The organism is Kitasatospora sp. NPDC056181, from assembly GCF_042266225.1.
GTDB lineage: Bacteria > Actinomycetota > Actinomycetes > Streptomycetales > Streptomycetaceae > Kitasatospora.
Window position 1 is genome coordinate 1 of record NZ_JBHJUK010000031.1, and the last position, 53,248, is coordinate 53,248.

Consider the following 53,248-nt stretch of genomic DNA (forward strand, 5'->3'; position numbering starts at 1 on the left):
ACGCGAACCCGCCCCCCGGTGTCACCTGGTCGGTGATCAGCCCGGGAGCTGCCAGTTGCAGTTGTTCATCCAGGCGCCCAGGGTGTTCTGGGTGCCCCAGTCGCCGGCGTGGTGCGCGTTGTCGTACGCCTGGCGGACGCTGGTCTTGAGCGAGCCGCCGGTGGCCGGGCCGACGACGCCGTCCGGGTCGAGGCTGTGGCCGTACTGGTAGTTGACGACGGCACCCTTGGTGAGCTGGCCGAACTGGCCGTCGGCGTCCAGACCGGCACCGTCGACGTAGTTGAGCCCCTGCTGGAGGCAGGTGACCGCCGAACCACTGCTGCCCACCCGGAGGGTGGACGCGGCATTGGCGGAACCGACGCTCAGGCCGAGAACGGCGCCCGCACCGAGGGTGAGGGTGACGGCCCTAAGGGCCCACTTCTGCTTCATGGTTGAGCACTCCTCAGTCACACAGATCGCAGGAGGAGCCCCGTGCCTCTCCTGCCGCACGGAATCCTGCGCCGATCGGTGCGGTCCGGGAAGGGGTCGGGAACGGTTGGCTTGAATCGAACTGTTGTGCGACATTCGGCTTTTGTGCCCGCGCCCGCCGGTCGTGCGCGGATCCCCGTCCGGTCGTTCGGTCGGCTTTCGGCGAGCCCCCCGGTGCCCACGGCCTGCGGCCATCCCTGGTCTTTACCGAACGCCCGCCCGTGCCGCCGGCCGGGCGGAACGTGCGGCTCCGCCGCAACCGCCGGAGGGGCCGGGCGACAAGTCTTGGCTTGAAATGGATGCGCCACCCCCGCCCGTTTGTTACAGCGGCCCGCCGCACGCCGTTCGCGCGGCCGCCGTCCGCGTGGCCGTGCCGCGTGTCCGCACGGCGGGCCCGGGCGACGGGTGCTACTGGTGGACGCACGTCCCCCCGCCCCGAGAGGCAGGTCCCCCATGGCCAGAATCGCCGTGATCGGTGCCAACGGCACCGTCGGCGCCGCCGTCGTCGCGGAGGCCGTCGCGCGCGGCCACCACGTCACGGCCGTCGTCCGCGACCCGGCGCGCTACCGGGCCGGGGAGGTCGCGGTCGCACCTGGTGACGTGCTCGTCCCCGCGGACGTGGCCCGTGTCGCGGCCGGGCAGGACGTGCTGGTGAGCGCCGTCGGCGGCGACGGGCCGGGCCGCCGGGGGCTGATCGAGCCGGCCGCCCGCTCGCTGGTCGAGGGCCTGCGGACGCTCGGCGGCGCGGCGCCCCGGCTGCTCGTGGTCAGCGGCGCGGGCAGCCTGGAGACGGCGCCGGGCGTCCGGGTCTGGGACGCGCCCGGCGTGCCCGAGCGGCTGCTCCGGGTGATGCACGCCCACGGCGCGGCCCTGGAGTACCTGCGCACCGTCGAGGACGTCCGCTGGACCGCGCTCAGCCCGGCCGCCGAGCTCGTGCCGGGCGAGCGCACCGGCCGCTACCGCACCGGGCTGGACCAGGCGCTCACCGACGCGTCGGGCCGGAGCTGGATCTCGGTGCCGGACTACGCCGTCGCCCTGGTCGACGAGGTCGAGCAGCCGGAGCACATCGGCGAGCGGTTCACCTGCGGCGCCGTGTGACGGCCCGGCCGACCGGGCTCGTCGGGGCCGCACGGGGCGTGCCGGGGGAGGGCCCGCCCCTCCGGGCTCGTCCGCGCGGCGCCGGTGGCCGGCCGGGCGGGGCGTCAGCCGAGCTGGATCGAGCGCTTCGCGAGCCCCATCCAGAACCCGTCGATCACGCTGCGCTGGCTGCCGAGGTCGGCCTCGCCGGCGCCGAGCGTGACGAACAGCGGGGCGAAGTGCTCGGTGCGCGGGTGGGCGAGCCGCCCGGCGGGGGCCTTCCGCTCGAAGTCGAGCAGCGCGTCGAGGTCCTCGGCCTCCAGGGCGCGCCGGCCCCAGTCGTCGAACTCGGCCATCACCGAGCTGATCCGGCCGTCGGAGCTGAGCGCCCGCAGGTTGTGGGTGAAGAACCCGCTGCCGACGATCAGCACCCCCTCGTCGCGCAGCGGGGCGAGCCGGCGGCCGATCTCCAGCAGCCGCTGCGGGTCGAGGGTGGGCATGGAGACTTGGAGGACGGGGACGTCCGCCTCCGGGAACATCTCCACCAGGGGGACGTACGCGCCGTGGTCGAGCCCACGGTCGGGAATGTCCTGGACGGGCGTACCGGGGGCGCGCAGCAGCTTGCGCACGCGCTCGGCGAGCTCCGGTGCGCCGGGCGCGGCGTACTGGACCCGGTAGTAGTGCTCGGGGAAGCCCCAGAAGTCGTAGACCAGCGGCACGGTGGTGACGGCACCGAGGGCGAGCGGCGCCTCCTCCCAGTGCGCGGAGACCATCAGGACCGCCTTCGGGCGCGGCAGGTCGGCCGACCAGGCGGCCAGCTGACCGGGCCAGACCGGGTCGTCGGCGAGCGGCGGCGCGCCGTGCGAGAGGTAGAGGGCGGGCATGCGCTCGGGGGCGGCGGTGCTCATGGCGGCTCCTCGGTTACTAGTTCAAATTTAAACCTCGACGGTCTCGAAGGTACACCTTGGTTCGAATTTGAACAACAGGAGTACGCTTCCCCCATGCCCTCCATGCCTTCCACGCCCCCCGCGAACGGCCCCCGTTCCGCGGACGGCACGCCTCCTGCGAGCGGTCCCCGTTCCGTGGGCGAAACCCGTTCCGCGAACGACCCGCGCTGGCTCGACCAGGAGGAGATGGCCGCCTGGCGGGGCTTCGTCGCCGCGAGCAACCTGCTCAACCGCCGGCTGGAGCGCCAGCTCAAGGAGGACTCCGGCCTCTCCCACACCCAGTACGAGATCCTGGTGCACCTCTCCGCCGCCCCGGCCGGCTCACTGCGGATGACCGAACTGGCGGAGAAGCTGATCACCTCCAAGAGCGGCCTCACCTACCAGGTGACCCAGCTGGAGCGGATGGGCCTGGTCGGCCGCCGCTCCTGCCCGAGTGACGTGCGCGGCGTGTTCGCCGAACTCACCGACGAGGGGCGGGAGATGCTGCGCCAGGCCGCCCCCGGGCACGTCGCCCTGGTGCGCGAGCTGCTGATCGACGTGCTCACCCGCGAGCAGCTCGCCGTCCTCGCCGATGGCCTCGGCGAGGTCAGCGCCCGTCTGCGGCTGGAGGACCGGGCGTAGCGGGCCTCCCGCGGGCGCCGGCGTCGGTGCCCGTGCCCGCGCTCGGGCTGGTGCCCGCGCCCGTGCCCGCGGCAGGCCCGCCCGCGGCCGCGTCCGTGTCTCCCGCCCGGTCCAGCAGCAGCGCGCGTTCCCGCGCGTTGCGGGTCAGCGCCGCCGCCCGCTCGAACTCCGCCCGCGCCTCCGCCGCCCGCCCGAGTCGTGCCAGCAGGTCGCCGCGGACGCTCGGCAGCAGGTGGTACTCGTGCAGGGCCGGTTCCGCCGCCAGCGCGTCCACCAGCTCCAGGGCGGCCGCCGGGCCGTCGGCCATCGAGACGGCCACCGCACGGTTCAGCTCCACCACCGGTGACGGCGTCAGGGCCATCAGCCGCCCGTACAGCGCGGCGATCGTCGCCCAGTCGGTGTCCTCGTAACGCACCGCCCGCGCGTGGCAGGCGGCGATCGCGGCCTGCACCGAGTACGGGCCGGTGCCGGCCCGCCGAAGCGCCGCGAACCCGCGCCGGATCAGCAGCCGGTCCCAGCGGGTCCGGTTCTGGTCGGCCAGCAGTACCGGCTGCCCGTCGGGGCCGGTGCGGGCCGCCGTCCGGGACGCCTGGAACTCCAGCAGCGCGGCCAGGCCGTGCACCTCGGGCTCGTCCGGGGCGAGTCCGGCCAGTACCCGGGCCAGCCGCAGCGCGTCCTCGCAGAGGGCGGGCCGGAGCAGGTCGTCGCCGGCGGTGGCCGAGTACCCCTCGTTGAAGATCAGATAGACGACCTCCAGCACCGAGGAGAGCCGGGCCGCCCGGTCCTCCCCGTACGGCACCTCGAACGGCACCCGGGCCGTGGCCAGCGTCCGCTTGGCCCGGACGATCCGCTGTGCCACCGTCGGCTCGGGCACCAGGAACGCGCGGGCGATCTCCTGGGTGGTCAGCCCGCCCAGCAGCCGCAGCGTCAGCGCGATCCGCGCCTGCGCCGAAAGCACCGGGTGGCAGGCGGTGAAGATCAGCCGCAGCAGGTCGTCGTCGATGTCGTCCGGCTCGGCCGGCTCCGGAGGCGGCACGTCCTCCAGCGACCGACCGACCTCGGCGAGCTTGCGCGCGTACGTCTCCCTGCGGCGGACCAGGTCGATCGCGCGGTGCTTGGCGGTGGTCATCAGCCAGGCGCCCGGGCGGTCCGGGACACCCTGCTCCGGCCACTGCTCCAGTGCGGCGACCAGCGCGTCCTGCGCCAGCTCCTCGGCGATGCCCACGTCCCGCACGATGCGGGTGACACCGGCGATGATCCGCGCGGACTCGATCCTGAACACCGTCTCGACCGCCACGGCCGCGTTGCTCCCGCTCACGGCCACCCATCAGAGCAGCAGCCGGGGACCAGGGCAAACACGGCCGCGGAGAGTCGGGGCGTTCAGTGTGGGGCTCAGGCCTCCGGCGGGGTGGTGTCCCCGTCGATCTGGCGAAGCTCGGCGCCGACGGTCCAGCTCACCGGGTGGATCTCCAGGAAGCGCTTGGTCCACTCCAGGGCCTCGGCCTTGTCCTTGCACTGCATGATGGCGTAGCCGCCGATGACCTCCTTGGTCTCGGTGAACGGCCCGTCGGTGAAGCTGAGCTTCCCGCTCTGCCAGGTGATCCGGGTGCCGTCGGCGGTCGGCAGCAGCCCGGCGGTGTCGAGCATCACCCCGGCCTTGGTGATCTCCTCGAACAGCGCCCCCATCCGCTTCTCGAAGTCCGCGTCGAGCTGCATGTTCGGGGCGTCCTGCTCGTTGATGCGAATGAGGCTCATGAAGCGCGGCATGGTGACTCCTCGGTCAGGAGGCGGGGCCGTTCCCCGCCTCTCACCCCTGCGTCGAACGGGGAACGGCCGGATCGACAGCCGCCCGGAAATTCTTCCGGGGGATTTCCGCCGCGGCCACCGGAGCCGTCCCTGCCCGCCCGGGGTACCGGGCTGGGCCGCGTGGCTCAGGGGGCCGGAGCCGTTCCTCCCCGCGAGGAGTGCCGGGTCGGGCCGCCCGGCTCAGGCGGCCGGGGCGCAGAGCAGGGCCGCGCGGAGGTCGAGGCGGTCCTGGAGACGGGCCAGGTTGCGGCCGGTGAGGTCCTCGATGCGGCGGATCCGGTAGTGGACGGTGTTGACATGTATACAGAGGGTCTCGGCGGTGCGGGCCCACGAGCCGTCGTGGTCGAGGAAGGCCGCGAGGGTGCCGAGCAGCGAGACGCCGTTGTCGCGGTCGTGGGCGGCGAGCGGGGCCAGCAGGCGGGTGTGGAAGGCGGCGGTGACCTCGGGCGGGATGCCGCGCAGCAGCCCGGCCAGCGAGTCCAGCTCGGCGGCGGTGCCGATCGCTCCCGACGGGCCGTCCAGCAGGTACCGGGCCTGGACCAGGGCCGCCCGCAGCGGGCCCGCCGCGGCCGCCGCGGCCGGGCCGACGCCGAGGCGCAGGGTCCGCCGCCCGCCGAGGCGGGCCTGGAGGGCGGGCCGGGCGCGGCGCAGCCGGTCGGCGACCTGTGCGGCGGGCGCGGCGACCACGGCGGCGGCCCGGCCGGCGCCGTCCGTCCCGGCGGCGTACGGGGCGTCCAGCGGGTGCAGTGCCTCGGCGAGTGCGTGCGCGGCCCACGCGGGCGGGGCGTCGTCGATCCGGGCGGCCACCGCGACCAGCGGTGCGCCACCCGGCGTGCCCGTGGGTAGCCCGCAGGCGGCCAGGGCTTCGGCGAGGCCGGTGCCCCCGTCCCCGGCCGCGCCGGTCGTACCGGCCAGTGCGTCCAGCAGGTGCCCGGCCGTCCGGCGCCGGCCGCCCGCCTCGGCGTGGGCGCGGACGGCGAGCGGGGCGAGCAGTTCGGCCAGCCCCTGGAGCACCGGCTCGGCCGCGGCGTCGCGGGCGTGCGGCCGCAGCCTCCACCCGGTGAACGGCGAGCCGTCCTGCGGGCCGACCGGCAGCCCGAGGTCGCCCCGCCCGCCCGGCGCCGCCGGCCCGGCGACGAGCCGCCCGCCGGCCGTGGCGAGCGAGCAGTCCGGTACCCCGAGCCGCCCCACCGCGTGCGCGAGCACCTCGGCGGGGGCGGTGCCCGCGTGCATCAGCTCGGCGAGCTCGCGCCGGACGGTGCCGGGTATCGCGGCGGTGTCCTGGGCGCCGGCCCGGAGGTCGCCCCAGAGGCGCAGGTAGACGCGGTCGGTGACGGACCGGAAGCTGACGCCGGCGGGCACGGCGAGCAGCGGGATGCCGTGGGTGCGGCAGGCGTCGACCAGGCTCTCGGGGATGCTGCCGTGGGTGCCCTCCCCGGCGAGCAGGGCGGCGACGCCGGCGCTGCGCAGGGCGGTGGCGAAGCGGAGCGCGCCGGAGCCGTCGGCCGGCTGCCACCAGACCAGGCCGGTGAGGACGAGCTCGCCGGGCCGGAGGTAGCGGGCCGGGTCCTGGAGGTCGGTGGAGCTGATGCCGGTGGCCGGGCGGGCGAGCAGCTCCGGCGTGCCCCAGGCCAGCCGGATGTGCAGGTCGTCCAGGTCGAGCAGGTCTCCGACGATCATCTCTCTCGCTCCTTGTGCTCCGCGCCGGACCATGGCCATCGCACCTGCGAGGCCGACCGGCGCACGAGCATCGTAAATGCAAGCTGATGACCTGTAATCCCCCTTGGTGGATCATCCAGTGCGAGCCCCCGCGGATGGTGTCCGGAACCAGTCGTCCGCACCGTTGCCGCCTTGCTTGAATCGGTGTGGGGCGCACCGCAGTGTCTCCTCCGGTGCGCCCCGCATCCCGCTCCACGCATCCTTCGGGGTGCGGCCCGGCCCTCGCGGCCCCGGGTCTGCGTCCTGCCCCCTCCGCCCCCGGGCCTGCGTTCCGCCTCCGGCCTCCCGCCTTCGGCAGATGCCTCCCCAGGGGGCGTTCATCCATCGCAACTGCGGCTGAATTGTTCCTTTCAGGCCCGCATGTGCGAATGGCCCGGCTCCGGCTCGGGTAGCACTTCTCCCGGACCGCGGCGACCGCACCGGCGCGGTCCGGGAGGAGCGTGGCACATGGGAGCGTCCGCCAGAGTCCGGCTGCACGGTCACCTGGACCGGCCGGCCGAGCTGACCGTCGAACAGCTGCGCGCGCTGCCCGCCCACCGGGTCGAGGTCAGCTTCGACTGCCTGACCGAGGGCGAGCAGCGCCACGGCTACGAGGGTCCGGCCCTCTGGGACGTGCTGCGCGCCGCCGGCCCGCGGATCGACTTCACCGGCCGCAAGCAGCGGCTGCGCTTCCTGCTCTCCGTCAGCGGCGCCGACGGTCACCGTGCCGTCGTCTCCTGGGCCGAGATCGACCCCGAGTTCGCGGACCGGCGCATCCTGCTCGCCACCAGCATGGACGGCGCGCCGCTGGACGCCGCGGGCCCGCAGCTGGTCGTCCCCGACGACCGCTGCGGCGCCCGCTACGTCAGTGCGGTCACGGCCGTCTGGCTCGGTCCGCTGGAGGAGCCCGCTCCCTGAGGGCTGCCGTCGGAGGGCTGCCGACGGCGCTGTGCTGTCGGTGCTGTGTTGTCGGTGGCGTGCCGTCGGCGGTGTGTCGTCAGTGGCGCGCCGACGGCGGTGCCGCCGAGGATCACGCGGCCGAGAGCGAGACCTCCGTCGACTTGATCAGCGCGACCACCGGCGAGCCGGCCGCCAGGCCCAGCTCGGCCGCCGCGTCGGCGGTGATCGCGGCGGTCAGCGCGCCGTCCGCCACGTCGACCTTCACCCCGGCCATCGCGGCGCCGGTGGCCACCTCGGCGACCGTGCCCGGGATCTGGTTGCGGATGCTCAGTCCGGCGACCGGGCCGGTGGCCAGCGAGACCTCGGTGGACTTCACCAGCGCCTGCACCGCACTGCCGGCGCCGAGGCCGAGGTCCTTCACGGCGTCCACGGTGACCGCCGCGGTGAGCTCCTGCCCGGAGGTGAGCCGGACCTTCACGGTGGCCATGACCTCGCCGGTCGTGACGGCGGTGACGGTGCCGGGGAGCTGGTTGCGAATGCTCAGGCTCATGGGTGGTGCCTCGTACTTTCGATCGCGGTTCAAGGGGTTCCCGATCGTGCCGTGATCAACCCTAGTGGCCGGAAAATCCCTGGTCACACGCGTTGAGGGGGTCTCTCGCAGCTGCCAGGGCCGAGTGGTGGACAGGCTCGCATCTGCCTGCTCTGTGGGTTCAGTCCTTGCTGAATTCAGCATTGGCTGTACTGTTGGGCCATGGAACCGACCGCCGAGAGCACCCGCAGTCCGCACCTCCCCGCCGAAGCGCAGGAGGCGGCCATGGAGCGCGTCGGCAGGGCCCTGGCCGACACCAGCCGGCGCCGCATCCTGCTCGCCCTGCTCGCCGCCCCGCACTACCCGGCCGACCTCGCCGAGGAGCTGGGCCTGACCAGGGCCAACGTCTCCAACCACCTCGCCTGCCTGCGCGACTGCGGCCTGGTGCGGACCGTCCCCGAAGGCCGCCGCACCCGCTACCACCTGGCCGACGACCGCCTCGCCCACGCCCTGCGGGACCTGCTCGCCGCGGTCCTGCCCCTCGGAGAGGAGCACTGACATGGGAGCCGGCCATACCGTCGGCCACACCGCCGGGCCCCCGGCCACGGTCGGCGGCGCGTACCGCCGCCGGATGCTGCTGACCATCGCCGTCACCGGCACCGTCCTCGTCCTCCAGGTCGTCGGCGGCCTGCTCTCCGGCAGTCTCGCCCTGCTCGCCGACTCCGGCCACATGCTCACCGACCTCTCCGGAGTCACCCTGGCCCTGGTCGCCGTTCAGGTCGCCCAGCGCTCGCCCACCCTCCGCCGCACCTTCGGCCACTACCGGCTGGAGATCCTCGCCGCCCTCGCCAACTCCGCCCTGCTGATCGGCGTCTTCGCCTGGGTCGCCTACCAGGCCGTCCGGCGCTTCGGCCAACCCGCCGAGGTGCGGGGCGGGTTGATGCTGACCGTCGCGCTCGTCGGCCTTGCCGCCAACCTGGTCGGCGTCGCCCTGCTGCGCAGTGGCAAGGACCACAGCCTGAACCTGCGCGGCGCCTACCTCGAAGTCCTCGGCGACGCCCTCGGCTCGGTCGCCGCCATCGCCGCCGCCGTCGTCATCCAGCTCACCGGCTGGCAGTACGCCGACCCGATCGCCTCCCTGCTCATCGGCGTGATGATCCTGCCCCGCGCCTACCTGCTCGGCCGCGACGCCCTGCACGTCCTCCTGGAAGCCACTCCCAGAGGCCTCGACCTCGCCGCCGTCCGCACCCACCTCCTCGCCGACCCGGCCGTCCGGGAGGTCCACGACCTGCACGCCTGGACGATCACCTCCGGCATGCCCGTCCTCACCGCCCACGTGGTCACCGGCGACGCCGACCCCGCCGACCTGCTCACCCGCCTCCGCCGCTGCGCCGCCGACCACTTCGCCATCGCCCACACCACCCTCCAACCCGAGCCCGCCACAACCCCGTTGTGCACGGTCCCGGTCCACGTCTGACCACGCCGCCGCTCCCCGCCGGACGACCGGCGGGGAGTGGTGTCCGTCCGGTCCGGCCACCTCGCCAACCCGGCCGGAAGTCGGCGGTCCTGCTGCCGCGCCGCGACCGATTGGGAAGGATGGGGCGCATGAGTATCGATCACGCCTTCGCGCAGCGTTTCGCCGAGGAGTGGGTCGCGGTCTGGAACGCCCGTGACCTGGAGGCCGTCCTCGCCCACTACACCGACGACGTCGTCTTCGCCTCGCCCAGGATCGTCACGTTCATCGGCGAGCCCTCGGGGGAGGTGCGCGGCAAGGAGGCCCTGCGCGCCTACTGGGCCAAGGCGCTGGCGCAGCTGCCGGACCTGCACTTCGCGCTGGAGGACGTCCGGGTGTCGGTGGACACGGTCGTCATCAACTACCGCAACGAGCGCGGGACCGCCGTCTCGGAGGCGCTGACCTTCCGGGACGGCCTGGTCTGCCGGGGCTTCGGGGCGTACGCCGCCTGACGCCCGCGTCACCTACTGCTGTCACCTGCTGCTGTCGCCTGCGGTGCGATCCGGGCGGCCAGGCCGAGTGCCCCCGCCCGGATCCGCTCTTCCCCCAACTCCGGTAGCAGTGCGGCCACATGCTCGGCCGCCAGTGCCGCGAGCAGGGCGTGTGCGTCGTGCTCCGGGTCCGCCGCGCCGGCCCGGGTGAGCAGGATCGCCACGTGCCGGTGCCAGAACCGGTACGCCCCGATGCGGTAGCGGGCCCCGCGCGAGGCCGTCTCGGACATCCGCACCAGGTCGAGGTGTTCCAGCAGGTAGTCCAGGTACGCGTCCACGAACGCCGCCAGTCGCTCGCCGGGTGCCGTGCCGGGTGCCGTGTCCGGCCCGCCCGCCTCGCCCGCTTCGCCGTCCGCTGCGCCCGGCCCCAGTGGTGCGGGCCCGCGCAGGACCGCCTCCTGGAGTGCCCGTTCGCGCGCGTCCAGCAGGGCCACCCCGAGTCCGGCCTTGTCGCCGAAGCGCCGGAACAGCGTGCCCTTGCCGACCCCGGCCGCCGCCGCCACCTGGTCCATCGAGACCGCCTCGACCCCGTGCTCCGCGAACAGCCGGGCGGCGGCCTCCAGGACGGCGGCCCGGTTCCGGGCGGCGTCGGCCCGTTCGGCGGGTGGCGGGGTGCGCAGCAGCTCCAGTGCTACGGGCTCCCCGCCGGTCCCGGGGATTGCAGAAGCGGACTGCGGTCCGTTATTGTCGTGAGCCATAACCGGACTATAGTCCGAATCTCTAGGAGGTAGCGGCAATGACTGCACTCATCACCCGGGACGAACTGGCCGCGGCGATCGAGACGGGCTCCGTGACCGTGGTCGACGCCCTCGGCGGCGAGTACTACGCCAAGCAGCACCTGCCCGGCGCCGTCGCGCTGGTCCGGGCCGATGTGGACGAACTGGCGCCCACCCTGCTCCCCGACCGCGACGCCGCGATCGTCACCTACTGCTCCAACCCGGCCTGCCCCAACAGTGGCCAGGTCGCCGACCGCCTCACCGCCCTCGGCTACACCAACGTCCGCAAGTACCGCGAGGGCATCGAGGATTGGGCCGACGCCGGTCTTCCCACCGAGTCCGCCTGAACCGGGGTCGGCTCCCCGCGCCTGGCGTTCGGTGCCCGGCGTCCTTCGGTGGGCCGCCTTGCTCGACCCCATGCGCAACTCTCTGGTTGCGCATGGGGATTCGGATGTGCAACCGTTGGGTGGCACATCCGGACGAGATGAGGTCTCAATGATCCCCGACACGATCGAACGCACCGTCGTCATCAATGCCACCCCGGAGCGGGTCTGGTCGGTGCTGACCGAACCCGCCTTCCTGGGAGGCTGGTTCGGCAGCGGAGATCCCGTCAAGGTCGAACTGCGCCCCGGTGGCGTACTGATCTTCGACCACGGTGTTCACGGCACGATCCCGGCCCGCGTCGAGACGGTCGAGCCGCCGAGCGTCTTCTCCTGGCGCTGGTCCCAGGGCGCCGCCGGTGAGGAGCCGACCCCCTCCAACGCCACACTCGTCGAGTTCACGCTGGCCGTGGACCAGGCCACGGGAGGCACCAGGCTCACGATGGTCGAGAGCGGCTTCGCCCAACTCGGCCTTTCGGCCGACGAGGTGGCGGACCGTCACCGCGCCAACGGCCGGAACTGGCCGGGCAAGCTCGACCAGCTGCGTGAGAGGTTCGAACCTGCGGAAGCATGACCGGCGCGAACGACGGCGAACGGGCCTCCGGAGGGCGGGCGGTGGAAGCGGCGGAGGCGGAGGTCGCCGCTGCCGAGCAGGAGCGGCACCCTTGAACCCTGCCGGCGTCTCGGGAGCCCGGCGCGGGAGGGGACGGGGCGTCCCGCGTGCGTCCCGGGACCGGAACGATCACCCGCCGTGGCGATGGGTTGCGCTCTTGACCGGGCCCGTCTCCCGCGGCAGCGGACGGGCCCTGGCCCGCTTCACCGACACCCCGCGTGCGAGGTCGAACTCCGCCGCCGGATCCTCGGCCGCGGTCCACGGGGCGGCGCCGCACCAGGGTCCGAGCAGCCGGAACTGTTCCAGTGCGGGCGCGTACAGGCCCGAGGTGTAGAAGAAGGAGGCGAGCAGGTGTCGCAGTGCGGGCAGGTGCGGATCGTCCGGCGGCACGGTCGCCAGAGCCGCCGCGACCGCCCTCAGCCGGCGCTTCGCCTGCGCCGAGGCCAGCAGCTTCCCGGCTGCGTTGCGCTTCGCCAGTTCGTGGACCGCGTGCAGGTAGATCCCGGGCAGCGGGCTGCCCGCCGGTGCGGCGTCCATGGCCCGCTCGGCGAACGCCAGCATCTCCCGGTCCGAGCCGTACCACTTGGCGCACCAGTACTGCATGCCCTGCCAGTGCCCCTCGTAGTGGTGCGGCGCCCGCTCGGCCAACCCGGCCCAGAGCGGCGCGAACTGCTCGGGCGTGTACTGCGCCCCGCGTGCCGCCGTCACCATGACCACCCACGGCCCCGGGTCCTCCGAGGAGAGCAGCGCGGCCCGCCGTGCGGCCTCGATCGCGGCCGGCAGCAGTTCCCGGAACCTCGCCATGTTCTCGGGCGGCACCTCGTGGGCGAACCCGGAACCGCGGATCGCCCACGCGCGGCGCACCAGCAGCTTGGCCTCCAGCGTGGCCGCGTCGCAGCAGTTCGGATCGGCGATCCGCCAGGCCGTCAGCCAGGCGTCGCCCGAGTCCGCGATCTCCGTCAGCAGTTCGAGTCGCGACCAGCGCTCGTCCCAGGACCGCCCGGCCCCGGCCACGTACGCGGCGGCGGGCCGCCAGTCCCCGTCCCAGGCGGCGTCGGCGATCGCCTGGGCCTCCCTGCGCAGCTCGGCGGACATCGGCGGGCCGGCGCGCTCCGGGTCCAGCTGCGCGCGCGGAGCCAGGCCGTACGCCGTGGGGTCGAAGCTGGTCCGCGCCCACCTCTGGGCGAGCCGGCGGAAGGGCTGGTCGTGCAGCGCGACGCAGGTGAGCGTGATGAAGACCAGGCCGAAAATAAGATCCACAGCGGCGAATCCTCCCTGCCGGGAGGCCGCGCGCGCAACGCGGAAATAGGCTCGCCGAACACCCTCTTCCGTGGAAACATGCCCCATATGGGGACGATTCTGCACGGCACCCACGTCACGCTCCGCCCGGCCACCGGCGACGACATCCCGGCCCTCGTGGCCATTCGCTCCACGCCCGAGGTGTACGCCCGCTGGCGGGGTGGCGACGACCTCGCCGACGCCGTCGCCACCGACCTCAAGGAGCCGGACACCGAGACCCTGGTGGTCGTGGTGGGGGGCCAGGTGGCCGGCGCGATCCAGTGGTACGCCGAGAACGACGACGAGTACCGGCACGCCGGCATCGACATCTACCTCGACCCGGCCCACCACGGCCACGGCCTCGGCACGGACGCCGTCCGCACCCTCGCCCGCCACCTCGTCGCCGACCGCCACTACCATCGCCTGATCATCGACCCGGCGGCGGACAACACGGCGGCGATCCGCTGCTACGAGAAGGTCGGATTCCGCCCGGTCGGGACGATGCGCCAGTACGAACGCGGACCGGACGGCACCTGGCACGACAATCTGCTGATGGACCTGCTCGCCGACGAACTCGTCTAGCGGACTGGCGGAAACGCCTCTACCGCCCTACCGCGCCCCAAAACCCCTCGCGCCTGCTCGCCCCATTCGGTACGGTCTCGACCGCGTTCGCACAGCGGGGAGCCCACGGGCTCCGCGTCCGGCCGCCCCGGAAGTTCCCACGCTGAGAGCAGGTTTCGTCCATGGCATGTCGTATCGGTGAGCTCGTGCTCGGTTGCCGCGACCCCGAACTGTTGGCGCAGTTCTGGTGCGAGGTCCTGGGCTACGTCGTGGTCGGCCGGGAGGAGGGCTGCGTGGAGATCGGGACGCCGGAAGGGTTCGGCGGTCCGCAGCCCACGATCTTCTTCAGCCGCAGGGACGAGCCGGAGCAGGGCAAGTCCCGGCTGCACATCGACGTCAACCCCACCGACCGCGATCAGGACGCCGAGCTCGAACGCCTCCTGGCACTCGGGGCGCGCCGGGCCGACATCGGCCAGACCGGCAACGAGCACTGGCACGTACTCGCCGACCCCGAGGGCAATGAGTTCTGCCTGCTCAAGGCGCGCCTCAACCCGATCTGACGGTTCGGGACCGCTCCCTGTGGTCGACCGCCACCGTATGGCCGTGCGCCGGCCGGGCACGGGATGACGGGCTGACGAGTGACGGGGTGACAAGTGACGGGTGACGGGACGGGGCTGCGCCGCTCGGGCGTCCTCCGCCTCGCTCCTACGGTCGCCTGCCCCAGATGCGGACGGTCAGGTCCGGCCGGTGGCGGAGCATGGCGTCGGCGATCGTGCGGTGATCGACCGGAAGGGTGTTGGTCGAGAACGACGGGCGGTAGCCCATGCGGGCGTTCGCCCGGGCGATCCACGGCGCGCGGACCAGGTACCCGGCGGGGTCGTGCAGGACCAGCTCGACCATGTACGGAGTGAAGGCGGAGCCGGTGTTGACCGCCCGGACCCGGACCTCGGCGATCTCGTTCCAGGCGATCCGCCCCACCTGGACGTGCTCCAGCCCGGCCGCGTCCAGTACGAGCTCGGGCCGGCGCCGGACGAGACGGCCCGTCAGCCCCACCGCGCAGGCCCCGAAGAACGTCACGCTGAGTGCGCCGATGAGCATGAACAGGACCGAGGGGGACATCATCATGGCGGCGCCCACTGCCACGAACGCCGCCGCGCCGGCCAGGTGCAGGGCCGCCCGAGGCCGGGAGGACGCGTACACGGTGGGTGGGAGGGCCGCCGTCTCGTCGATCACGCGGCACAAGGTACCGGCCCCCCAGGCCGGGCCGCCACCGCGGTGCGGCGCCGACCGGTGTACGGCGCAGGCGCGACGTCCGCGGCCCGCTCCGGGCGCCGGGGGCGTCGCACTGACCTGACGTGGGCACGGGCCCGGCTCCTGGGGAGGAACCGGGCCCGTGCGTCGGGGCTGTCAGGTCGGGTCAGGTCGGGTCAGGTCGGGTCGGATCAGGCCGGGGCGAGTCGGGCCGGATCGGATCAGGCCGGGTCGGGTCCGGTCAGGAGACGAGCTTGACGACCGCGTCGGCCGCGGCCTTGCCCGCCGCGGCCAGGACCGCCTTCACGAGGTCGCCGAGGGCTCCCGTGATGCCGGCCGCGAGGGTGTCGGTCGCCTGCATGTCGGCCTTGAAGGTGCCGTTGAGGATGCCGTCCCACTTCGCGGTGATCTGCGGGTTGTTGCCGGTGAACGTGAAGTCGTCGTTCCGGTCGGGGGTGCCGAAGGGCAGGCCGGCCACGGTTCCTTCGGTGTGACCGGAGTGCTGGAAGGTGAAGACGGTTCCGTCCGGCGTCAGCACGGCGGCGGAGATCGTGTAGTCGATGTTGTCGAAACCGCTGTCGTGGGCGTGCGTGTTGAACGAGAAGAAGCCGTCCTGCCTCATCACGACGTGCGCCGAGCCCCCGATGGCGATGTCGGTCGTGAGGTCCTGGTCGAAGTTCTTGCTCGACGTGTCGTACCAGTAGTGGTCCTGGACGGAGGCGTCGCCGCCGACGAACCACATCTCCATGCTGCCGGGGATACGGGAGACGGCGGCGATTCCGCTGGTGACGGAGGCGCTGCCGGGGGGTGCGAGTTCGAAGGCCTGCCAGGTGGAGCCCTCGTACCAGTAGCGGTCCTGCACCGAGCCGTTGGGCCCGACGAACCACATCTCCATGCTGCCGGGGATGCGGGAGACGGCGGCGATTCCGGTGTGGGTGGAGGCGCTGCCGGCGGGCGCGAGTTCGAAGGCCTGCCAGGTGGAGCCCTCGTACCAGTAGCGGTCCTGCACCGAGCCGTTGGGCCCGACGAACCACACCTCCATGCTGCCCGGGATGCGCGAGACCGCCGCGACGCCGCTGGTGCTGGACGCACTGTTGGGCGGCGAGAGCTCGAAGGCCTGCCAGGTGGAGCCCTCGTACCAGTAGCGGTCCTGCACCGAGCCGTTCCCGCCGACGAAGAAGACCTCCATGCTGCCGGGGATGCGCGAGACCGCGGCGATGCCGCCGATGGTCGACGCGGTGCCGGCGGAGGAGAGTTCGAAGGCCTGCCAGGTGGAGCCCTCGTACCAGTAGTGGTCCTGCACCGAGCCGTTGGCCCCGATGAACCAGACCTCCATGCTGCCGGGGATGCGGGAGACGGCGGCGATTCCGCCGTTGACGGAGGCGCTGCCGGGGGGTGCGAGTTCGAAGGCCTGCCAGGTGGAGCCCTCGTACCAGTAGCGGTCCTGCACCGAGCCGTTGGCCCCGATGAACCAGACCTCCATGCTGCCGGGGATGCGCGAGACGGCGGCGATTCCGCCGTTGACGGAGGCGCTTCCGGCGGGCGCCAGCTCGTAGCGCTTCCACGGCGAACCGTCGTACCAGTAGGCCCCCTGGACCGAGCCGTTCGGCGCGACCCACCAGACCTCCATGCTGCCGTCGATCCGGGAGACCGCGGCCACCCGGCTCGACAGGTCCGAGCTGCCGGCCGAGGAGAGCGTGAATTGGTTCCAACTCATCTGGGATCCTCCAGTGCTTCGCTGTCGGAACTCCCGGGCCGGAAGTCCGGCCCGGTCCGCGTGAGGTGTCGTCCGGTTACCCGGGGTGACTGCCCAACGCGTGCTCTCACGTTAGGAATTCGCCAGGACGGGGGGCATGAGGCCGTGGTCCCGAGTGCGTCCCGGGACCAGTGCACCAGGTGGGCGCGCCCGGCGTGGGACAAGCGGCGCCGGCCGTTCACCGAGCCCCCCGCGCCCGGTGAACGGCCGGCGTGTCCGTGAGGCGGCCGGCCGGGCCGGTCCGTCGTTGCGGCCGGTGCCGATCCGTTGTGCCGCCGTCGTGCCCGTCCGTCGTGCCGCCGTCGTGACGGCCCGTTGTGCCGCCGTCGTGCCCGGCCGACCTGCCGCCGCCCCCGCCCTGCTGCCGGGTCAGCGGTAGTACCCCTCCACCACCGCCCGCACCTCGTCGTGCAGTGCCGGGCCGTCCTGCGGGACGGGCCGGCGGCCGCTGCCCGGACGGATGGCCAGGAGCTGTTCGCCGGACAGCGCGAACACCACCCGCTGCAGGCCCGCCTGCTGGATGACGGCCTCGCACATCCCGCACGGCTGGCAGCTGGTGTACATCGTGGTCCGCGCCGCCGTGACGGCGTCCAGCTCCCGTGCGGCCCAGCGCGCCAGCTTCAGCTCCGGGTGCGCGGTGATGTCCCGGTCGGTGAGGGTCGTGTTGCGCTCCTCGGCCAGTACGGCGCCGTCCGGCCCGGCCAGCAGCGATCCGTACGGCGGGTTGCCGCTCGCGCGTGCCTCGGCCGCGAGCGCGATGGCTCGCCGGAGGAGGGGGTGGTCGTCGGGGGTGGTCATGAGTGCTCCGTACGGGTGCGGGGTGGGTGGAACTGCGCGGCCACCGTGGCGAGTGACCGCCAGGCCGTCTCGGGGTGGAGGGTTTCGCGGGGGTCGCCGCCGTAGGGGTCGAGGACGACGGTGTCGGCGCCCAGCAGCCGCAGTTGGTCGAGGTCGGCCATGATCTGGTCGATCGTGCCCTCCCCTGCGAGCCGCTGCGGCCCGTCGAGGGTCGTCGCGGTGGGCTTGAGCGCGATCCGGGGCGCGAAGGCGGGTACGGGGAGCTGCTGTTCGTCCGCGAGCTCCTTGAGCCTGGCCACGGACTCGCGCAGCACCGGCATGGTGCAGCGCAACGGGTGCCAGGCGTCCCCGAGCCGCACGGCCCGGCGCAGGCCCGCCTCGCTGTTGCCGCCGACCCAGACGGGAATCCGCCGGCTTCCGTAGGCGGCGGTGTCCGCCCAGGCGGCCCGGACGGCCCGGAGGTGGTCGTCGGTCAGCCGTCCGCGGCGCTCGAAGGGGATGCCGAGGGCGGCGAACTCCTGCCGGGCCCAGCCCACCCCCACGCCGAGGACCAGCCGGCCGTCGCTCAGCTCGTTCAGGTTGGCGGCCATCCGGGCGGTGAGCAGCGGGTGCCGGTAGGGGGCGATGAGGACGGTCGTGCCGAGACGGACCCGGGTGGTGATGCCGGCCAGCCAGGAGAGGGTGGTGAACGGTTCGTAGAAGGGGGCCGGGTAGCGCTCGGCGACGTCGGACGTGATGGCGACGTGGTCCGAGACCATCAGCAGGTCGAAGCCCAGGCCTTCCACGGTGAGGGCCCAGCTGCGCAGGACTCCCGGGTCCGCGCCGGGGCCGAAGTTGAGGACGTTGACTCCGATCTTCACGACGCCAAGGCTAGTCAGGCGGTCCGGGCCTCCAGAAGGGATTCCGGCCTGTTCGGACGCGGTTCGGCCGTGGATTCACCGGTAATCTGGGCAGATGACCGAGAGTCTTGACGAGACGGACTGGGCGATCCTCGCCGAGCTCCAGCAGGACGGCCGGCTCCCGTTCACGGAGCTGGCACGACGGGTGAACCTGAGCGCGTCGGCGACGACGGAGCGGGTGCGGCGGCTGGAGGCGGCCGGGGTGATCACCGGGTACCGCGCGGAGGTGGACCTGGAACGGACCGGGCACGTGGTGCTGGCGGTGGTCCGGCTGAAGTACCCGGGGCCGGGGACGCGGCACGAGCCGCTGCGCCGGCTGGTGGATGAACGCCCGGAGATCCTGGAGTGCCTGCGGACCACGGGCGACGACTGTTACGTCCTGAAGGTGGCGACCACGTCGATGGGTCACCTGGAGGAGGTCGTCGACGCGCTGGCCCAGTTCGGGAGCACGACCACCAATCTCGTCCTCAGCCGGACACTGCCGTTCCGCGGTCCGGGCGGTCCGGGCGCGCCGCGCGGGCTGCGGGGGCAGCGGGTGGACGCCCGGCCGCTCTGAGTCCGGCCGCTCCGAGTCCGACGCCGGGGACCACCTGCTGATCCGGCCTCGCGGCCCGCGTCCCGCCGCTGCGCCCCGGGCTCCCAGGTTGCTCCCAGGAACGGGCAACCGAACGGCCGTTCCTTGCTGTCTCTCCTGTCACCGGGCACACGGGCCCGGGCGGCACAGGAACTGGGCACCGGAACGCGATGAACCTGACTGGCACTCCCTTCTTCGTCCTCACGATCGTGCTGTTCGTGGGCTCCCTCGCGCTGGCCATGGCGCAGTGGCGGGGCAGAGGGGTCTTCGGACGGCTGCCGGGCACTCAGCACCCGCAGCCCAGCGCCGAATCGGGCACGCCCACCGCCGATTCGGGCCCGCAGGCCGCGGAGCAGGGCGCGCCGAACCCGGACCAGGGGGAGCCCGCCACGCAGCAGGGCGCGCCGGGTGCGGGCCGGCCGGTGCCGGCCGCCAGGCCGTGGCGCGGCCCGCTGCGGGCGCTCTCCTACTTCGGGACCATCCTGCTCTGTCAGTTCACCGCCGTGACCCTGGTGTTCGTGGTGGTCAACAACGAGAACCAGCTCTACGACAGCTGGGGCGACCTGCTGGGCACCTCGAACCACGTCCGCGCCGTCCCCGTGCCCCCGAAGGACGAGGGCCTCGCCGGGGACCGGGCCGCCGCGTCCGCGGGGGCCTCCGCCGGGGCCGCCGCCACGTCCGCGCCCAAGGTCCCGCAGGCCTTCCACACGCCCGACTCCGACGCCGTGCCCAGGAGCGTGAAGCAGGCCGACCTCAAGGGCAAACTCTCCGGCGTCGACGGCGAGGTCCTGGTCTGGACGCCCCCGCAGTACGACGACCCCGCGTACAAGGACAAGACCTTCCCGGTGGTCGAGCTGCTCGTCGGCTACCCGGGATCCTCCAGCGCCTGGTTCGGCGAGACCATGGACGCGACCAAGCAACTCGAACCACTCATGAAGTCAGGGCAGGTGACGCCCTTCATCCTGGTCTCGCCACGCGTCACCCTCCTCGGCCAGACCGACACGGGCTGCGCCGACGTCCCGGGCAAGGTCAACGCCGACACCTGGCTCTCGCGTGACGTGCCGCAGATGGTCATGGACAACTTCCGGGCCGACACCACCGCCGACCGCTGGGCCCTGTCCGGCTACTCGGCCGGCGCCCACTGCGCCACCCGCCTCGCCCTGTCCCACCCCAACCGCTACCGTGCGGCGGTCAGCATGTCGGGCTACAACGACCCGGCCGGCGAGCCCGTCTCGCTGACCGCCAAGGACCCGAAGCTGCGCGAGACCGCCAACCCGCTCTACATCCTCACCCACGCCCCCACCCCGCCGAACGTCGCGCTCTACGTGACGGGCAAGCGCGGCGACGGCCTGGAGGACGCGACCGCCCTCCAGCAGGCCGCCAAGAGCCCCACCAGCATCACCCCCGTCGAGACCACCGGCGCCCACCTCACGTCGACCTGGAAGCCGCTGGTCGTCCCGACCTTCAAGTGGCTGACCGGGATCATCCCGGCCCGGTAGGCAGGGGGACCGCCGCGCGCGGCCGCCCACACTCCCGTGCCCCGAGCGCGGGTGTGGGGGCAGGGGACGCGGGTGTGGGCACGCCCGGCCGACGGCCCGGAGGTTGACGCCTCCGGGCCGTCGGCGCGTCCTCAGGTCGTCGGAACCGTCCGCCGCCGTCGGCGTTCGCCGCGGACGCCGACCGTCAGGGCCAGTGCGGTCGCCGCCGCCAGGACTCCCCAGACCGGTGCGAACCCGTCGGCGGAGTCCTTGAGCAGGCCGATGGCGGGCGGAGCGAGGATGACGGCGAGCTGGGTGACCGCCATGACCAGGCCGAGCGCGGAGCCCGTTCTGCCCGGTGGGGCCGACTCGGCCACGTGGGCGACCCACGGGCCGTACCAGCCGATGCCGAAGAACCCCAGCCAGGTGAACAACACGCAGGCCGCGAGCGGCGCCTGGCCGAGGGGCGTCAGCAGCGCCACGAGCCCCACGACCACCGCGGCCATGCACGCCAGTACGGGGGTGTAGCGACCGGAGCGACTACGGTCGCTCCAGGCGGCCAGGCAGATGCGCCCGGCCACTCCCGCGCCCTGCACCGCGACGAGGACGGCGGCTGTCGGACCGGGCCCGAGCGCCGTCGTGTCGTGGAGGTACAGCGCCGTCAGGACGCCGATGCCGCACTGGACCGAGATCAGGCTCATGCCGGAGAGCACGACGTTCACCATGGCCGGTTCCCGCAGCATCCGCACCCGGTCGCCGAGTTGCTCCGCGAGCGGGACGTGCGGACCCTTCCCGGCCGGAGTGCCCGGAGTGTCCGGAGTGCCCCGACCGCCGGGAGTACCCGGGGCGTCCGTGGCGGGCGGTTGCCGGTAGCAGCCCATGAAGACCCCGGCTCCCAGCAGCGCTACGAGCCCACCGGCCGCGAACGCCGCCCGCCGGCCGTACGTGTCGGCGAGGCGGGGCAGGACGGCGGCGGCGAGCGCCCCGCCCAGCGGCAGGCCCGCCTGGCGGACGCCCATCGCGAAGCCCCGCCGGGACGGGGCGAACCAGGACGCCACCGACTTGCTCCCGCCGGGCTGCGCGGTGCTGTAACCCGCGCCGACGACCAGCAGGACGAGGAGCAGCGAGCCGAAGCCCTGCGCCAGGCTGCCCGCGGCGAGGGCGGCGGCGACCACGCAGGCGCCGATCCCGACGACCCAGCGCTCGTTGTAGCGGTCCAGCAGCTCCCCGGCCACCAGAAGGCCGGCCAACGGGACGAACTGGGCCGCCGAGAGCAGGAGTCCGAGCTGGGCGGTGCTCAGGTCCAGGTCACGCTGGAGCGGGACGCCCATGGCTCCGATGCCCTGGACGAAGAAGCAGGACGCGGCCTGGGTGAAGGTGGCGATGCCGAGGACGGCCCACCGGTACCCGCCGGCGGGCGGCGAGGCACCGGCGGGGGCCGGGGCCGGGGCCGGACCGGTGGCTGGAACGGCGGCCGGACCGGGGGGAGCGGTGGGAGCGGTGGCGGGAGTGCCGGCCGCCGGCAGGTTGCGGCCGGTCACGGGCGCCAGTACAGGGCCGGATCGGGATGGTCCGTGAAGCCGAGCGCGCGGTAGAGCGGTTCGCCCTCGTGGGAGGCGTACAGGTCGACGCGGGCGACGTCGCGCTCGCGGAACCAGTCGAGCAGGCCGTGCATGATCGCGCGGCTGTGGCCGCGCCGCCGGTACGCGGGGGCGGTGACGACGCCGATCACCAGGCCGACCCGGCCGTTGCGCAGGTGCGGACCGGGGAGCCGCTGTTCGACCGAGCCGATGCCGCAGGCGGCGAGGCCGTCACCGTCCTCGCCGTCCACGACGAGGATCCGCATGGCGCCTGCTGCGAGCTGCCGCTTCAGGACGTCGGCCATTGCCGCCCGCCAACTGTCGTCCGCCGAAGCGGGGTTGAAGTACTCGCCGCCGAGGTGTTCGAACAACAACGCCCGCAGGCGTACGAGTTCGGCGACATCGCTCTCGATGGCCGGCCTTACAGGGGTTCGGTGTGCGACGGGGTGACTCATGCCCACCAGCGTGCTGTCATGGTCTTGTGCACCTCAACCCTTACGGCGAGGACGCCGTGAAGCTGGCCGCCGACCTCGCCAACCGGCGCCCCACCACCGCCGAGGAGCTCGCCGATCGCTGCCGCGCGGCCGGGCTCGTGGTGGACGGCCCGGCCACGCCGCAGGACCTGGAGCGCGCGGCGGCCGTGCTGGACGCCTGGGAGAAGGTGGTCGACGCCGTCGACGAGCGCGAGCGCGCCGAGCTGCTCAACCGGATGCTGGCCGCCGCCGCGGACCATCCGCGGCTGACCGACCACTCCGGCGACGGCTGGCACCTGCACTACCGGGACGACCGGCAGCCGCTCGGCCGGCTGCTCTGCTCGCTGATCGCCGTCGGCACCGCACTGCACCTGGTCGGGCGGGGCATGCACCGCCTCGGCCGGTGCGCGGTCGCCGAGTGCACCACGATCTTCGCCGACGCCACGCGCACCGGGCGGCAGCGTTACTGCTCCCAGCGGTGCGCCAACCGTGACGCGGTCCGCCGCCACCGCGCGAGGCACGCACGCTGACGGCGGACCCTGCTCAGGTAGCGGTGCCGGTGCCGGTGCCTCCCTCCCGGTTCGGCTCCCCTGCCTCCCGTCCTTCTCGTACTTCTCGTGTCCCCCGTGGCCCGTGCTCCGCCGCTTCCGCGAGGCGTTTGACGGCGGCCAGTCGGCGGTCCCAGTTGGTGGCCAGTGCCGCCATCCAGCGTGCCGTGGCGTCAAGGGCGGCCGGCCGTACCGCGTACCGGACCTCCCGGCCGACCCGGCCGCCGGTGACCAGGCCGGCCGCGTCCAGGACGGCGAGGTGCTTGACCACGGCCTGCCGCGAGACGGGGAGTTGCCCGGCGAGGGTGGTCGCACTGGCCTCGCCGTGGGCGGCGATCAGGTCGAGCAGCAGGCGCCGGGTCGGGTCGGCCAGCGCGGCGAGCACGCTGTCCACCGGTTCACCCGGAACGCCCGGCTGTTGTTCTGAACCCTCCGGGTGCGTGCCGGTCACACCGACGACTGTTCGACGCGCTTCTTGAAGGCGTCCAGCACCTGCGGCCAGCCGCCGGTGTTGTCCTTCAGGGCCTTGCTGCGCAGCTCCTCGGAGCCGGCCAGCGCCGCGAACCCGCTCTCCACGACGCGCAGGCGCGTGTTGTCGCCCTCCGGGGAGAGCGTGAACTCGACGAGGGTGCTGTTGTCCGCGCGCAGCTCCTCGCCGGGGAAGGCGCTGGCCCAGCGGTAGGCCAGGTAGGTCGGCGGTTCGACCTTCTCCACCCGCACGGGGAACTCGCCGTACTCGGGGTTGGTCACGACGGTCGACTCGCCCTCCTCGGCCGTGGTGCCGGCCAGGCTCGCCTCCTCGGCGACCCAGAATCCGGGCTGGGCCACCAGCGGCCACACCCGCTCCACGGGTGCCTCGATCAGGATCTCGCGCTCGATCCGGTCGTCGCTCATGTTGTGCTCCTTGGTTGCTGCCAACGGGTGCAACTCCAGGGTTGCACGTTGGGGAGGGTGGTGCAACCGAAGAGTTGCACGCCGACCTCCGTAAAGCACTGGGGGCGGCGGCGGCCGCCGTGCTTACATGGGCCGCATGGTGTCGACCGACCGACTTCTGGCATTCGCGGCCATGTCCTTCCTGCTGATCGTGATCCCCGGTCCCAGTGTGCTGTTCGTGATCGGGCGGGCCCTCGCACAGGGTCGCCGGGCCGCCCTGACCACCGTGGTGGGGAACACGCTCGGAGCGTACGCACTCGTCGTGGCCGTGGCCTTCGGGGTCGGGGCGGTGGTGGAGCGCTCGGTGCTCGTCTACACGGGACTGAAGCTCGCCGGCGCCGCGTACCTGGTGTACCTCGGCGTCAAGGCGGTGCGGCAACGCGGTTCGTTCCAGGCCGTGTTCGCCGGTGAGGGCCCTGCGCACGGCGGCCTGCGCACACTGTGGGAGGGGTTCGCGGTCGGTGTGGCCAACCCCAAGACCATGATCTTCTTCGCTGCCGTTCTGCCCCAGTTCGTGGACCGCGAGCGGGGGCACGTCGCGGTCCAGATGCTGCTGCTCGGCCTGATCTTCAATGCGATCGCGGTCGTCTCCGACAGCGTGTGGGGCCTGGTCGCGGCCACCACGCGCGACTGGTTCGCCCGTTCACCGCAGCGGCTGGCCCTGGTCGGCGGGGCCGGCGGGCTCACCATGATCGGCCTCGGCGTCACCGTCGCCGTGACGGGCCGGAAGGACTGACCCGGCCGGAGGGACTGACCCGGCCGGAGGGAGCGACCCGGCCGGAAGGACCGACTCCTCCCGGCCCCCGTCCGTCCGTGGGCCGGTGCCTCTGCGGGCGGCCCGCGCGCGTCGGCGCACCGTCAGGGCCTCGCGCCCCCAGCGCGACCCGCCTGCGCGAACGCGCGCCAGGCGACCGCACACACCACCGCCGACGCCGCCAGCGCCCACCCCGTGTCCACGGTCACGGCGGCGCCCATAACCACCACTCCCAGCGTCGCGCCGACCTGCCGGACGGCGTTCAGCAGCCCGCCCACCGCGCCGGCCGTACCCTCCGGGGCGACACCGATGACGGCCGCGACCAGGGCCGGCAGCACGTACGAGACCCCGAAGCCGGTCATCAACAGGCCCACCGCCAGCCAGGCGTAGCCGCCCCCGGCGAAGACCGTCCCGGCGAGCACCGCGGCGCCGCCGGTCAGCAGGGCGAGACCCGCCAGGATCGGCGGCCGGGTACCGACCCGCGCCACGATCCGGCCCGTGAACGGCGGGTTGACGGCGAACGGGACGGTCAGCGGCAGGAAGGCGAGGCCGGTCTGCAACGGGCCGAGGTGCCACCTCTCCTGGAGCAGCAGCGGCAGCACGAACAGGCCGCCGGTCAGTGCGAAGTTCACCGCCGCGCCGGCCAGCAGCCCCGCCCGTACCCGGGCGGAACGGAGCAGGGCCCGGTTCAGCACCGGTGCCTGGCTGCGCCCTTCCAGCCGTCCGAGTGCCACCGCCGACACCCCGAACCCGGCCGCCGAGCATGCCGCGTGGGCCCACGCCTGGGCGCCGGCGGCGATCAGCGCGTCCGTGAGCAGGGCCAGCGCCGCGGCGGCGGCCAGCTGGGCGGGCCAGTCGATCCGGCGCCGGCCGCGCGGGCAGGCGACCGCGCGGCCGGCGGTCAGCGCCAGAACGGCCGTGCCGACGGGCACGTTGACCAGGAAGACCGCCCGCCAGCCGGCCCACTCGACCAGTGCGCCGCCCGCGAGCGGGCCGGTCGCCACGGCCGCGCCGCTGGTCGCCGCCCAGGCCGAGACCGCGCGCGCCCGTGCCGCCGGCTCCGGGTAGAGCCGGGCGATCATCACCATCATGGCCGGCACGCTCGCGGCCGCGGCGGCCCCCAGCACGGCGCGCAGCAGGACGAGCGTCCAGAGCGCGGGCGCGAACGCGCTGAGCAGGGAGGCGAGCGCGAACACGGCGATCCCGCCCCGGAACAGCCGCTCGGCGCCGTACCGGTCCGCCGCCGCGCCCGCCGACAGCAGCAACGCGGCGAACACCACGGTGTAGCCGGTGGTCGCCCACTGGAGCCCGGCCACCGAGGTGCCGAGCGAGGCGGCGAGATCGGGCTCGGCCACCGAGAGCACGGTCATGTCCAGCAGCACCATGAAGTAGCCGAGCGCGATGCCCGCCAGCGCGCGTCGCCGCCCGGACGGGGTGGTGGTACCCCGCCCGGGCGGGGTGGTGGCCGACGCGGGGTCGGCCGGTGAGGTCGGAAGGGTCATGCCGGTGACTCTGCGCTCCGGCGGGCCGGGGGCTCCACCGTCCGGGGCGCACGCCCCGTTCGGAATTTCCGAACGCCCGGCGTTGTCTCCCTACGGCGTGGAGCTACGCCAACTCAGGACCTTCGAGGCCGTCGTCCGTCACCGCACCGTCACCGACGCCGCCGTCGCACTCGACCTCGCCCCCTCGTCCGTCTCCCAGCAGATCCGGACCCTCGAAGTCGCGCTCGGAGAGGCCCTGTTCGTCCGCGGGCCCAAGGGGATGGGCCTCACCGCCGCCGGGCGGCGCCTCCGGCCCTGGGCGCGTTCGCTGCTGGCCCAGGCCGAGCAGGCGGTCCGCGAAGTCCGCGGCGAGCGGCGGCTGTTGCGGCTCGGCGCGCTGGAGACCATCGCCGGCTCCCACGTGCCGCAGGTCCTCGCCCGGCTCGCCGAACGCCGGCCCGACATCGACGTCGAGGTGCACTCCGACCGCGCCCGCGACGGCCTGCTCGCCGACGTGACGGAGGGCCGGCTCGAAGCGGCCCTGCTGCTGGACTCCGGCAGCGACCTCGGCGGACTCGGCTTCCCCGCCCCGGCCGGGCCGCTCGCCTTCCTTGACCTCGACCCCGTCCCGCTCACCCTGGTCGCCGCGCCCGGCCACCGCCTCGCCGCCCGTACGGGGCTGACCTCCGCGGACCTCCACGGCGAACGGCTCCTGGTCAACGTCCCCGAGTGCTCCTTCTGGATGGCCGGTGACCGGATCCTCGGCCCCGGCCCCAAGCGCGTCCGGGCCGGCGGCGTCCCGGTCATGCGGGCCTGGGCCGAGCACGGTCTCGGCATCACCCTGCTGCCCCGGTTCGCCGTCGCCGACGGCCTCCGCTCCGGCGCCCTCGTCCCCCTCGACCTCCCGCTCCCGGACCTCAGCCTCCGGCTGGTCTGGCGGGAGGACCAGGAGGCGCTCCCCGGTCTGCGCGACATCCTGTACGCGGCGGTGGCGGCCGTGCCGTCGGGCGAGCTGTAGGGGAGAGCTGTGGGGCGCGAGCCCGGGAGCCCGGGAGGCTCGTGACGGTCCGGCCGCGGGTCGCGGGTCGCGGGTCGCGGCGGGCCGGTGGCTGCGGTGGGTCGGCGGGCCGGTGGGCGGCTGCGGCCGCTCAGGTGAGCCCGCCGTTGCTGGCCAGCAGCTGGCCGTTGATCCACTGGCCCTGCGGGGAACAGAGGAACTCGACCAGGTGCGCCGTGTCCTGCGGGGTGCCGAGGCGGCCGAGCGGCGTTCGGCGGAGCACCTTCCCGCGGGCCTCGTCGTCCATCCAACCGGTGTCCACCGGGCCGGGGTTGACGACGTTGGCGGTGACTCCGAGGGCGGCGAGCTCGTGCGCGGCGGCGAGCGTGATCCGGTCCAGCGCGTCCTTGCTCGCGCCGTACGGGAGGTTGCCGACGGTGTGGTCGCTGGTCAGGGCGACGATCCGGCCGGCCCCGGGCGCGCCGGCGAAGCGCAGGCCGAACTCGCGGACCAGGAGCCAGGTGGCGCGCGCGTTGACCGCGAAGTGCCGGTCGAAGCTCTCGACGGTGGTGTCGAGCAGCCCGGAGTCGACCGACTCGCAGTGGCACATCACCAGTGCGGTGACCGTACCGTGCCGGTGTTCGACCTCGTCGAAGAGCCGGGCCGGGACGTCCGGGTCGGCGAGGTCGGCCTCGTGGGCGCTGCTGGTGCCCCCGTGCCGGGCGACGGACGCGGCGACGGCCTCGGCCGCACCCGGCTCGGCACCCCAGGCCATCCGCCGGTCGTAGGGCGTCCAGTAGGTGAAGGCGATGTCCCAGCCGGCCGCCGCCAGGCGGGTCGCGATGCCCGCGCCGATGCCGACCGTGCGGCCGACCCCGGTCACCAGCGCCACCGGGCGCGCGGCGTTGGCGGGGTCAGCGGCGTCGGTGGCGTCAGCGGGGTCGGCGGGCAGGCTCCGCTCTGCGGCGCGGGGGTGGTCGGCGGTGCGGGGGTGGTCGGTGGCGGTCATGGACGGGATCGTCGGGGACCTTGCCCAGGGGTGCAACCGCATTCGTGGCACCTGGCATCGTGGCAACTGACTCTGCGGCAACTGACTTTGCGGCAACCGCCCTTGCGGGAAGCGCCTTTGCGGTGGCCCCGCCCCCTCGGGTCACCGGCCCGGGGGAGGCTGCCCCGGGTCAGTCGCCCTCCGGCCGGCAGCCGCAGGAGCGGCGGACCACCAGGCGCGCGGGGAACGTCCGCGCGCCCGCCGGGGCGGGCTGGTCGTCCGCCTGGGCCTTCAGGACCAGGTCGACGGCGGCGCGCGCCATCTCGTCCTGTGCGGCGGCCACGGTGGTGAGCGGTGGTCCGGCGATGACGGCCTCGGCGATGTCGTCGAACGCGGCGACCGCGAGGTCCTCCGGGACCCGGATGCCCAGGTCGTCGGCGGCCCTGAGCAGGCCGATCGCCTGGTCGTCCGTCGCGCAGAAGACGGCGGACGGGCGGTCGGGGCGGCTCAGCAGCGCGCGGGCTTCGGCGTGCGCCCGGACCCGGTCGAACGGTGCGGCGGTGAGGCGCCCCTCGGCCGTGAGGCCGGCCTCGGCGAGGGCGGCGGCCCACCCGGCGGTCCGGGCGGTCACCGGGTCGTTCGGGCTGAGCGCGAACGTGCCGCCGAAGCAGTGCACCTCGGTGTGGCCGTGCGCCAGCAGGTGCCGCACCGCCTCCTGCGCCCCGCCCTCGTCGTCCGCGACGACGGCGACCCCGCTCGCGGTCTCCGCCCGGTGGTGCAGCAGCACGACGGGCGTGCCGTCGGCGGCCTCGATCCCGGCGGCCCCGGGGACGGACGGGTCCTGCGTCACCAGGATCAGGCCGTCCACCTGCATCCCGAGGAACGCCCGGATGTAGTGGGCCTCGCGCTCGTCCGCGTAGTCCGAGTTCCCGATGAGCAGCAGCCGGCCGCGCTCCGCCGCCGCCTGCTCCACCATGTGGGCGAGCCCCGCGAAGAAGGGCTGCCGGGCGTCCGGCACGACCATGCCGATCAGGTTGGTCCGCCGGCGGGCCATCGCCTGCGCGACCCGGTTCGGCCGGTAGCCGAGCTCCTCGACCGCCGCCAGGACGCGCGCCCGGGTCGCCGCCGCCACCGGTCGCGGGCCGTCGTTGATCACATAACTGACAACCGCGGTAGACGTGCCCGCCGCCCTCGCCACATCGTCCCGCGTCACCCTCGCCATGCCCGCGAGCCTACACACCACCGGTGACAGGTCCGGCCGGAGATCCGGGACACCCGGCGGCCGTCCCGACCACGGTCAGTACAGCTGGTCCGCCGTGACGTCCGCCGAGCGGTCGAGCGCCCGCTTCGCCGTCTCCCCCCTCCTCGCCAGCAGGGTGAGCGTCAGTGCGTCGACCGCCGTCAGATGGGCGATGCGGCTGGCGGTGGTCTCCAGTCCGAAGACGAGGTCCTGGCCGCCGGCCACGAGGGTGTGGGTGGCCACCTCGGTGAGGGGGGAGCGGGCGTAGCTGGTGAGGGCGATCACGGTCGCGCCGGAGTCGCCGGCGCGACGGGCGATGTCGACCACCGCCTGCGTCGCGCCGGTGTGGCTGACGGCCAGGCAGACCGCGGTGGGCGGAAGCTGGGCGGCGGCGAGCTGGGCGGTGAGCAGGTCGGCGGGGGCGTCGACCAGGAGGCCGAGGGCGCGCAGCCGGTAGGCGGCGTCCAGGGCGACCGCGCCGGAGAGGCCGGCGCCGACGAGCAGGACGTGGCGGGCCTCGTCCAGGGCCTCGGCCGCCGCGCGCAGGTCGTCCGCCGTGAGGGTGGTGGCCATCCCGTCGAGCGCCTCGCGGGCGGCCCGGACGGTGTCGGCGAGCGCCCGGGCGGCCGGGTCCCGCTCGTCGGCGGGGGAGGGCGCGGGGGCCGGGGCCTGGCGGACGGCCGCGATCTTCAGCTCCTGGTAGCCGCGGAACCCGAGCCGCTGGCAGGCCCGGACCACGGACGAGGACGCGGTGCCGGCCAGCTCGGCGACGTCGCTCACGCTCAGGTGGACCAGATCGGCGCCCCGGTCGAGGACGACCTGGGCGACACGGGCCTCGGTGCCGCGCAGCTCGCCGAGGTGCGCGCGGATGTGGGCGGCCAGCTGGGATTCCAGGGGAGAAAATTCGGAACGGTCTTCCATAGATCTAGTGTAGCTTGGAATTCAGTTCCAGACCTGCTGGAGGGGAGCTTTGCCATGCCTGAAACCGCGCTCGCGCTGCCGGGCGGCGGGGCGGCGGCGTCCGTGCCCGTCGCCGTACTCGCCGCGGCGGTCCTGCACGCCGTCTGGAACGGGCTGGCCCACCGGATCCAGGACAAGCTGGTCGGCTTCGCCCTGATCAACCTCGCCTACACGGCCTGTGCGCTGGTCCTGGTCGCGCTCAACCCGCTGCCGGCCGCGGAGTCCTGGCCGTTGCTCCTGGCCTCGGTGACGATGCAGGTGACGTCCCAGGTCCTGCTCCTCCGCGCCTACCAGCTCGGGGACTTCGGGCAGATGTACCCGATCGCCCGCGGCTCGGCGCCGCTGCTGGTGGCGCTGCTCTCGGTGACGGTGCTCGGGCAGGGGCTCGGCGGCGGGGAGCTGCTCGGCGTCCTGGTGATCTCCTGCGGCCTGATCGGGCTCGCCTTTGCCAAGGGGATACCCGGGCGGGCGCAGCTGCCCGCCCTCGGCGCGGCCGCCGGCACCGGCGTGATGATCGCCGCGTACACGGTGTCGGACGGCAGCGGTGTGCGGCACGCCGGGACGGTCGGCGGCTACGTCGCCTGGCTCTTCCTGCTGCAGGGGCCGGTCCTGGCCCTGATCGCCTGGATGCGGCGCGGTCGGAGTCTCCTGGCCGGGTGCCGCGGCTCGGTGGTGCCGGTCGGGATCGTCGGCGGGGTGCTCTCGCTGACCGCCTACGGACTGGTGGTCTGGGCGCAGTCCCGGGGGAACCTCGCCACCATCGCCGCCCTGCGGGAGACGAGCATCGTCATCGCGGCGGTGATAGCCACGGTGGTCTTCCGCGAGCGCCTCGGCCGGCTGCGGATGACCGCCAGTGCCACCGTCCTCGCCGGGATCGTCGTCCTGGAGCTCGCCCGCCCGTGACGCCGGGCCACCTCTCCGGGTGACGCTGCTCAGGGGACGATCACCGACAGCGAGGAGTGGTCCAGCCGGAAGCCGAGCGCCTCGTACACGCGACGGGCGGGGTTGCCCTCGGACACCGCGAGGCCGACCCGGTCGGATCCGGCCGCAGCGAGGCCGGCCAGCGAGCGGTGCAGCAGGTCACGACCGAGGCCGGGGTAGCTGTGCCCGGGGTGCCGGAAGACGTTCGCGACCCAGGGCACGCCCTCGAAGTGGTTCAGGACGACACCGGCGACGACCCGGTCGTCGGTGTCGACCGCCAGGGTCGCGGCCGGAAGCACCGGCCCGATGAGGCGGCCGGAGAGGAGGAGTCGCAGCTCCTGCTCGCGGCCCGGCCGGTGGTCGGGATGCGCCGGGCCGTAGGCGGCGAGGCAGGCGGGCAGCACCTCCTCGGCGTCACGGTCGCACGGCACCGCGCGGAGCCCGTCCCGCAGCGGGGTCCGCGCCCACGCGGCCCAGCCGGTGGAAGGGGGATCGCCGGCGAGGTCCCGGTACATGGTGTGGCCGTGCCGGAGCACGGTCGCGCCACGGCGGAGCAGCTGCTCGCCGAACTCGACGGAACCGGAGACCACCCAGCCGGACATGGACGACAGCACGAACTCCACCGGATCGGCGGCGCTGACGACGCCGCGCCCGACCTCGGCCCCGACCCGGATCTCGGCCCCGATCTCACCCGGGGTCGGCACCGTCAGCAGGTCGGCCCAGGGCCGCCCCTCCCGTTCACCCCGTACGAACCGCACCACAGGAAGGCCGTCGATGTCCCGTCCGAACTCCCAGTCGGATTCCTTCTCCGTCACGCCGTCCGTCCGATCGTCGAGGGTCACGGTCCGCCCGCCATGCTCGACGGGCGGCCGTCCCGGTATCACCGGAATCAACAGGATGACCCGCCCGGGCCGTCACCGGGCAGGTCGAGGAAGCCGAAGCCGCGAACGGGAGCCGCGGTGGCGCACCCGGGCTTCCGGCGGACCTCGGAGGCGAAGGCTTCGCGCAGCAGCACGGTGAGGCTGTTGCGCGCCGGGGCGCCTCGGGGGCGGCGTCCAGCGTGTCGGGCGGACTCTCGCCCCACCGGACGCCCGGCGCGTCGGCGCCGCCGCCGCGGTGGATGCCGGCCCCTCGGCGCGCGGCCCGCCCCCTCGCCGACCTGCCTTCTCGCCGCCCTGCGCCCCACCAAACGGCGCGTTGCCGCGCTGCACCCGCGCTGCACCCCACCGCCCTGCATCCCACCGCCCTGCGCCTCGCCGAACCGTGCCCCGCCGACCGGTGTCCTGCCGTCCTGCGTCCGCCGAACCGTGTGGCGCGATGTCGGCCACCCGCTGACCTACATGCTCCCTAGCCTCGGCCGCATGGAGAAGATCACCCCTTTCCGCATCGACTTCCCGCAGGTCGAGCTGGACGACCTCCGGCTCCGTCTTGCCCGCACCCGCTGGCCCGACGAACTGCCGGGTGTGGGCTGGGAGTACGGGGTCGCGCTGCCGTACCTGCGGGAGCTCGCCGCGTACTGGGCGGAGGGCTACGACTGGCGTGTGCACGAGGCGCGGCTGAACGAGCTGCCGCAGTTCACCACCGTCGTCGACGGGCAGCACCTGCACTTCCTGCACGTCCGGTCCCCGGAGCCGGGCGCGATCCCGCTGATCCTCACCCACGGCTGGCCGAGCACCGTGCACGACTTCGAGCGGATCATCGGTCCGCTCACCGACCCCCGGGCCCACGGGGGCGATCCGGCGGACGCGTTCCACGTCGTGGCGCCCTCGCTGCCCGGCTTCGCGTACTCGGGGCCGACCCGGGAGACCGGCTGGGGCACCCGGCGGATCGCCCGGGCCTGGGCCGAGCTGATGAACCGCCTCGGCTACCGGCACTACGGGGCCCAGGGAGGTGACTTCGGCGCCATCGTCTCGCCCGAACTGGGCCGTGTCGCCCCGGACGAGGTGCTCGGCGTGCACCTCAACGCGCCGCCGAACGCGTCGTCCCCGGTCGACCCGGCCGAACTCGACCTGCTCACGGCGGCCGAGCGCGAGCGGGCGGCGGAGAACCGGCGCTGGTGGTACGCCCACTCCGGATACGCCACCCAGATGGCGACCCGTCCGCAGACCGTCGGCTACGCCCTCAACGACTCCCCGGTGGGCCAACTCGCCTGGAACCTCGAATGGTTCGTCGACCACGACCCGACCGCGACCCGCCAGTCGCTGCCCTCCCGGGACGCGGTGCTGACCAACGTCACGGCCTTCTGGCTCACCGGGACCGCCGCCTCCGCCGCCCGCCTCTACCGCGAGATCGCCGCCGACGGCTGGGGCCGCCCGGCACCGTCCGGCGTCCCCACCGGCGTGGCCCGCTTCCTCGGTGACCGGGCGATCCGCGGCCTGGCCGAGTTGTCCAACACCATCACCCACTGGTCCGAGTTCGACACCGGCGGCCACTTCGCCTCTCTCCAGGCCCCCGACCTCCTCGTCACCGACATCCGGGCCTTCTTCCGCCCCCTCCGCTGATGACGCCCCGGCCGGGCAGGGCAGGGCAGAGCAGGGCCGGGCCGAGCAGAGTCGAGCAGGGCTGCGCAGGGCACGGCCGGCCGAGTCCGGCGGCGGAGCCGATCCGGGGAGCGCCCGGCCTCAGCCGACCACCGCCGCCCGGACACAGAGCACGTCCGGCAGGTGGGAGATCAGCAGGGACCAGCTCTCGCCCTCGTCGGGGCTGCCGTAGACGTCGCCGTTGCGGTTGCCGAAGTAGATGCCGGCCGGGTCGGCGTCATCGGTGCGGAGCGCGTCGCGGAGCACGACACCGTAGTGGTCCTCGCCGGGGAGGCCCTTGCTGAGCGGGTGCCAGTTGCCGCCGCCGTCGTCGGTGCGGAAGACACGGCAGCGGCGGTCCGGCGGGATGCGGTCGCCGGCGCCGCCGAGGGGGAAGAGGTAGGCGGTGTCGGCCCGCCGCGGGTGGGCGGCGACGGCGAAACCGAAGTCGGCGGGCAGGCCGTCGGTGACGAACTGCCAGCTGAGGCCCGTGTCGTCACTGCGGTAGACGCCGCCGTGGTTCTGCAGGTAGAGGCGGTCGGGGTTGACGGCGTCCCGGGCGATCTTGTGCACGCACTGGCCGAACTCGGGGTACTGGTTCTCCTCGGGGAGGAACTCGGCGCGCAGGCCGGTGTTGGACGGCTCCCAGGTGCCGCCGCCGTCCTTGCTGCGGTAGACGCCCCCGCTGGAGACGGCGACCAGCAGCCGTTCGGCGTCGCGCGGGTCGGTGAGGATGGTGTGCAGGCCCTGGCCGCCGTAGCCGGCGCCCCACTCGGTGCGCTGCGGATGGGCCCAGAGCGACTCGACCAGGGCGAAGGTCTCGCCGCCGTCCTCGGAGCGGAACAGCGCGGCCGGTTCGGTTCCGGCGTAGACGACTCCGGGTGCCTCGTCACCGGCGGGCTGGAGCTGCCAGACCCGGGTGAGCGAGGCGCCGGTGTGCTCGGGGAAGCGGATGGCGGGCTTGGGCGGTTCGAACCAGCTCGCGCCGAGGTCGTCCGAGCGCCAGACCGATGGGCCCCAGTGGCTGCTGTCGGCACCGGCCAGCAACCGGACCCGGTCCGCCCGGCGGTCGATCGAGACGGAATAGATCGCGTTCATCGGGAAGTGCGGCCCGCTGAACTCCCAGTTCAGCCGGTCGCGACTGCGGCCGAGAAAGAGGCCCTTCTCGGTTCCGACGGCCAACAGCACCTCGGTCATGCCACACACCACCTGGTCGGTGAAACGGCCCCCCGGGACATCCCTCCATCGGCCAGTGTCCCGCCGTCCACCCGGGGCCACATCTCGCCGCGCCGGTACGCGCCGGTACGCGCGGATGCGGGCGTGTGCGCGCGGTTGTGCGCCTGCACACGCCTGCACACGCCTGTACGTTCCTCGCCGCGCCGACCCCGCCCGAGGCGGCGAGAGGCCCCGAGCCGCCAGCCCCGAGCTCCCGGGGCTGAGCCGCCGACCCCGAGCTCCCGGGGCCGAGCCGCCGACCCCGAGCTCCCGGGGCCGAAGCCCGGGGCCGGCGGCTCGGGTCCCCGGGCTCCGCCTCCTCAGCCCCGGCAGCCCTCCAGTAGCCGCAGCCAGACCTCGCTGATCGTGGGGTACGCGGGAACGGCGTGCCAGAGCCGGTCGATCGGTACCTCGCCGACCACCGCAACGGTGGCCGAGTGCAGCAGCTCCGCGACCCCGGGGCCGACGAAGCAGGCACCCACCAGCACCCCCCGGTCCAGGTCGAAGACGACCCGGGCCTTCCCCCGGTAGTCGTCGCCGTACAGCGAGGCACCGGCGACGGCGCCGAGGTCGTGGTCGACCGCCTTGACCCGCAGGCCCTGCCGTTCGGCGGCGTCCAGGGTGAGGCCGATGGCCGCCACCTCCGGTTCGGTGAAGACGACCTGCGGCGCACCGGCGCTGTCGGCGGACGCGGCGTGTGCGCCCCAGCGGGAGGTGTCCAGCGTCCGCCCCTGAGCGCGTGCCACGATCGTCGCGCCCGCGATCCGGGCCTGGTACTTGCCCTGGTGGGTGAGCAGCGCACGGTGGTTGACGTCTCCCGCCGCGTACAGCCAGGCGCCACCCGCGCCACCCGCGCCACCCGCGCCACCCGCGTCACCCGGGCCGTCCGCGTCACCCGGGCCGTCCACGCCGAGCACCGTGCAGCTGTCGTCCACGTCCAGCCAGGTGCCCGGCTTGAGGCCGACCTGTTCCAGCCCGATGTCCGCGGTGCGCGGCGCCCGGCCGGTGGCGTACAGGACCTCGTCGGCGGTGAGGCGCTCACCGTCCGCCAGCACCAGCGTGACCCGGGAGCCCTCCGACCTGCCGGAGCCCTCCGACCCGCCGGAGCCGTCCGATCCGTCCGACGCGCCCGCACGCTCCAGTGAGGCGACCGAGACCCCGAACCGTACGTCCACCCCGGCCGCCCGCAGGCCCTCCGCGACCAGCTCGCCCGCGAACGGCTCCATCCGCGGCAGCAGGGCGTCGCCGCGCACGAGCAGCACCACCTCGGAGCCGAGGGCCCGCCAGGCGGTGGCCATCTCGACACCGACCACGCCGCCGCCGATCACCGCCAGCCGCCCGGGAACGGTGGGGGAACCGGTGGCCTCGCGGTTGGTCCAGGGCCGGGCCTCGGCCAGCCCGGGCACGCCCTCCGGCAGTACCGGGCGGCTGCCGGTGCAGACGGCCACGGCGTGCCGGGCGGTGAGCAGCCGCTCGGTGCCGTCCTCGGCCTCGACGGTGACCGCCCGGACCCCGGCCAGCCGGCCGTGGCCGCGGACCAGGTCGATGCCGGTGTCACGCAGCCACTGCACCTGGCCGTCGTCCTGCCAGTGCGAGGTGAACGAGTCGCGCCGGGCCAGCACCGCGGCCGGGTCCAGCGCACCGCCGCCGACGGCCTCACGGGAGCCGGCCACCGCGCGGGCTCCGGCCAGCGCGGCCACCGGGCGCAGCAGCGCCTTGCTCGGCATGCAGGCCCAGTACGAGCACTCGCCGCCGACCAGTTCGGCCTCCACGATCACGGTGCGCAGGCCGGCGGCGGCGGTTCGGTCGGCCACGTTCTCGCCGGTGGGGCCGGCGCCCACCACGATGACGTCGTACTCCTCGGGTGCGGCCGACGCGGAAGGAGTGGTCGTCATGCGCGGTCCTCCGTGGTCTCGATGGCCACCCCGGCGCGCAGCGCGAGGGTGACGGGCGTGCGCTCGCAGATGTCGAGCAGCCGGGCGCGCTGCTCCTCGTCGAGCGCGCCGGCGAGGGCGACCCGGCGTGCGATCCGGCCGTTGCGTCCGTCCGTCTCGTAGCCGAGCCTGACCCGGACGGTCTCCAGCGGCCACTCCTTGCGCTCCGCGTACATCCGCAGGGTGATCGCGGTGCATGAGCCGAGCGAGGCGAGCAGCAGGGCGAACGGCTCCGGCCCGCTGTCCGAACCGCCGCGCCGCACCGGCTCGTCGGCGGTCAGTGGGTGCGTGCCCGCCTTCACGTCGACGTGGAACGGGACGTCGGCGGAGCTGCCGGTCACCACGGCGGTGGTGACCCGCCGGAACTCCGGCGCGGCGTCGTTCGCGGCGTCCTTCGCGGCGTCCTGTGTGGAGCCCGGCGCGGCGCTCCCGTTCACGGTTGCACTGACGGTCGGACTGGTGGGACTGGTGGGAGTCTGGCTCATCGCGGGCTCGCCCTAGCTGTCGGTGGGGTCGACGCCGGGCCGGGTGCCGACGCCGTGCCCATCCTGCGACGATTCGCCCGCCCGGCGCAGCCGAACACGCGGACGGTGCGCTCTCCGCACAGGCCCGGGACCTCCGGGGGACAAGCCGGGGGAGAACCCGGGGGGACATGCTGGGGGACAAGCCGGGGGAGAGCGCGGGGGAGAGTCCGGGAGACAACCCTGCGCGCGCCCCCGGCGGGCCGGTCCGGCAGGCATCTCGGCAGGCACCCCGGGAGACGATCACGGGCCCGGGTCACGGGCCCGTGATCGTCTCCCGCGACCCGGTCCGCCTCAGGTCGTCGGGACCGCCGCCAGCTCCGCGAGCACCGCCGCCGTCTCGGCCGGCCGGGAGAACATCGGCCAGTGCCCGGTCGGCACCTCGCGCAGCTCCCACTCCGGGCCGCCGAGCGCCGCGAAGTACGGGTGGCCGGCGGCGATCATCGCCCGGACCTGCTCCAGCGGGAGGGAGCACGAGACCAGGCCCTTCGGCAGCTTGTCCGCCCGGCCGGTCAGCCGTACCGGTTCGCTGACCGTCCCGGCCGGCTGGTCGGTGGCCAGTTGGCGGAACCGGGCGAGTCCGGCCTCGTCGATGCCGTCCACACTGGCCCCGCCGGAGGCCAGGACGTCCCAGGCGGGCAGTGGCAGCCGCCAGCCGTCGACCAGCGACGCCTCCAGCGCCGCGCGGTAGGCCGGGTCCCAGAGATCGTGCAGGGCGATGCCGTCGGCGAGCGGGCCGGAGTCGACGAAGACGACCCGCCGGATGCGCTCCGGCACGCGGTCGGCCGCGCCGGAGACGGCGATCGTGCCACCGCTGTGGGCGACCAGGACCACGTCCTGGAGATCCTCGCGGGTCAACAGGTCGGTCAGGTCGGCGATGTGGGTCTCGGCGCCGACCTCGGGCGAGGCCTCGCCGGCCCGCTCGGCGAGGCCGGTCAGGGTCACCGCGTGGACGGTGTGCCCGGCCGCGCGGAGGGTGTCGGCGACCGCGTCCCAGGCCCAACCGCCGAGCCAGAAACCGGGGACGAGTACGAAGGTGCTCATGGTGGATAGGTCCTCTCCGGGCCGGCCGTGCCGTGCTTGCATTCCTCGCGGTGCAGGCTGGTCCAGCCGTGGTTGTTGCGTTCCTTGACTTCCCTGCCGGGAGCGGCGATCGGCGAGCCGATGACACCCGCAGGCGCCCGCCGCTGGTTCGACCCTAGGATCGAATCCGGACAGGACGCGACCGGATTACCGGCCGGATCGGAGGAGTGCGCATGGACCACCCGGTCAGCCGGGTCCTCGCCCTGCTGGAACTGCTCCAGGCCCGGCCCGGACTCACCGGCCCCGAGCTGGCCGAACGGCTGGACGTGGACGAGCGCACCGTCCGCCGCTACACGGCACGGCTGGTGGACCTCGGCATCCCGGTGCAGGCCGAGCGCGGCCGGTACGGCGGTTACCGCCTGCTGCCGGGCTACCGGCTGCCGCCGCTGATGCTCACCGGGGACGAGGCGGCCTCCGTCGTGCTCGGGCTGCTCGCCGGTCGCCGGTCGGGGCTGTCGGTGGGGGAGGAGGCCGCCGAGTCGGCGCTCGCCAAGATCCAGCGGGTGCTGCCTCCGCGGCTGCGCGAGCGGGTCGCGGCGGTGGAGCAGACGCTCGGGCTGACCTCGGCGCCCGCGTCCGGCCCGAACCCGGACGCGGCCGCGCTCTTCACGCTTGCCGAGGCGGCCCGCCGCCGGCGCCGCGTCCGGCTGTCCTACCGGGACCGCGAGGGGGCGGCGAGCGACCGCGAGTTCGACCCGTACGGGCTGGTCTTCCACTCGGGCCGCTGGTACACCACCGGGCTGGACCACCGGAGTGGTGAGCTGCGCACCTTCCGGCTGGACCGGATCCGGTCCGCCGAGCAGGGCGAGGCCGGCTTCGAGCCGCCGGAGGGCTTCGACGCCGTCCAGCGGGTGGTGGAGTCGCTGGGCTCGGTGCCGTGGACGCACGAGGTGGAGGTGGTGCTCACGACCACCCTCGCCGAGGCCCGGCACCGCATCCCGCCGGCGGCCGGGAGCCTCGCCGAGACCGCGGACGGCCGAGTCCTGCTGCGGGCCCGCGCCCAGGACCTCGCCGGGTGCGCGGTGATGCTGGCCGGCCTTGGTTGGCCGTTCACCGTCCGCCGCCCGGACGCCCTGCGCACGGAGGTGCGCGCCCTCGCCGCCCGGCTCACGGAGTGGACCGAGGACGCCCCCTGAGCGGGAGGCCCTGAGCGGGAGGCCCCTGCCCAAGGGACCCTCCTGCCCAGGGGACACCCATGCCCAAGGGACACCCCTTCCCGGCGCGCCCCGGTCCGGCGCAGGCCCAGCAGGGCGGGCCGGTCGGGCGGCGGGCTCCCCGTCAGTGCACCGCCGGCGCCAACTCGTCCGCATCGCCCGGCCGTTCACCGGACGCTGCCCCGGTTCCGGGTTCGCGCATCAGTCGCTGCGGGCGGCGGACCAGCAGGTAACCGACGCCCGCGAGGGTGACCAGGCCGACGCCGAGGACCGCGGCCCACACCTGGTACCAGGGCGCGCCGGGCGGCGCGAGGATGGTGCGGGGCCAGCAGATGTTGACCACCTCCAGGCCGGTCCAGAGCACCGCGAGGACGTTGATCACCGTCCCGGCGCGTCCGTACGAGACCGCGCCGGACGGCCGCCAGCCGTCGCGCAGCCGGGCCAGCACGGCGGCCAGGCAGAGCAGGAAGAACGGCAGGAAGGTGGCGGCGGTGCCGAAGGTGATCAGGCTGCCCATCGCCGTGGACTCCAGCCCGAGCGGCAGTGCGGCCGAGCTGACCAGGGTGGCCGCGACGAGGCCGCCGATCGGCGCCTTGTGCCGGTTGACCCGGCGGACCTGCGCCGAGAACGGGAAGACGCCGTCGCGGGCCAGCGAGTAGAGGCCGCGGGCGGCGCCGCCCTGCGAGGCCATCAGACAGGCGGTGAACGAGACCAGGACGACCACCACGAACGGCTTGGCCGACCAGTCGCCGAACCCGGAGGTGACGGCGGTGGTGACCGGGTCGAGGTCCTCGCCGCGCACCACGGCGGCCGGGTCCGGGTGGGCCAGTTCGACGGCGACGGCGTTCAGGACGACCACCACGCCGACGCTCAGCAGGGCCCACCACATCGCCCGCGGCACCTGCCGGGCGGCGTCCTTGGTCTCCTCGGCGGTGGAGACGCAGGCGTCGAAGCCGATGAACGCCCAGCCGCCGACGGCGACCACGGCGAGGAAGGCCGCGCCGGTGGAGACCCCGGCGGTGGCGGGCGCGTCCAGCAGGTCGGTGAGCAGGCCGAAGCCGTGCTGCCGGAAGAAGAGCAGCAGCGCGAAGCCCACGACCACGGAGGCGATCGCCTCGGCGGCGATGCCCAGCGAGACGAACCGGCGCAGCAGGTTGATGCCGTAGGCGTTGACCAGCGTGCAGGCCAGCATGAACGCCAGCGAGACGAACACCAGCTGCGCGGGTGTCGGAGTGAGTCCGAACAGGGCGAAGAACCACGGCGAGGCCAGGTAGGCGACGGTGGTGTTGGCGAACATCACCGCGAACTGCCACATCCAGCCGGTCAGCCAGGCGAAGGTCGGCCCGGCGAGGCGACGGCTCCACTGGTAGGCGCCGCCGGCCAGGGGCCACTGGGAGGCGAGCTCGGAGTAGACCGCCACCACCAGCATCTGGCCGATCAGGCAGACCGGGAGCGCCCAGACCCAGGCGCCGCCGGCCACGCCGATGCCGACCTGGCTGACCGCGTAGAGGCCGACCACGGGGGAGACCACGGCGAAGCCCATCGAGATGTTGCCGAGGACGCCGAGGCTGCGCTTCAGCTCCTGCCGGTAGCCGAGCGCGGCGAGCCGCTCGGCGTCGGTACCCGCAGCCCTGCCTGCGCCCGCACCCGCACCCGCACCTGTGCCTCTGCCTGTGCCTGTGCCGGCGCCCGCATCTCCAGCCGGGCCCGTACCCGTGCCCGGACCTCCAGCCGCAGCCGTGCCCGTACCCGTGCCCGGACCTCCAGCCGTACCTGGGTCCGTGCCGGGGGTCCGGGAGATCCGGGATCTTGCGGGGTTCTCGGTCATGGGCGTCCACCTTGCCGTCGTCCGTGGCCGGCCCCGGAGAGGGACCGCCGCAGAAAACTAACTTTGTTAGTCAGGGACGGTAGCCCGCCACCCCGGGGCAGCGGAAGGGCCGAGACCTGCCTGTAATAACGTGAGCCGGAAACCGTGGGCGACACGGCCGGCAGTGAGGGGCGACGAGCGTGGGACGACCGAGCAGGGCACTGCTGAGCAGGGAGATCATCGCCAGGGCCGCCCTCGACACGGTCGACGAGCAGGGGCCGGACGGTCTCACCATGCGCGCCGTCGCCGACCGCCTGGGCGTGAAGGCGGCCTCGCTCTACAACCACGTGAGCGGCAAGGACGAGTTGATCGACGGGCTCGCCGAACTGGTCAACGCCGAGATCGACCTCGGCCCGCTCGCCGTCACCGAGGCCGTCGGGTGGCGGGCCGGCATCACCGCCTACGCGCGCGGTTACCGCGCGGTCTTCCTGCGCCACCCCAACACCATCGCGCTGCTCGCCCGTCGCAGGGTCGGGGCCGAGCGTCAGCTGCTCGGCTACGACACCCTGCTGGCCGCCCTCGGCCGGGCCGGCCTCGCGCCGGCCGACGCCGCCGAGACCGCGGCCGCACTCGACTACCTGGTGCTCGGCTCCGCGCTGGAGACCTTCACGGCGGGCTTCACCCGACCCCCGGCCGAGTACCGCCCCCGCTACCCCGCCCTCGCCGGCGCCCTGGAGGCCTCCGCCGAACGCGGCGGGCCGGGTGCGGGTACGAGTGCGGCCGGGCTGGACGAGCGGGGCTTCGAGCTCGCCCTGCGCCTGCTCCTCGACGGCCTCGCGGCCCGTCTGGCGTCCCCCTCCTGAGACGCCGAACCGGGGCCGCCCCGCCCGGCCCGGCGTGATCCGGCCGAGCGCCATCTGGCCCGTGCGATCCGGCTCGGCGCTATCCGGCCCGGCGTGATCCGGCCCGGCGCTATCCGGCCCCGTGCACGCCGACGGGCCCGGGGCGTTGTCACCCCGGGCCTACCGCAGTGGAAGCCGTCGGTCCGTCAGATCACCGGACGGGGGCCGTCAGGCCTCGGCGGCACCTGCCTGCTCCGCCGCCACCTTGCGCTTGACCTCGGCCATGTCCAGCTTCCGGGCCTGGCCGATCAGGTCCTCGAACACGGCCTCCGGCAGCGCACCCGCCTGCGAGAAGACCAGCACGCCCTCGCGGATGATCGCCAGCGTCGGGATGGACTGGATGCCGAAGGCGGCGGCCAGCTCCTGCTGGGCCTCGGTGTCCACCTTGGCGAAGACGAGGTCCGAGTGGCGCTCGGCCGCCTTCTCGTACACCGGCGCGAACTGCCGGCACGGGCCGCACCAGGATGCCCAGAAGTCGATGAAGACGAAGTCCTTCCCCTCGTCACCGGGGACGATCTCGTCGAAGTTCTCCTTGGTCAGCTCGACCGTGCTGCTCATGTCGCGATTCCTGCCCTTCGGGAGGCGGCGGCTCAGGCCATGTGCCCGCGACAACCGCGCCCGCCCGCGCGCTATTCCGAAGAATCCCGGCCGCCCGTTGAGTACTCGGCCGCTCCCGTCCGTACTGGTGGGTGTCCGCTTCAGTGCGGTGTGCCGGAAGAGGCGCCCGCGCGTGTCCACGGGGGAGAACACCATGCACAGCAAGAGTCGTACCAGCCGGATCGCCGTGCTCGCCGCGTCCGGGATCGCCGCGGCCGCCCTGGTCGCCGGCTGCGGGTCGTCCGGCGGCGGCTCGACGTCGTCGGGCTCGACCTCCACCTCGACCTCCACCGCACCCGCGACGCCGAGCAGCCCGGCCAGCCCGAGCGCACCCGCCGGCACCGTCACCCTGCAGGCCGCCACCGACCCCAAGCTCGGCACCATCGTCACCGACGGCGCCGGCTTCACCCTCTACCGCTTCGACAAGGACACGGCCATGCCGCCGATGTCCAACTGCAACGGAAACTGCGCCTCGACCTGGCCGCCCGCCCCGGCGAACGGCGCGGCCACCGTCAAGGGCATCGACAGCAAGCTGGTCGGCACCGTCACCCGCGCCGACGGCAGCAAGCAGCTCACCCTGAACGGCTGGCCGGCCTACCGCTACGCGTCCGACACCAAGCCCGGCGACACCAAGGGCCAGGGCGTCGGTGGCATCTGGTTCGCGCTGACCCCGACCGGCGGCAAGGCGGGCGCCCCCTCTGGCGGGACGACGCCCAGCACCCCGAGCAGCCCCAGCAGCCCCAAGGCCCCGAGCAGCCCCGGCAGCGGCTACGGCGGCTACTGAGAGTCACTGGACAGTACGACGATGACGGTCCGGACCGGACGTGGAACCCTCGACCCGGAGGTGCGGGTGCGCGAAGATGGCGTCGTGACCGAGGAGCACCCGGGCGGAGGTGCGTCCGGCCGCGTCGCCGGCGCGCCGGACGAGGACCTCATGCGCGCCCTGTACCAGGAGCACGCGGGCCCGCTGTTCGGCTTCGTGCTCCACCTGGTCGCGGGGGACCGCCAGCGCGCCGAGGACGTCGTCCAGGAGACGCTGGTCCGGGCCTGGCGCAACATCCACCGGCTCGACCCGGAGGCCGGCTCCCTGCGGCCCTGGCTGGTGACGGTGGCGCGGCGGATCGTCATCGACGGCCACCGCAGCAGCCGGGCCCGCCCGCGCGAGGTGGACGCGGCGGCACTGGAGTTGCTGCCCGCCGAGGACGAACTCGACCGCGCGCTGCGGCTGATGACGATCTCGGAGGCGCTCGGTGACCTCTCGGAGGCGCACCGTCAGGTGATCGTCGCGACCTACTTCATGGGCCGCACGGTCAACGAGGCGGCCGCCGAACTCGGCGTCCCGGCCGGTACCGTACGGTCGCGGGTGTTCTACGCGCTGCGCTCGCTCAAGCTCGCGCTGGAGGAACGGGGAGTGACATCGTGACATCGTCCAAGCCCGGTCCTCCCGGGCCCACCGGCCCCGTCGGTCCGTCCGGCCCCTCCAGCCCCTCCGGTCCGTCCAGCTCCTCCAGCTCCTCCAGCTCCTCCAGCCCCTTTGGTCCCTTTGGTCCCTTTGGCCCCACCGGTCCCTCCGGCCCCTCCGGCCCCACCGGTTCCGAGCACGACCACGGCCCGGATGGCGGGCATCTGGATGTCGGCGCCTACGTCCTCGGCCTGCTCGAACCGGCCGAGCGCGCCGCCTTCGAGGAGCACCTCGCCGACTGCCCGCAGTGCGCCGAGCAGGTGGGCGAACTCGGATTCATGGAGCCGCTGTTGGCCGAGTACGCGGCCTCCGCCGAGGCCGCCGGCCTGGATCCGGCGGACCCCGCGCCCCGCCCGGACCCGCTGCTGCTGGACCGGCTGGTCGGCCAGGTCTCCGCCGTCCGCCGCCGGGGCCGGGTCCGCCGGCTGGTGCTGGTCGCCGCGGCGGCGGTCATGGTGGTGGCCGGCCCCGCCGTCACCGCGGTGGTGGTCACGGCGGACTCCACGCCGGGTGTCGTCGCCGTCGCCGCCCAGCAGTTCTCCGCCACCGACCCGACCACGGGCGCCCGGGCCACCGTCGGCGTCGAGGGCAAGACCTGGGGGAGCCAGGTCAGTCTGGAACTCTCGCACGTCCAGGGGCCGTTGGACTGCGACCTGGTCGCGGTGTCGCGCACCGGCGAGCGTCAGACCGTCACCACCTGGAGCGTCCCCGCCGCCGGCTACGGCACCACGGGCGCCGCCCCGGCCGCCCTGCACACCACCGGCGGGGCCGGGTTCCAGCCCGCGGCGATCGACCACTTCGAGGTCCGCACCCTGGACGGCGGCACACTCCTGGTCACCGTCCCGGCCCGCACCGCCTGAGCCGGCTGGTCACCGCGGCGGCCGCCCCGCCGCCGCGGTCCACAGCCAGTGCGGGTCCGGGGTCCCGGCGTCGGTCATGTGGTCCCGGCGCCAGAGCGCGGCCCAGTCGGCCCCGGCCACCGGCCGGACCCGGTGGTGCCGCCCGCACGGACACGGCCGCCGTACCCGCGCGCAGGCTCCGCACGCCTCGACGAACCCGTGCCCGGTCGACCGCAGCACCGCCGGCCGCTCGTCCCCGCAGGCCGGGCAGCCGGTGAGCGCCGCACCGTCCAGCAGGGCGCCCTGCCGCCGGACGTACTCCGGCAGCGGCAGCGGTGGATGACTGACGGGGTCGTGCAGCCAGGCGTCGTGCGGCGAGTCCCACCAGCTCGCCTCCCACCACGCCACCGGGCCGGCGGCCGTCCGCCGGCCCGCCCCCTTCTCCACCCGCCGCCGCGCCGTGTACCGCTCCAGCTGCGCCAGCCAGAGCACCCGCGCCTCGTGCAGCTCCTCGACCGCCCGGACCAGCGCCGGCGGGTCGGCCTCCAGCCTGCGCGGGATCCGCGCGCTCAGCGTCAGGTGGTGGTAGGTGGCTCGCAGCCCGTACGGCGCGAACCGGGTCAGGCACGTCCGCAGTGCGACGTGCCGCCGGTGCACCGGCAGGCCGCCGTCGTGGACGAGCCGGCGGTGGGTCAGGAAGCTGGTCACCCGCAGATCATGCCCGGCAGGTGCCCGGTCCCGCCCGGCTGTTTTTCGCTGCCGCCCGGCCGTGCCTGCTGCCGCCCGGCCGTGCCCGGTCCCGCCCGGCGGTTCCCTGGCCCCGCCGGGGGCGGTGCGCCCTCAGGCCAGGGTGAAGCCGAAGCCGTTGACGATCGGGGCCATCGGGACGTACAGCACCTGCCAGTGACCCTGCGCGCATGCCGGCGGCCGGCCACCGGCGATCTCGCGTTGGGTGACCGGATGTGGGCGCCGGGTGTCCGACGGGCCGGGCCGGGGCGGGGTGGGCGGACGACCGGCGCCTCGTCAGGCCTCCGGGGTGAGGTCCAGCGCACGGGCGAGGGCCGCCGTCAGCGGGGCGCGGTGGTCGGGCAGGTGCTCGGCGGCCCAGGTGTCGGCCAGCTCCAGGAAGGCGGCGAGGTCGCGCTCGGCCCCGGCGACCAGGCGGCGCAGCTCCGCGGCGGGCAGTTCGATCGCCGGGCCGTCCGGGGCGCCGACGTCGGGGACCAGCCGCACCGTGTCGCCCACGCGCTCGGCCGTCGGCATCGGGTCGTGGCCGAAGCCCGCGGAGCCCGCGCCGTCCAGCACCTCCAGCCAGTCCCGCCACTCCTCCAAGCCGTTGCAGCAGCCCGGGGTGAGGGTGACTCCGGTGGCGGTGTCGGTCACCCGGAAGCCGCCGTGGGCGAACAGGTGGTCCTTGACGAGGAGCCCGTGCAGGAGTGCGTCGACCGGATCGGCGGGAGGCGTCGGTCCGTCCTCCTCCTCGTAGTCGTCGGGGTCGTACGCGTTGCGGAGGGCGAGCTGGAGGACCGCCGTGCCGACGTCGGCAGCGCTCGTGTGCCCGCTCAGCGGCAGGAAGTCGTAAGGCCGGTGGGCACCGACCTCCCACAGGGTGAAGTCGGCGGGAGGGGCGAGGAGTTCCAGGACCGGCTGCATGAGGATCACCCGGGGATTCTGCCGCGGCAGCGGGCTCCGGCGCCTCCGGATTCCGTCCCACCGGCTCGGTTCGGGCTCACCGGCCGCCGGCTGCCGCGGACTACCGGGCGGCGGCCGCCCCGGCCGTGGCGACCGTGGCGATGCGGGTCAGGGCACGGGCGCAGAGGTGGGCGAAGAGGCGCTGGGCGAGGGGGAGGAGGGGGCCGGCGAGGCGGGCGTACCAGCTGCGGGGCCGGCTGAAGGCGTTGACGGTGAACCAGACGGCCTTGTCGGGGCCCATCTCGACGAGGAAGGTCTCCTCCCCGACGGCCAGGTGACCGCGCCGGGTGCCGTACGCGAAGCCGTAGCGGTCGGGGCCGTCGGCGGTCCAGATGACCCGGCAGGGGGCGGCGGCGCGCAGCGGGCCGATGCCGATCGCGCAGTGGACGGCGGCGCCGGGTGCGGCCCGGTCGGCGTCGGTGGTGATGCGGACGCCGGCGGCGCGGTGCATCCGCCAGTCGAGGACGGCGGTTCCGGCGGCCTCCAGGGCGGCGCGGCCGTGGCCGATCGGCGCGCGGTGGCGGAGGTGGTTGTAGCCGGCGGGGAGCGGGCGGCCGGGCGTGGTGCTGGCTCCGGTCTCGGGGTAGTTGAGGTCGGTGTCCCGGGGCGTGGTCATCGTGCGGCGTCCTTCGGCAGCGGGAGGGGGAACGGGAGGGGAAGGGGGCCCGTGCGCGGTGACGGGGCGAGCCGGTGCCAGGCGAGCAGGGAGCAGAGGGCGAATCCGAGCGCGTTGCCGACGCCGTGGGTCGCGGCCATCCAGGTGAGGGTGGGGTGGGGGAGTCCGGAGGCCTCGCCGAGCGCCCACCAGAGGGCGAGCAGCATGGTGGCGGCGAGGACGGCGGAGGCGGTCGCGAGCAGTGCGGCGGTGGTCCGGTCGGGGCCGGCGGTGCGCAGGTCGCGCCAGGTGATCAGGCCGACCAGCCACATGCCGGTGGTGAGCACGACGGCGCCGGCGAGTTCGGCCCAGTCGTCGACGAAGTAGCCCGCCAGGACGAGCAGGGTGCCGAGCGGCACGCTGAGCGCGGCGAACCGGGCGGCGGCGCCGGCCGGCCGGGCCCGGCAGACCAGTCCGGCGACCAGTGCGGCGGTGAACCCGGCGTAGTGGAAGTGCGGCACGGTGAGCGCGAGGATGTCGAGGTCGAAGCCGAACAGCTCGTGCCCGGAGCGTTCCGCGACGAGGGCGATCCCGGCCACCGAGGGGGTCGCGAGCGCGGTGAGCACGGCGACCTCGGCGGGTGCGAGCGAGCGGGTGCGGGCGAGCCGGAGCGGCGCGTGGGCGGCGACGGCGAGGGTGCCGAGCGCGTAGAGGACGGCGCAGCCGGTGGCGAGGCCGCCGCGTGGCAGCCAGAGCGAGAGGGCACCGGGAACGGCGGCCAGCGGCCAGAGGCTCCGGAGGCGGGCGAGGCCGGGTTCGTCGATCAGGGCGAGGCCGAGCGGGATCACGGCGCCCATGCCGAGCAGGACCAGGAGGTCCACCAGTTCCGTGGTGCCCTTGCCCATGACGACCGCCCTGCCCGAGGTGTTTTGAACGCGTTCGAACTCTGCGTCGGTGACTTTACGCCGCAGTGTTGAACGCGTTCAAGTCGGCCTTCGGGGTGCTGCCCCGCCGCTCCCGTCTGGTGTTCGCGCTGGGTGCGGCGCACCCTGGAGGAGTAACCGCTGGAGGTGATCCGCCATGCAGACTCTTGTCGGTTGGCACATCGAGATGGAGTTCCGCGAGGAGGGGCCGCGCACCGCAGCCGCCGCCCTGCTGCGGCTGAGCGACGGGTCGGAGCTGCGCGCGCACGGCTACACCAGTCGTCACCCGTCGGACCCGGAACAGCTGCGGGTCGGCGAGGAGATCGCGGCCGCCCGTGCGCTCAACGACCTCGCCTCGCAGTTGCTCACCAAGGCCCACGGCGAGATCCAGGAGGTCAGCCCGGTCCCGACCCACCCGCTGACGTGACGACGCCGGAGCGCGGCGCCGGCCCCGTCGGCCCCGCTTCCTCCGCCGGTCACACCGAATCCGCCGGCTACACCGAGTCCGCCGACCACGCCGAGTCCGCCGACCACGCCGGCCGCACGACCCCTGTGGCCCAGCTCCACCGGGGGCCGCGCATCCCGCTGCTCTGCCCGCGCTGCGGGCACGAGCAGCAGGTGGTGCCGGGCGACTCCGGGCGGGCGGTGATGGTCGTGCACGTCGGTACCGGCCGGGAGGCCTGCGAGCCGGGCGACCTCGCGAGGGCGCCGGAGAACGGGATCTGACGCCGGACGGGCGCGCCGCGCCCGGACACCCCGGCCCGCCCCGGACACCCCGGCCCTCGCCCTACGCCCCGGCCCGCGCCCGGAGACCCTGGCCCGCGCCCGGACACCCCGGCCGTGGCGGTTCGAGCACCGGCCGCTGTCGGCGCGGGCACCGGCCGTTCGGGCGGCGTCAGTTCGGGCAGTAGGTCGTGGGCGCCTGCCACTCCGGTCCGATCAGGCGCTGCTCCAGCTCGTTGAGCGTGATCCGGATGCCGACCGTCCCGGCCAGGCCGAGCCGGAAGCGGCTGCGGGCCAGGGCGATCAGCGCCTTCATGCCGTACTTGTTGATCAGCGAGGTGCGGTAGCGCGCGGTGGCGTCCTCGTCGCAGACGGCCGCACGGGCCGGGAGCTGGCGGCCGGTGGGGCGCCCGTGGGCGTCGCAGGGGCCGACCAGCACCTTGGGGTGGTGCCGGATGCGTTCGGCCTCGCCGGAGTGGGCGGGCGTCCAGATGCCGAGCGCCGTACCGTCGGCGACCACCCAGATCGGCGAGCGCATCTGACTGCCGTCCGCGCCGAAGGTGGTGAGCAGGAGGTATCTGCTGTCGGCGAGCTGGTCGGTACGGTCGTGCACGATGTCCTCCCTCGTCCGGGTAGGGCAGGGCCGGTGTCACCGGGCGCATCGGCGTTCCGCCGCTTCCGCGTCCCGGGTCTTCCGTGGGCCGGCTCGTCCGCGCTCCGGGCCGAAGTGGCCCCGGTCGCGCCTCCGTGGCCGTGGCCGCCGGCGGTCTCGTGGTGCTTCCCCGGCGACGGGCCCGGTGCTCCGGGCGCCCTCGCCGTGCACCCACGGGGACGGCCTGACGGGCGCGGGTCGGCGCACCGGCCGGGTGGGCGACTCCATTCTCGTCCACCGGGGCCGCCGGTTCGAGGGGTCGCGGCCGCGCGTGTCACCGGTGCGGCGCAGAAGGGGCGGACAAGCCCACCCGGACGGCGTAGTCGACGGGGCCGGCGGCAGGTGCGGACGGCCGGCCCGGCCGGCCCGGCCGGAGGCGGCCGCGCCGGCCCGCCCGGGTGTCGGAGCGGAGAACGGCGGACGGCCCGCCCGGTGTCGGAACACCGGACGGGCCGCCTCGCACCCTTGCGCGTACCCCGTGAGGGTCAGTGCACCAGCACCGGCACCTCGTTGCCGTCCACCGCGCCCGCACCCGAGCCGGAGACGGCCGTGGAGCCGCCGGGGCGGCCGGCGTTGATCAGGACGAAGGCGATCGCGGCGGCCGTCACCAGGATCCCGAAGGACCACCAGATCGCGGTGGAGAAGCCCTCCACCATGCCCTGGAACTGCACCGCCTTGGCCGCGGCCGGGGTGGTCGCGTCGTGGACGTGTGCGGCCAGCCAGGTCGCGGAGGCGCTGGCGGCGATGGTGTTCAGCAGCGCGGTGCCGATGGCGCCGCCGACCTGCTGCGAGGTGTTGACCATGGCCGACGCCACACCGGCGTCGCGCGGCTGGACGCCGTGCGTGGCCAGGCTCATCGCCGGCATGAACGCGGTGCCCATGCCGAGGCCCATCAGGATCAGGCCGGGCAGGATCAGCGCCGGGTAGGAGGTGTCCAGGCCGATCTGGGTGAGCAGCAGCATGCCGATCGAGGCGACCAGGAAGCCGGGCGCCATCAGGAAGCGGGCCGGGACCCGGGTCATCAGCCGGGCGCCGATCTGGGTGGAGCCGGTGATCATGCCCGCCACCATCGGCAGGAAGGCGACGCCGGTCAGGACCGGGCTGTAGCCGAGCACGATCTGCAGGTAGTAGGTCAGGAACAGGAAGAGACCGAACATGCCGATCACGGCCAGGCCCAGCGACAGGTAGACCCCGCCGCGGTTGCGGTCGAGGACGACCCGCAGCGGCAGCAGCGGCGCCTTGACCTTCCGCTCGACCAGGACGAACGCGCTCAGCAGGACGCCGGCGGCGACGAACAGGCTGATCGTCACGCCGGAGGACCAGCCGTCCGACTCGGCGCGGGTGAAGCCGTAGACCAGCGAGACCAGGCCGAGGGTGACCAGCACCACGCCGGGGATGTCCAGCCGGTTGCGGTTGCGGCCCCCGGCGGGCTCGCGGATCACCATCACCGCGCCGGCCGCGGCGACCACGGCGAACGGGATGTTGACGAAGAAGGTCCAGCGCCAGTTCATGTACTCGGTCAGCAGGCCGCCGAGGATCAGGCCGATCGCGCCGCCACCGCCGGCGATGGCGCCGTAGATGCCGAACGCCTTGGCGCGCTCCTTGGCCTCGGTGAACGTCACGGCCAGCAGCGACAGCGCGGCCGGGGCGAGCAGTGCGCCGAACGCACCCTGGAGGGCGCGGGCTCCGAGCAGCATGGCGGTGTTGGCGGCCGCGCCTCCGAGTGCGGAGGCCAGTGCGAAGCCGGTCAGGCCGACCACGAAGGTGCGCTTGCGGCCCCACAGGTCGGCGATCCGGCCGCCGAAGAGCAGCAGCCCGCCGAAGGCCAGCGCGTACGCGGTGATCACCCACTGGCGGTTGCCGTCGGTGATGCCGAGGTCCTTCTGGGCGGACGGCAGGGCGATGTTCACGATGGTGGCGTCGAGGACGACCATCAGCTGGGCGAGCCCGATGAATATCAGTGCCTTCCAGCGCCTCGGATCGGGCTGGGTGTCGGGCAGGGCGTCGGTTTTTGGCATGGGGGTACTCACTTCACGGTGCGAGGTGTACGGATCAGGGGTGGTCTTTGTGCGAAGAATTTCGGTGCCGGTGCTGGTGAACCGGCGCGCGCAGGCTCGTGCCGGCGCGGATCACCGTGGATCGGCGCGGACGGTCCGGGCGGTCGTCGTGGCTGGGTGCCGGCCGCCGGGGCGGCCGTGGGTCAGTGGTCCGTGTGGAAGTCCTCGAAGGTCGCGGCCCGGCCGGGCAGGGCCGAGCGGGCGGGCGCCCGCATGCCGTCCAGGAACAGCTGCAGGTGCCGGTGGACGAACTCCTCCAGGAGCTGGCAGGAGGTGTCCGGCAGCGGGCGGGTGAGCTGGCTCATCGCGATGAACAGGTCGCCGTGGTCGACGTCCGGCCGCAGTTCGCCCGCCTGCTTGGCGCGTTCCATCAGGTCGCCGACGACGGCCGTCAGCCGCTGGCGGACGTCCACCAGGTCCGGGTCGTTCAGGTCGATCCGGTTGGTGAGGATCGGGCACAGGGCGCCGACCTTCTCTCCCACCGTCGCGTGCGCGAACCGCTGGAGGGCGTCGAACGGGCCGTCGCCCTCCGCCTCCGCCGTCTCGGCGAGGGTCAGGATGCGGTTCTTGACGAGCAGCGCCACCTCGCGGATCAGCGCGGTGCGGTCCGGGAAGTTCCGGTACAGCGTCGCGTTGCCGACGCCCGCCCGCTTCGCGATCTCGTCCAGCGGCGCGTCCGCGCCGTGCTCGACGAAGGCGTCCCGCGCCGCCAGGACGATCCGCTCACGGTTGCGGATCGCGTCAGCGCGCAACTTGGGCGTGCGGACGGGCTCCGCGGTGCGGACCGGCGTGGTGGCGGTGGTGCTGCTCACTGCGTGCTCCTCCCAGCATACCGGGGATGTTTTCCCCGCTTAGACCTACACAGGAGCAAACGGGGATTCAGTCCCCGGAAATTTCGGCTTCGCGTGTGACCTGCGTCACATCTCGCCGGAAGGGCGGGAGAGGTTCCCCTCCAGCCGGCCCAGCAGTCGGATCAGCTCGGCCTGCTCGGCCTCGTCCAGCCCGGCCAGGGTCACCTGCTCCAGCTCCCGCCAGGCCTGCGCGACCTGGTCGCGCAGTGCGCAGGCCGCCGCCGTCGCCTCGACCAGCACGGCCCGCCGGTCGTTCTCGCTGCGCCGGCGGCGGACGAAGCCGGCCTGCTCCAGGCGCTGCACCATGCGCGTGACGGTGGAGGCGTCGACCGCGAGCTGTTCGATCAGTGCGGCCTGCGGCTGTGACCCGCCGTCCCAGAGCAGCATCATCAGCAGCTCCTGGCCGGCGTGCAGCCCGTGCGGGCGCAGCAGCCGTTCGGCGGTGGCCCGGTGCAGGCGGGCGACCCGGGCGATGGCCTGGCTGGTGCCGCCG

General features: G+C 74.2%; 59 protein-coding genes (1 of these 59 cut by a window edge). 24 read left to right on the top strand and 35 right to left on the bottom strand.

What is annotated here, in order from left to right:
• Positions 1-36: 36 nt before the first annotated feature.
• Positions 37-429: a peptidoglycan-binding protein gene (locus ACFC1F_RS14680; protein ID WP_376158370.1), complete on the bottom strand. Its 393-nt coding sequence runs from the start codon at positions 427-429 to the stop codon at positions 37-39.
• A gap of 492 nt (positions 430-921) precedes the next feature.
• Here ACFC1F_RS14680 and ACFC1F_RS14685 point away from each other — a divergent pair, with 492 nt between their 5' ends.
• Positions 922-1,566: an NAD(P)-dependent oxidoreductase gene (locus ACFC1F_RS14685; protein WP_376158372.1), complete on the top strand. Its 645-nt coding sequence runs from the start codon at positions 922-924 to the stop codon at positions 1,564-1,566.
• A gap of 104 nt (positions 1,567-1,670) precedes the next feature.
• On the opposite strand, the gene ACFC1F_RS14690 is transcribed toward ACFC1F_RS14685, so the two are convergent.
• Entirely contained in the window at positions 1,671-2,453 is a 783-nt protein-coding gene (locus tag ACFC1F_RS14690) for a dioxygenase (protein WP_376158374.1), read from the bottom strand.
• A 225-nt stretch (positions 2,454-2,678) separates the two neighbouring features.
• Between ACFC1F_RS14690 and ACFC1F_RS14695 the strand changes: the two genes are divergently transcribed.
• Positions 2,679-3,113 carry a MarR family winged helix-turn-helix transcriptional regulator gene (locus tag ACFC1F_RS14695; protein WP_376158493.1) on the top strand — a complete coding sequence of 145 codons (435 nt, stop codon included), beginning with the start codon at positions 2,679-2,681 and terminating at the stop codon, positions 3,111-3,113.
• Here ACFC1F_RS14695 and ACFC1F_RS14700 read toward each other — a convergent pair.
• The 3 genes from ACFC1F_RS14700 to ACFC1F_RS14710 form a co-directional block, all read right to left on the bottom strand.
• Positions 3,079-4,437 (bottom strand): RNA polymerase sigma factor, encoded by a 1,359-nt coding sequence (locus ACFC1F_RS14700; RefSeq protein ID WP_376158376.1) that lies wholly within the window; start codon positions 4,435-4,437, stop codon positions 3,079-3,081. The two genes, ACFC1F_RS14695 and ACFC1F_RS14700, sit on opposite strands and share 35 nt — an antisense overlap.
• 68 nt (positions 4,438-4,505) lie before the next feature.
• Positions 4,506-4,880: a YciI family protein gene (locus tag ACFC1F_RS14705; protein WP_376158378.1), complete on the bottom strand. Its 375-nt coding sequence runs from the start codon at positions 4,878-4,880 to the stop codon at positions 4,506-4,508.
• 219 nt (positions 4,881-5,099) lie between these two features.
• Positions 5,100-6,599, bottom strand: a complete 1,500-nt coding sequence (locus tag ACFC1F_RS14710) for a PucR family transcriptional regulator (RefSeq protein WP_376158380.1) — start codon at positions 6,597-6,599, stop codon at positions 5,100-5,102.
• A gap of 486 nt (positions 6,600-7,085) precedes the next feature.
• Here ACFC1F_RS14710 and ACFC1F_RS14715 point away from each other — a divergent pair, with 486 nt between their 5' ends.
• Complete coding sequence (locus tag ACFC1F_RS14715; RefSeq protein WP_376158382.1) at positions 7,086-7,535, top strand: molybdopterin-dependent oxidoreductase; 450 nt, start codon at positions 7,086-7,088, stop codon at positions 7,533-7,535.
• Positions 7,536-7,647: 112 nt separating this feature from the next.
• Here ACFC1F_RS14715 and ACFC1F_RS14720 read toward each other — a convergent pair whose 3' ends face one another.
• On the bottom strand, positions 7,648-8,067 hold the full coding sequence (locus ACFC1F_RS14720) for a molybdopterin-binding protein (protein ID WP_209414480.1): 420 nt from the start codon (positions 8,065-8,067) through the stop codon (positions 7,648-7,650).
• 264 nt (positions 8,068-8,331) lie between these two features.
• Here ACFC1F_RS14720 and ACFC1F_RS14725 point away from each other — a divergent pair, with 264 nt between their 5' ends.
• The 3 genes from ACFC1F_RS14725 to ACFC1F_RS14735 all read left to right on the top strand — a co-directional run bounded on the left by ACFC1F_RS14725 (position 8,332) and on the right by ACFC1F_RS14735 (position 10,011).
• Complete coding sequence (locus ACFC1F_RS14725; protein WP_162002581.1) at positions 8,332-8,604, top strand: helix-turn-helix transcriptional regulator; 273 nt, start codon at positions 8,332-8,334, stop codon at positions 8,602-8,604.
• A gap of 1 nt (position 8,605) precedes the next feature.
• Positions 8,606-9,523 (top strand): cation diffusion facilitator family transporter, encoded by a 918-nt coding sequence (locus tag ACFC1F_RS14730; RefSeq protein ID WP_376158385.1) that lies wholly within the window; start codon positions 8,606-8,608, stop codon positions 9,521-9,523.
• 128 nt (positions 9,524-9,651) lie between these two features.
• The gene (locus ACFC1F_RS14735) at positions 9,652-10,011 is read left to right on the top strand and encodes a nuclear transport factor 2 family protein (protein ID WP_245205384.1); all 360 of its coding nucleotides are present in this window, start codon (positions 9,652-9,654) and stop codon (positions 10,009-10,011) included.
• 8 nt (positions 10,012-10,019) lie between these two features.
• Here ACFC1F_RS14735 and ACFC1F_RS14740 read toward each other — a convergent pair whose 3' ends face one another.
• Complete coding sequence (locus tag ACFC1F_RS14740) at positions 10,020-10,748, bottom strand: TetR/AcrR family transcriptional regulator (protein ID WP_376158387.1); 729 nt, start codon at positions 10,746-10,748, stop codon at positions 10,020-10,022.
• A gap of 38 nt (positions 10,749-10,786) precedes the next feature.
• On the opposite strand from ACFC1F_RS14740, the gene ACFC1F_RS14745 reads away from it, so the two are divergent.
• Complete coding sequence (locus ACFC1F_RS14745; RefSeq protein ID WP_376158389.1) at positions 10,787-11,113, top strand: rhodanese-like domain-containing protein; 327 nt, start codon at positions 10,787-10,789, stop codon at positions 11,111-11,113.
• Positions 11,114-11,261: 148 nt separating this feature from the next.
• Positions 11,262-11,720, top strand: coding sequence for an SRPBCC domain-containing protein (locus ACFC1F_RS14750; protein ID WP_376158391.1), 459 nt, complete (start codon positions 11,262-11,264; stop codon positions 11,718-11,720).
• A gap of 168 nt (positions 11,721-11,888) precedes the next feature.
• Here ACFC1F_RS14750 and ACFC1F_RS14755 read toward each other — a convergent pair whose 3' ends face one another.
• A complete protein-coding gene (locus ACFC1F_RS14755) occupies positions 11,889-13,019 on the bottom strand; it encodes a hypothetical protein (RefSeq protein WP_376158393.1) in 1,131 nt (376 codons plus the stop codon).
• An 87-nt stretch (positions 13,020-13,106) separates the two neighbouring features.
• Between ACFC1F_RS14755 and ACFC1F_RS14760 the strand changes: the two genes are divergently transcribed.
• Together ACFC1F_RS14760 and ACFC1F_RS14765 are read left to right on the top strand one after the other, a co-directional pair.
• Complete coding sequence (locus ACFC1F_RS14760; RefSeq protein ID WP_376158395.1) at positions 13,107-13,619, top strand: GNAT family N-acetyltransferase; 513 nt, start codon at positions 13,107-13,109, stop codon at positions 13,617-13,619.
• 161 nt (positions 13,620-13,780) lie between these two features.
• Complete coding sequence (locus ACFC1F_RS14765) at positions 13,781-14,158, top strand: VOC family protein (protein WP_376158397.1); 378 nt, start codon at positions 13,781-13,783, stop codon at positions 14,156-14,158.
• 145 nt (positions 14,159-14,303) lie between these two features.
• Here the strand turns inward: ACFC1F_RS14765 and ACFC1F_RS14770 are convergent, their stop codons facing one another.
• The 4 genes from ACFC1F_RS14770 to ACFC1F_RS14785 all read right to left on the bottom strand — a co-directional run bounded on the left by ACFC1F_RS14770 (position 14,304) and on the right by ACFC1F_RS14785 (position 18,263).
• Complete coding sequence (locus ACFC1F_RS14770; protein WP_376158399.1) at positions 14,304-14,831, bottom strand: STM3941 family protein; 528 nt, start codon at positions 14,829-14,831, stop codon at positions 14,304-14,306.
• 259 nt (positions 14,832-15,090) lie between these two features.
• Positions 15,091-16,566: a hypothetical protein gene (locus ACFC1F_RS14775; protein ID WP_376158401.1), complete on the bottom strand. Its 1,476-nt coding sequence runs from the start codon at positions 16,564-16,566 to the stop codon at positions 15,091-15,093.
• A 408-nt stretch (positions 16,567-16,974) separates the two neighbouring features.
• Entirely contained in the window at positions 16,975-17,403 is a 429-nt protein-coding gene (locus ACFC1F_RS14780; protein ID WP_376158403.1) for a nucleoside deaminase, read from the bottom strand.
• Positions 17,400-18,263, bottom strand: coding sequence for a TIGR03619 family F420-dependent LLM class oxidoreductase (locus ACFC1F_RS14785; RefSeq protein ID WP_376158405.1), 864 nt, complete (start codon positions 18,261-18,263; stop codon positions 17,400-17,402). The genes ACFC1F_RS14780 and ACFC1F_RS14785 overlap by 4 nt, the downstream gene beginning before the upstream one ends.
• A gap of 94 nt (positions 18,264-18,357) precedes the next feature.
• On the opposite strand from ACFC1F_RS14785, the gene ACFC1F_RS14790 reads away from it, so the two are divergent.
• Positions 18,358-18,858 (top strand): Lrp/AsnC family transcriptional regulator, encoded by a 501-nt coding sequence (locus ACFC1F_RS14790; protein ID WP_376158407.1) that lies wholly within the window; start codon positions 18,358-18,360, stop codon positions 18,856-18,858.
• Between the two features lie 188 nt (positions 18,859-19,046).
• A complete protein-coding gene (locus tag ACFC1F_RS14795; RefSeq protein ID WP_376158409.1) occupies positions 19,047-20,375 on the top strand; it encodes an alpha/beta hydrolase in 1,329 nt (442 codons plus the stop codon).
• A gap of 131 nt (positions 20,376-20,506) precedes the next feature.
• On the opposite strand, the gene ACFC1F_RS14800 is transcribed toward ACFC1F_RS14795, so the two are convergent.
• Both ACFC1F_RS14800 and ACFC1F_RS14805 read right to left on the bottom strand, forming a co-directional pair.
• On the bottom strand, positions 20,507-21,895 hold the full coding sequence (locus ACFC1F_RS14800) for an MFS transporter (RefSeq protein WP_376158411.1): 1,389 nt from the start codon (positions 21,893-21,895) through the stop codon (positions 20,507-20,509).
• Complete coding sequence (locus ACFC1F_RS14805; RefSeq protein ID WP_376158413.1) at positions 21,892-22,389, bottom strand: GNAT family N-acetyltransferase; 498 nt, start codon at positions 22,387-22,389, stop codon at positions 21,892-21,894. The genes ACFC1F_RS14800 and ACFC1F_RS14805 overlap by 4 nt, the downstream gene beginning before the upstream one ends.
• 26 nt (positions 22,390-22,415) lie before the next feature.
• Here ACFC1F_RS14805 and ACFC1F_RS14810 point away from each other — a divergent pair, with 26 nt between their 5' ends.
• Positions 22,416-22,937, top strand: a complete 522-nt coding sequence (locus ACFC1F_RS14810; RefSeq protein ID WP_376158415.1) for a CGNR zinc finger domain-containing protein — start codon at positions 22,416-22,418, stop codon at positions 22,935-22,937.
• Positions 22,938-22,950: 13 nt separating this feature from the next.
• On the opposite strand, the gene ACFC1F_RS14815 is transcribed toward ACFC1F_RS14810, so the two are convergent.
• Together ACFC1F_RS14815 and ACFC1F_RS14820 are read right to left on the bottom strand one after the other, a co-directional pair.
• A complete protein-coding gene (locus ACFC1F_RS14815) occupies positions 22,951-23,349 on the bottom strand; it encodes an ArsR/SmtB family transcription factor (protein ID WP_376158496.1) in 399 nt (132 codons plus the stop codon).
• A 53-nt stretch (positions 23,350-23,402) separates the two neighbouring features.
• Entirely contained in the window at positions 23,403-23,849 is a 447-nt protein-coding gene (locus ACFC1F_RS14820) for an SRPBCC domain-containing protein (RefSeq protein WP_376158417.1), read from the bottom strand.
• A 127-nt stretch (positions 23,850-23,976) separates the two neighbouring features.
• Between ACFC1F_RS14820 and ACFC1F_RS14825 the strand changes: the two genes are divergently transcribed.
• Entirely contained in the window at positions 23,977-24,624 is a 648-nt protein-coding gene (locus ACFC1F_RS14825; protein ID WP_374106103.1) for a LysE family translocator, read from the top strand.
• Between the two features lie 122 nt (positions 24,625-24,746).
• Here ACFC1F_RS14825 and ACFC1F_RS14830 read toward each other — a convergent pair whose 3' ends face one another.
• A complete protein-coding gene (locus ACFC1F_RS14830; protein ID WP_376158419.1) occupies positions 24,747-26,144 on the bottom strand; it encodes an MFS transporter in 1,398 nt (465 codons plus the stop codon).
• A gap of 97 nt (positions 26,145-26,241) precedes the next feature.
• Here ACFC1F_RS14830 and ACFC1F_RS14835 point away from each other — a divergent pair, with 97 nt between their 5' ends.
• On the top strand, positions 26,242-27,141 hold the full coding sequence (locus ACFC1F_RS14835) for a LysR family transcriptional regulator (protein WP_376158421.1): 900 nt from the start codon (positions 26,242-26,244) through the stop codon (positions 27,139-27,141).
• 130 nt (positions 27,142-27,271) lie between these two features.
• Here ACFC1F_RS14835 and ACFC1F_RS14840 read toward each other — a convergent pair whose 3' ends face one another.
• From ACFC1F_RS14840 to ACFC1F_RS14850, 3 genes are all read right to left on the bottom strand, one after another.
• Positions 27,272-28,129: an SDR family oxidoreductase gene (locus ACFC1F_RS14840; protein WP_376158423.1), complete on the bottom strand. Its 858-nt coding sequence runs from the start codon at positions 28,127-28,129 to the stop codon at positions 27,272-27,274.
• Between the two features lie 169 nt (positions 28,130-28,298).
• Positions 28,299-29,330 carry a LacI family DNA-binding transcriptional regulator gene (locus ACFC1F_RS14845; RefSeq protein ID WP_376158425.1) on the bottom strand — a complete coding sequence of 344 codons (1,032 nt, stop codon included), beginning with the start codon at positions 29,328-29,330 and terminating at the stop codon, positions 28,299-28,301.
• A gap of 75 nt (positions 29,331-29,405) precedes the next feature.
• Positions 29,406-30,269, bottom strand: a complete 864-nt coding sequence (locus tag ACFC1F_RS14850) for a MurR/RpiR family transcriptional regulator (protein ID WP_376158427.1) — start codon at positions 30,267-30,269, stop codon at positions 29,406-29,408.
• 54 nt (positions 30,270-30,323) lie between these two features.
• Here ACFC1F_RS14850 and ACFC1F_RS14855 point away from each other — a divergent pair, with 54 nt between their 5' ends.
• A complete protein-coding gene (locus ACFC1F_RS14855) occupies positions 30,324-31,211 on the top strand; it encodes an EamA family transporter (RefSeq protein WP_376158429.1) in 888 nt (295 codons plus the stop codon).
• Between the two features lie 29 nt (positions 31,212-31,240).
• Here the strand turns inward: ACFC1F_RS14855 and ACFC1F_RS14860 are convergent, their stop codons facing one another.
• Entirely contained in the window at positions 31,241-32,071 is an 831-nt protein-coding gene (locus ACFC1F_RS14860) for a GNAT family N-acetyltransferase (RefSeq protein ID WP_376158431.1), read from the bottom strand.
• Between the two features lie 519 nt (positions 32,072-32,590).
• On the opposite strand from ACFC1F_RS14860, the gene ACFC1F_RS14865 reads away from it, so the two are divergent.
• A complete protein-coding gene (locus tag ACFC1F_RS14865; protein ID WP_376158433.1) occupies positions 32,591-33,730 on the top strand; it encodes an epoxide hydrolase family protein in 1,140 nt (379 codons plus the stop codon).
• A 120-nt stretch (positions 33,731-33,850) separates the two neighbouring features.
• On the opposite strand, the gene ACFC1F_RS14870 is transcribed toward ACFC1F_RS14865, so the two are convergent.
• The 4 genes from ACFC1F_RS14870 to ACFC1F_RS14885 all read right to left on the bottom strand — a co-directional run bounded on the left by ACFC1F_RS14870 (position 33,851) and on the right by ACFC1F_RS14885 (position 38,462).
• A complete protein-coding gene (locus tag ACFC1F_RS14870; protein ID WP_376158435.1) occupies positions 33,851-34,945 on the bottom strand; it encodes a WD40/YVTN/BNR-like repeat-containing protein in 1,095 nt (364 codons plus the stop codon).
• A 338-nt stretch (positions 34,946-35,283) separates the two neighbouring features.
• Complete coding sequence (locus ACFC1F_RS14875) at positions 35,284-36,858, bottom strand: dihydrolipoyl dehydrogenase family protein (protein WP_376158437.1); 1,575 nt, start codon at positions 36,856-36,858, stop codon at positions 35,284-35,286.
• Positions 36,855-37,334 (bottom strand): OsmC family protein, encoded by a 480-nt coding sequence (locus ACFC1F_RS14880; protein WP_376158439.1) that lies wholly within the window; start codon positions 37,332-37,334, stop codon positions 36,855-36,857. The genes ACFC1F_RS14875 and ACFC1F_RS14880 overlap by 4 nt, the downstream gene beginning before the upstream one ends.
• Positions 37,335-37,712: 378 nt before the next feature.
• The gene (locus ACFC1F_RS14885) at positions 37,713-38,462 is read right to left on the bottom strand and encodes an alpha/beta fold hydrolase (RefSeq protein ID WP_376158441.1); all 750 of its coding nucleotides are present in this window, start codon (positions 38,460-38,462) and stop codon (positions 37,713-37,715) included.
• A gap of 212 nt (positions 38,463-38,674) precedes the next feature.
• On the opposite strand from ACFC1F_RS14885, the gene ACFC1F_RS14890 reads away from it, so the two are divergent.
• Complete coding sequence (locus tag ACFC1F_RS14890; RefSeq protein ID WP_376158443.1) at positions 38,675-39,637, top strand: helix-turn-helix transcriptional regulator; 963 nt, start codon at positions 38,675-38,677, stop codon at positions 39,635-39,637.
• Between the two features lie 142 nt (positions 39,638-39,779).
• On the opposite strand, the gene ACFC1F_RS14895 is transcribed toward ACFC1F_RS14890, so the two are convergent.
• Complete coding sequence (locus ACFC1F_RS14895) at positions 39,780-41,483, bottom strand: APC family permease (RefSeq protein WP_376158445.1); 1,704 nt, start codon at positions 41,481-41,483, stop codon at positions 39,780-39,782.
• A gap of 179 nt (positions 41,484-41,662) precedes the next feature.
• Between ACFC1F_RS14895 and ACFC1F_RS14900 the strand changes: the two genes are divergently transcribed.
• Complete coding sequence (locus tag ACFC1F_RS14900; protein WP_376158447.1) at positions 41,663-42,325, top strand: TetR/AcrR family transcriptional regulator; 663 nt, start codon at positions 41,663-41,665, stop codon at positions 42,323-42,325.
• Positions 42,326-42,532: 207 nt separating this feature from the next.
• Here ACFC1F_RS14900 and trxA read toward each other — a convergent pair whose 3' ends face one another.
• Entirely contained in the window at positions 42,533-42,922 is a 390-nt protein-coding gene (gene trxA / locus ACFC1F_RS14905; protein ID WP_209414553.1) for a thioredoxin, read from the bottom strand.
• A gap of 193 nt (positions 42,923-43,115) precedes the next feature.
• Here trxA and ACFC1F_RS14910 point away from each other — a divergent pair, with 193 nt between their 5' ends.
• The 3 genes from ACFC1F_RS14910 to ACFC1F_RS14920 are packed head-to-tail and all read left to right on the top strand — an operon-like array spanning position 43,116 to position 45,283.
• Positions 43,116-43,745, top strand: coding sequence for a hypothetical protein (locus ACFC1F_RS14910; protein ID WP_376158449.1), 630 nt, complete (start codon positions 43,116-43,118; stop codon positions 43,743-43,745).
• A gap of 21 nt (positions 43,746-43,766) precedes the next feature.
• A complete protein-coding gene (locus ACFC1F_RS14915) occupies positions 43,767-44,384 on the top strand; it encodes a sigma-70 family RNA polymerase sigma factor (protein ID WP_376158451.1) in 618 nt (205 codons plus the stop codon).
• Entirely contained in the window at positions 44,381-45,283 is a 903-nt protein-coding gene (locus ACFC1F_RS14920) for an anti-sigma factor family protein (RefSeq protein ID WP_376158453.1), read from the top strand. The genes ACFC1F_RS14915 and ACFC1F_RS14920 overlap by 4 nt, the downstream gene beginning before the upstream one ends.
• 9 nt (positions 45,284-45,292) lie before the next feature.
• On the opposite strand, the gene ACFC1F_RS14925 is transcribed toward ACFC1F_RS14920, so the two are convergent.
• From ACFC1F_RS14925 to ACFC1F_RS14940, 4 genes are all read right to left on the bottom strand, one after another.
• Positions 45,293-45,970, bottom strand: a complete 678-nt coding sequence (locus ACFC1F_RS14925; protein ID WP_376158455.1) for a hypothetical protein — start codon at positions 45,968-45,970, stop codon at positions 45,293-45,295.
• 315 nt (positions 45,971-46,285) lie between these two features.
• Entirely contained in the window at positions 46,286-46,915 is a 630-nt protein-coding gene (locus ACFC1F_RS14930) for a hypothetical protein (protein ID WP_376158498.1), read from the bottom strand.
• Positions 46,916-47,015: 100 nt separating this feature from the next.
• Entirely contained in the window at positions 47,016-47,570 is a 555-nt protein-coding gene (locus tag ACFC1F_RS14935; protein ID WP_376158457.1) for a DUF1990 family protein, read from the bottom strand.
• Positions 47,567-48,454: a YndJ family protein gene (locus ACFC1F_RS14940; RefSeq protein ID WP_376158459.1), complete on the bottom strand. Its 888-nt coding sequence runs from the start codon at positions 48,452-48,454 to the stop codon at positions 47,567-47,569. The genes ACFC1F_RS14935 and ACFC1F_RS14940 overlap by 4 nt, the downstream gene beginning before the upstream one ends.
• A 175-nt stretch (positions 48,455-48,629) precedes the next feature.
• On the opposite strand from ACFC1F_RS14940, the gene ACFC1F_RS14945 reads away from it, so the two are divergent.
• Positions 48,630-48,899 carry a DUF1876 domain-containing protein gene (locus ACFC1F_RS14945; RefSeq protein ID WP_148645839.1) on the top strand — a complete coding sequence of 90 codons (270 nt, stop codon included), beginning with the start codon at positions 48,630-48,632 and terminating at the stop codon, positions 48,897-48,899.
• The gene (locus tag ACFC1F_RS14950; RefSeq protein WP_376158461.1) at positions 48,896-49,198 is read left to right on the top strand and encodes a hypothetical protein; all 303 of its coding nucleotides are present in this window, start codon (positions 48,896-48,898) and stop codon (positions 49,196-49,198) included. The genes ACFC1F_RS14945 and ACFC1F_RS14950 overlap by 4 nt, the downstream gene beginning before the upstream one ends.
• 169 nt (positions 49,199-49,367) lie before the next feature.
• Here ACFC1F_RS14950 and ACFC1F_RS14955 read toward each other — a convergent pair whose 3' ends face one another.
• The 4 genes from ACFC1F_RS14955 to ACFC1F_RS14970 all read right to left on the bottom strand — a co-directional run.
• Complete coding sequence (locus ACFC1F_RS14955; RefSeq protein ID WP_346766401.1) at positions 49,368-49,808, bottom strand: PPOX class F420-dependent oxidoreductase; 441 nt, start codon at positions 49,806-49,808, stop codon at positions 49,368-49,370.
• Between the two features lie 524 nt (positions 49,809-50,332).
• On the bottom strand, positions 50,333-51,865 hold the full coding sequence (locus ACFC1F_RS14960; protein WP_209414568.1) for an MFS transporter: 1,533 nt from the start codon (positions 51,863-51,865) through the stop codon (positions 50,333-50,335).
• Positions 51,866-52,047: 182 nt separating this feature from the next.
• The gene (locus ACFC1F_RS14965; protein WP_376158464.1) at positions 52,048-52,716 is read right to left on the bottom strand and encodes a TetR/AcrR family transcriptional regulator; all 669 of its coding nucleotides are present in this window, start codon (positions 52,714-52,716) and stop codon (positions 52,048-52,050) included.
• 105 nt (positions 52,717-52,821) lie between these two features.
• Positions 52,822-53,248, bottom strand: partial view of a MarR family winged helix-turn-helix transcriptional regulator gene (locus ACFC1F_RS14970; protein WP_376158466.1) — the 3' portion only. Its footprint extends 35 nt past the window's final position; the window shows 427 of its 462 coding nt (coding positions 36-462); its start codon lies off the right edge, out of view — the gene reads right to left on this strand; its stop codon occupies positions 52,822-52,824.

What these genes read in the sequence shown, in the direction of transcription:
- ACFC1F_RS14915 (WP_376158451.1), top strand. Translation starts at nt 43,767, where the DNA reads ATGACGGTCCGGACCGGACGTGGAACCCTCGACCCGGAGGTGCGGGTG.
- ACFC1F_RS14845 (WP_376158425.1), bottom strand. Translation starts at nt 29,330, where the DNA reads ATGGCGAGGGTGACGCGGGACGATGTGGCGAGGGCGGCGGGCACGTCT.
- ACFC1F_RS14740 (WP_376158387.1), bottom strand. Translation starts at nt 10,748, where the DNA reads ATGGCTCACGACAATAACGGACCGCAGTCCGCTTCTGCAATCCCCGGG.
- ACFC1F_RS14720 (WP_209414480.1), bottom strand. Translation starts at nt 8,067, where the DNA reads ATGAGCCTGAGCATTCGCAACCAGCTCCCCGGCACCGTCACCGCCGTC.
- ACFC1F_RS14855 (WP_376158429.1), top strand. Translation starts at nt 30,324, where the DNA reads ATGCCTGAAACCGCGCTCGCGCTGCCGGGCGGCGGGGCGGCGGCGTCC.
- ACFC1F_RS14690 (WP_376158374.1), bottom strand. Translation starts at nt 2,453, where the DNA reads ATGAGCACCGCCGCCCCCGAGCGCATGCCCGCCCTCTACCTCTCGCAC.
- ACFC1F_RS14710 (WP_376158380.1), bottom strand. Translation starts at nt 6,599, where the DNA reads ATGATCGTCGGAGACCTGCTCGACCTGGACGACCTGCACATCCGGCTG.
- ACFC1F_RS14805 (WP_376158413.1), bottom strand. Translation starts at nt 22,389, where the DNA reads ATGAGTCACCCCGTCGCACACCGAACCCCTGTAAGGCCGGCCATCGAG.
- ACFC1F_RS14850 (WP_376158427.1), bottom strand. Translation starts at nt 30,269, where the DNA reads ATGGAAGACCGTTCCGAATTTTCTCCCCTGGAATCCCAGCTGGCCGCC.
- ACFC1F_RS14930 (WP_376158498.1), bottom strand. Translation starts at nt 46,915, where the DNA reads ATGCAGCCGGTCCTGGAACTCCTCGCCCCTCCCGCCGACTTCACCCTG.
- ACFC1F_RS14705 (WP_376158378.1), bottom strand. Translation starts at nt 4,880, where the DNA reads ATGCCGCGCTTCATGAGCCTCATTCGCATCAACGAGCAGGACGCCCCG.
- ACFC1F_RS14830 (WP_376158419.1), bottom strand. Translation starts at nt 26,144, where the DNA reads ATGACCCTTCCGACCTCACCGGCCGACCCCGCGTCGGCCACCACCCCG.
- ACFC1F_RS14680 (WP_376158370.1), bottom strand. Translation starts at nt 429, where the DNA reads ATGAAGCAGAAGTGGGCCCTTAGGGCCGTCACCCTCACCCTCGGTGCG.
- ACFC1F_RS14870 (WP_376158435.1), bottom strand. Translation starts at nt 34,945, where the DNA reads ATGACCGAGGTGCTGTTGGCCGTCGGAACCGAGAAGGGCCTCTTTCTC.
- ACFC1F_RS14840 (WP_376158423.1), bottom strand. Translation starts at nt 28,129, where the DNA reads ATGACCGCCACCGACCACCCCCGCACCGCCGACCACCCCCGCGCCGCA.
- ACFC1F_RS14910 (WP_376158449.1), top strand. Translation starts at nt 43,116, where the DNA reads ATGCACAGCAAGAGTCGTACCAGCCGGATCGCCGTGCTCGCCGCGTCC.
- ACFC1F_RS14945 (WP_148645839.1), top strand. Translation starts at nt 48,630, where the DNA reads ATGCAGACTCTTGTCGGTTGGCACATCGAGATGGAGTTCCGCGAGGAG.
- ACFC1F_RS14935 (WP_376158457.1), bottom strand. Translation starts at nt 47,570, where the DNA reads ATGACCACGCCCCGGGACACCGACCTCAACTACCCCGAGACCGGAGCC.
- ACFC1F_RS14820 (WP_376158417.1), bottom strand. Translation starts at nt 23,849, where the DNA reads ATGAGCGACGACCGGATCGAGCGCGAGATCCTGATCGAGGCACCCGTG.
- ACFC1F_RS14745 (WP_376158389.1), top strand. Translation starts at nt 10,787, where the DNA reads ATGACTGCACTCATCACCCGGGACGAACTGGCCGCGGCGATCGAGACG.
- ACFC1F_RS14750 (WP_376158391.1), top strand. Translation starts at nt 11,262, where the DNA reads ATGATCCCCGACACGATCGAACGCACCGTCGTCATCAATGCCACCCCG.
- ACFC1F_RS14890 (WP_376158443.1), top strand. Translation starts at nt 38,675, where the DNA reads ATGGACCACCCGGTCAGCCGGGTCCTCGCCCTGCTGGAACTGCTCCAG.
- ACFC1F_RS14940 (WP_376158459.1), bottom strand. Translation starts at nt 48,454, where the DNA reads ATGGGCAAGGGCACCACGGAACTGGTGGACCTCCTGGTCCTGCTCGGC.
- ACFC1F_RS14825 (WP_374106103.1), top strand. Translation starts at nt 23,977, where the DNA reads ATGGGCCGCATGGTGTCGACCGACCGACTTCTGGCATTCGCGGCCATG.
- trxA (WP_209414553.1), bottom strand. Translation starts at nt 42,922, where the DNA reads ATGAGCAGCACGGTCGAGCTGACCAAGGAGAACTTCGACGAGATCGTC.
- ACFC1F_RS14735 (WP_245205384.1), top strand. Translation starts at nt 9,652, where the DNA reads ATGAGTATCGATCACGCCTTCGCGCAGCGTTTCGCCGAGGAGTGGGTC.
- ACFC1F_RS14760 (WP_376158395.1), top strand. Translation starts at nt 13,107, where the DNA reads ATGGGGACGATTCTGCACGGCACCCACGTCACGCTCCGCCCGGCCACC.
- ACFC1F_RS14875 (WP_376158437.1), bottom strand. Translation starts at nt 36,858, where the DNA reads ATGACGACCACTCCTTCCGCGTCGGCCGCACCCGAGGAGTACGACGTC.
- ACFC1F_RS14695 (WP_376158493.1), top strand. Translation starts at nt 2,679, where the DNA reads ATGGCCGCCTGGCGGGGCTTCGTCGCCGCGAGCAACCTGCTCAACCGC.
- ACFC1F_RS14960 (WP_209414568.1), bottom strand. Translation starts at nt 51,865, where the DNA reads ATGCCAAAAACCGACGCCCTGCCCGACACCCAGCCCGATCCGAGGCGC.
- ACFC1F_RS14715 (WP_376158382.1), top strand. Translation starts at nt 7,086, where the DNA reads ATGGGAGCGTCCGCCAGAGTCCGGCTGCACGGTCACCTGGACCGGCCG.
- ACFC1F_RS14725 (WP_162002581.1), top strand. Translation starts at nt 8,332, where the DNA reads ATGGAGCGCGTCGGCAGGGCCCTGGCCGACACCAGCCGGCGCCGCATC.
- ACFC1F_RS14795 (WP_376158409.1), top strand. Translation starts at nt 19,047, where the DNA reads ATGAACCTGACTGGCACTCCCTTCTTCGTCCTCACGATCGTGCTGTTC.
- ACFC1F_RS14685 (WP_376158372.1), top strand. Translation starts at nt 922, where the DNA reads ATGGCCAGAATCGCCGTGATCGGTGCCAACGGCACCGTCGGCGCCGCC.
- ACFC1F_RS14790 (WP_376158407.1), top strand. Translation starts at nt 18,358, where the DNA reads ATGACCGAGAGTCTTGACGAGACGGACTGGGCGATCCTCGCCGAGCTC.
- ACFC1F_RS14765 (WP_376158397.1), top strand. Translation starts at nt 13,781, where the DNA reads ATGGCATGTCGTATCGGTGAGCTCGTGCTCGGTTGCCGCGACCCCGAA.
- ACFC1F_RS14775 (WP_376158401.1), bottom strand. Translation starts at nt 16,566, where the DNA reads ATGAGTTGGAACCAATTCACGCTCTCCTCGGCCGGCAGCTCGGACCTG.
- ACFC1F_RS14780 (WP_376158403.1), bottom strand. Translation starts at nt 17,403, where the DNA reads ATGACCACCCCCGACGACCACCCCCTCCTCCGGCGAGCCATCGCGCTC.
- ACFC1F_RS14865 (WP_376158433.1), top strand. Translation starts at nt 32,591, where the DNA reads ATGGAGAAGATCACCCCTTTCCGCATCGACTTCCCGCAGGTCGAGCTG.
- ACFC1F_RS14885 (WP_376158441.1), bottom strand. Translation starts at nt 38,462, where the DNA reads ATGAGCACCTTCGTACTCGTCCCCGGTTTCTGGCTCGGCGGTTGGGCC.
- ACFC1F_RS14730 (WP_376158385.1), top strand. Translation starts at nt 8,606, where the DNA reads ATGGGAGCCGGCCATACCGTCGGCCACACCGCCGGGCCCCCGGCCACG.
- ACFC1F_RS14895 (WP_376158445.1), bottom strand. Translation starts at nt 41,483, where the DNA reads ATGACCGAGAACCCCGCAAGATCCCGGATCTCCCGGACCCCCGGCACG.